The 51,961-nt window shown below is 59.6% G+C and carries 32 protein-coding genes and 15 pseudogenes; 14 read left to right on the top strand and 33 right to left on the bottom strand.

Annotation, left to right across the window (positions count from 1 at the left end; all coding sequences use genetic code 11):
* Positions 1 to 160: 160 nt before the first annotated feature.
* The 7 genes and pseudogenes from tynA to BZ163_RS11810 form a co-directional block, all read right to left on the bottom strand.
* A pseudogene (gene tynA, locus BZ163_RS11840) lies at positions 161 to 2,448 on the bottom strand (primary-amine oxidase).
* 108 nt (positions 2,449 to 2,556) lie between these two features.
* Positions 2,557 to 3,078 carry a cytochrome C gene (locus BZ163_RS11835; protein ID WP_128871064.1) on the bottom strand — a complete coding sequence of 174 codons (522 nt, stop codon included), beginning with the start codon at positions 3,076 to 3,078 and terminating at the stop codon, positions 2,557 to 2,559.
* 101 nt (positions 3,079 to 3,179) lie between these two features.
* The gene (locus BZ163_RS11830) at positions 3,180 to 3,701 is read right to left on the bottom strand and encodes a methylamine dehydrogenase light chain (RefSeq protein WP_128871062.1); all 522 of its coding nucleotides are present in this window, start codon (positions 3,699 to 3,701) and stop codon (positions 3,180 to 3,182) included.
* 19 nt (positions 3,702 to 3,720) lie between these two features.
* Complete coding sequence (gene mauD, locus BZ163_RS11825; protein ID WP_128871061.1) at positions 3,721 to 4,341, bottom strand: methylamine dehydrogenase accessory protein MauD; 621 nt, start codon at positions 4,339 to 4,341, stop codon at positions 3,721 to 3,723.
* 3 nt (positions 4,342 to 4,344) lie between these two features.
* Entirely contained in the window at positions 4,345 to 4,884 is a 540-nt protein-coding gene (locus tag BZ163_RS11820; protein ID WP_128871060.1) for a MauE/DoxX family redox-associated membrane protein, read from the bottom strand.
* 12 nt (positions 4,885 to 4,896) lie between these two features.
* Positions 4,897 to 6,045, bottom strand: a complete 1,149-nt coding sequence (locus tag BZ163_RS11815) for an amine dehydrogenase large subunit (RefSeq protein ID WP_128871059.1) — start codon at positions 6,043 to 6,045, stop codon at positions 4,897 to 4,899.
* Positions 6,046 to 6,213: 168 nt separating this feature from the next.
* Positions 6,214 to 7,347: pseudogene (locus BZ163_RS11810) on the bottom strand (sensor histidine kinase).
* Between BZ163_RS11810 and BZ163_RS11805 the strand changes: the two are divergent.
* The 3 genes and pseudogenes from BZ163_RS11805 to BZ163_RS11795 all read left to right on the top strand — a co-directional run.
* Positions 7,316 to 7,916 (top strand): annotated as a pseudogene (locus BZ163_RS11805) (hypothetical protein); the annotation flags it as partial. The pseudogenes BZ163_RS11810 and BZ163_RS11805 sit on opposite strands and share 32 nt — an antisense overlap.
* A pseudogene (locus BZ163_RS11800) lies at positions 7,870 to 8,240 on the top strand (hypothetical protein). The pseudogenes BZ163_RS11805 and BZ163_RS11800, both read left to right, overlap by 47 nt.
* 3 nt (positions 8,241 to 8,243) lie before the next feature.
* A complete protein-coding gene (locus BZ163_RS11795; RefSeq protein WP_256578987.1) occupies positions 8,244 to 8,507 on the top strand; it encodes a nuclear transport factor 2 family protein in 264 nt (87 codons plus the stop codon).
* Between the two features lie 140 nt (positions 8,508 to 8,647).
* On the opposite strand, the pseudogene BZ163_RS11790 reads toward BZ163_RS11795, so the two are convergent.
* Both BZ163_RS11790 and BZ163_RS11780 read right to left on the bottom strand, forming a co-directional pair.
* Positions 8,648 to 9,094, bottom strand: a pseudogene (locus BZ163_RS11790) (phosphotransferase enzyme family protein); the annotation flags it as partial.
* Positions 9,095 to 9,348: 254 nt separating this feature from the next.
* Positions 9,349 to 10,670, bottom strand: a pseudogene (locus tag BZ163_RS11780) (hypothetical protein).
* Positions 10,671 to 10,949: 279 nt separating this feature from the next.
* On the opposite strand from BZ163_RS11780, the gene BZ163_RS11775 reads away from it, so the two are divergent.
* Together BZ163_RS11775 and BZ163_RS11770 are read left to right on the top strand one after the other, a co-directional pair.
* The gene (locus BZ163_RS11775) at positions 10,950 to 11,339 is read left to right on the top strand and encodes a c-type cytochrome (protein ID WP_128871058.1); all 390 of its coding nucleotides are present in this window, start codon (positions 10,950 to 10,952) and stop codon (positions 11,337 to 11,339) included.
* 47 nt (positions 11,340 to 11,386) lie between these two features.
* A complete protein-coding gene (locus tag BZ163_RS11770; protein ID WP_128871057.1) occupies positions 11,387 to 12,877 on the top strand; it encodes an aldehyde dehydrogenase family protein in 1,491 nt (496 codons plus the stop codon).
* 120 nt (positions 12,878 to 12,997) lie between these two features.
* Here BZ163_RS11770 and BZ163_RS11765 read toward each other — a convergent pair whose 3' ends face one another.
* The 3 genes from BZ163_RS11765 to BZ163_RS11755 form a co-directional block, all read right to left on the bottom strand.
* Positions 12,998 to 13,678 carry a cysteine hydrolase family protein gene (locus BZ163_RS11765; RefSeq protein WP_128871056.1) on the bottom strand — a complete coding sequence of 227 codons (681 nt, stop codon included), beginning with the start codon at positions 13,676 to 13,678 and terminating at the stop codon, positions 12,998 to 13,000.
* A 148-nt stretch (positions 13,679 to 13,826) separates the two neighbouring features.
* The gene (locus tag BZ163_RS11760) at positions 13,827 to 15,311 is read right to left on the bottom strand and encodes a cytosine permease (RefSeq protein WP_128871055.1); all 1,485 of its coding nucleotides are present in this window, start codon (positions 15,309 to 15,311) and stop codon (positions 13,827 to 13,829) included.
* A 29-nt stretch (positions 15,312 to 15,340) separates the two neighbouring features.
* Positions 15,341 to 16,159 (bottom strand): hypothetical protein, encoded by an 819-nt coding sequence (locus BZ163_RS11755; RefSeq protein WP_128871054.1) that lies wholly within the window; start codon positions 16,157 to 16,159, stop codon positions 15,341 to 15,343.
* A gap of 985 nt (positions 16,160 to 17,144) precedes the next feature.
* On the opposite strand from BZ163_RS11755, the gene BZ163_RS11750 reads away from it, so the two are divergent.
* Positions 17,145 to 18,254, top strand: a complete 1,110-nt coding sequence (locus BZ163_RS11750; protein WP_128871053.1) for an S-(hydroxymethyl)glutathione dehydrogenase/class III alcohol dehydrogenase — start codon at positions 17,145 to 17,147, stop codon at positions 18,252 to 18,254.
* 129 nt (positions 18,255 to 18,383) lie between these two features.
* Here BZ163_RS11750 and BZ163_RS11745 read toward each other — a convergent pair whose 3' ends face one another.
* The 9 genes and pseudogenes from BZ163_RS11745 to BZ163_RS11705 form a co-directional block, all read right to left on the bottom strand.
* A complete protein-coding gene (locus BZ163_RS11745; RefSeq protein ID WP_128871052.1) occupies positions 18,384 to 18,830 on the bottom strand; it encodes a MarR family winged helix-turn-helix transcriptional regulator in 447 nt (148 codons plus the stop codon).
* A gap of 314 nt (positions 18,831 to 19,144) precedes the next feature.
* Positions 19,145 to 19,468, bottom strand: coding sequence for a 2Fe-2S iron-sulfur cluster-binding protein (locus tag BZ163_RS11740; protein WP_128871063.1), 324 nt, complete (start codon positions 19,466 to 19,468; stop codon positions 19,145 to 19,147).
* Positions 19,469 to 19,496: 28 nt separating this feature from the next.
* Complete coding sequence (locus BZ163_RS11735) at positions 19,497 to 20,723, bottom strand: NAD(P)/FAD-dependent oxidoreductase (RefSeq protein ID WP_128871051.1); 1,227 nt, start codon at positions 20,721 to 20,723, stop codon at positions 19,497 to 19,499.
* A 44-nt stretch (positions 20,724 to 20,767) separates the two neighbouring features.
* On the bottom strand, positions 20,768 to 21,805 hold the full coding sequence (locus BZ163_RS11730) for a xylose isomerase (protein WP_128871050.1): 1,038 nt from the start codon (positions 21,803 to 21,805) through the stop codon (positions 20,768 to 20,770).
* A complete protein-coding gene (locus BZ163_RS11725; RefSeq protein ID WP_128871049.1) occupies positions 21,802 to 22,830 on the bottom strand; it encodes an aromatic ring-hydroxylating dioxygenase subunit alpha in 1,029 nt (342 codons plus the stop codon). The genes BZ163_RS11730 and BZ163_RS11725 overlap by 4 nt, the downstream gene beginning before the upstream one ends.
* 434 nt (positions 22,831 to 23,264) lie before the next feature.
* Positions 23,265 to 23,889: pseudogene (locus BZ163_RS11720) on the bottom strand (N-carbamoylsarcosine amidohydrolase).
* Positions 23,890 to 23,899: 10 nt separating this feature from the next.
* Positions 23,900 to 24,602, bottom strand: a pseudogene (locus BZ163_RS11715) (Asp/Glu racemase).
* Positions 24,603 to 24,666: 64 nt separating this feature from the next.
* The gene (locus BZ163_RS11710; RefSeq protein WP_128871048.1) at positions 24,667 to 25,476 is read right to left on the bottom strand and encodes an alpha/beta fold hydrolase; all 810 of its coding nucleotides are present in this window, start codon (positions 25,474 to 25,476) and stop codon (positions 24,667 to 24,669) included.
* Positions 25,473 to 26,620 (bottom strand): annotated as a pseudogene (locus tag BZ163_RS11705) (FAD-dependent monooxygenase). The gene BZ163_RS11710 and the pseudogene BZ163_RS11705 overlap by 4 nt, the downstream one beginning before the upstream one ends.
* Here BZ163_RS11705 and BZ163_RS34805 point away from each other — a divergent pair.
* Together BZ163_RS34805 and BZ163_RS11700 are read left to right on the top strand one after the other, a co-directional pair.
* Positions 26,592 to 26,822, top strand: coding sequence for a hypothetical protein (locus BZ163_RS34805; RefSeq protein WP_168187348.1), 231 nt, complete (start codon positions 26,592 to 26,594; stop codon positions 26,820 to 26,822). The pseudogene BZ163_RS11705 and the gene BZ163_RS34805 sit on opposite strands and share 29 nt — an antisense overlap.
* Positions 26,823 to 26,932: 110 nt before the next feature.
* Positions 26,933 to 27,985 (top strand): 2,5-dihydroxypyridine 5,6-dioxygenase, encoded by a 1,053-nt coding sequence (locus BZ163_RS11700; RefSeq protein ID WP_128871047.1) that lies wholly within the window; start codon positions 26,933 to 26,935, stop codon positions 27,983 to 27,985.
* Positions 27,986 to 28,040: 55 nt separating this feature from the next.
* Here the strand turns inward: BZ163_RS11700 and BZ163_RS35560 are convergent.
* The 11 genes and pseudogenes from BZ163_RS35560 to BZ163_RS11645 form a co-directional block, all read right to left on the bottom strand.
* A pseudogene (locus BZ163_RS35560) lies at positions 28,041 to 28,280 on the bottom strand (MFS transporter); the annotation flags it as partial.
* 63 nt (positions 28,281 to 28,343) lie between these two features.
* A pseudogene (locus tag BZ163_RS11690) lies at positions 28,344 to 29,674 on the bottom strand (amidohydrolase).
* Positions 29,675 to 30,062: 388 nt separating this feature from the next.
* Complete coding sequence (locus tag BZ163_RS11685; protein ID WP_128871046.1) at positions 30,063 to 31,475, bottom strand: amidase; 1,413 nt, start codon at positions 31,473 to 31,475, stop codon at positions 30,063 to 30,065.
* Entirely contained in the window at positions 31,472 to 32,758 is a 1,287-nt protein-coding gene (locus BZ163_RS11680) for a Zn-dependent hydrolase (protein ID WP_128871045.1), read from the bottom strand. The genes BZ163_RS11685 and BZ163_RS11680 overlap by 4 nt, the downstream gene beginning before the upstream one ends.
* Positions 32,759 to 32,771: 13 nt before the next feature.
* Positions 32,772 to 33,467, bottom strand: a complete 696-nt coding sequence (locus BZ163_RS11675) for an ABC transporter ATP-binding protein (RefSeq protein ID WP_128871044.1) — start codon at positions 33,465 to 33,467, stop codon at positions 32,772 to 32,774.
* Complete coding sequence (locus BZ163_RS11670; RefSeq protein WP_128871043.1) at positions 33,467 to 34,228, bottom strand: ABC transporter ATP-binding protein; 762 nt, start codon at positions 34,226 to 34,228, stop codon at positions 33,467 to 33,469. The genes BZ163_RS11675 and BZ163_RS11670 overlap by 1 nt, the downstream gene beginning before the upstream one ends.
* Positions 34,225 to 35,235 (bottom strand): branched-chain amino acid ABC transporter permease, encoded by a 1,011-nt coding sequence (locus tag BZ163_RS11665; RefSeq protein WP_128871042.1) that lies wholly within the window; start codon positions 35,233 to 35,235, stop codon positions 34,225 to 34,227. Before BZ163_RS11665 ends, BZ163_RS11670 begins: the two co-directional genes overlap by 4 nt.
* Positions 35,236 to 35,237: 2 nt before the next feature.
* Complete coding sequence (locus BZ163_RS11660) at positions 35,238 to 36,098, bottom strand: branched-chain amino acid ABC transporter permease (protein WP_128871041.1); 861 nt, start codon at positions 36,096 to 36,098, stop codon at positions 35,238 to 35,240.
* An 82-nt stretch (positions 36,099 to 36,180) separates the two neighbouring features.
* Positions 36,181 to 37,383: an ABC transporter substrate-binding protein gene (locus BZ163_RS11655; protein WP_128871040.1), complete on the bottom strand. Its 1,203-nt coding sequence runs from the start codon at positions 37,381 to 37,383 to the stop codon at positions 36,181 to 36,183.
* A gap of 98 nt (positions 37,384 to 37,481) precedes the next feature.
* The gene (locus BZ163_RS11650) at positions 37,482 to 38,252 is read right to left on the bottom strand and encodes a FadR/GntR family transcriptional regulator (RefSeq protein WP_128871039.1); all 771 of its coding nucleotides are present in this window, start codon (positions 38,250 to 38,252) and stop codon (positions 37,482 to 37,484) included.
* 311 nt (positions 38,253 to 38,563) lie between these two features.
* Positions 38,564 to 40,302: pseudogene (locus BZ163_RS11645) on the bottom strand (dipeptidase).
* Between the two features lie 235 nt (positions 40,303 to 40,537).
* Between BZ163_RS11645 and nspC the strand changes: the two are divergent.
* The 3 genes from nspC (at position 40,538) to BZ163_RS11630 (ending at position 44,412) form a co-directional block, all read left to right on the top strand.
* A complete protein-coding gene (gene nspC / locus BZ163_RS11640) occupies positions 40,538 to 41,635 on the top strand; it encodes a carboxynorspermidine decarboxylase (protein ID WP_128871038.1) in 1,098 nt (365 codons plus the stop codon).
* Between the two features lie 26 nt (positions 41,636 to 41,661).
* Complete coding sequence (locus tag BZ163_RS11635; protein ID WP_128871037.1) at positions 41,662 to 42,900, top strand: saccharopine dehydrogenase family protein; 1,239 nt, start codon at positions 41,662 to 41,664, stop codon at positions 42,898 to 42,900.
* A gap of 582 nt (positions 42,901 to 43,482) precedes the next feature.
* Positions 43,483 to 44,412 (top strand): ZIP family metal transporter, encoded by a 930-nt coding sequence (locus tag BZ163_RS11630; protein WP_128871036.1) that lies wholly within the window; start codon positions 43,483 to 43,485, stop codon positions 44,410 to 44,412.
* Between the two features lie 427 nt (positions 44,413 to 44,839).
* On the opposite strand, the gene BZ163_RS11625 is transcribed toward BZ163_RS11630, so the two are convergent.
* Positions 44,840 to 45,772 carry a DMT family transporter gene (locus tag BZ163_RS11625; RefSeq protein WP_128871035.1) on the bottom strand — a complete coding sequence of 311 codons (933 nt, stop codon included), beginning with the start codon at positions 45,770 to 45,772 and terminating at the stop codon, positions 44,840 to 44,842.
* 99 nt (positions 45,773 to 45,871) lie between these two features.
* On the opposite strand from BZ163_RS11625, the pseudogene BZ163_RS11620 reads away from it, so the two are divergent.
* From BZ163_RS11620 to treS, 3 pseudogenes are all read left to right on the top strand, one after another.
* A pseudogene (locus BZ163_RS11620) lies at positions 45,872 to 46,743 on the top strand (LysR family transcriptional regulator).
* Positions 46,744 to 46,796: 53 nt separating this feature from the next.
* Positions 46,797 to 49,499 (top strand): annotated as a pseudogene (mdeB, locus tag BZ163_RS11615) (alpha-ketoglutarate dehydrogenase).
* A gap of 173 nt (positions 49,500 to 49,672) precedes the next feature.
* A pseudogene (gene treS, locus BZ163_RS11610) lies at positions 49,673 to 51,740 on the top strand (maltose alpha-D-glucosyltransferase).
* The last annotated feature ends 221 nt before the right edge of the window (positions 51,741 to 51,961 follow it).

Raw genomic sequence — 51,961 nt, 5'->3', positions numbered from 1 at the left:
CGATGAATTCCTTATCGGCGCTTCGGGTAGAAAGGGCGGGACGAGAAGTCTCCCACGGTCCGTACTGGTCAGAGTCGGAATCGAGCTTTTAGTCCCGCCCACCCCTTCAAGTCTAAACATACAAGCGAGCTTGCTCGCTCCCACAAGGTTCTGTGTGCGTTTACTTCGGGGCGTTGAGGTTCAGCGTCGGTGTCTCATCGAAGAAATTCCACGGCTTCAACAGCACATGCACCCACTCGGTCGGCATGATCGGCCATTCTTCGGCCCGAGCGATGTGAGTGGTGCCCGTGGTCAGCCAGGCCACATCGTCGGTGTTTTCGATGGACTGGTTATCGTGGGTGAACTGTCCCAGGCCTGAGTCTTTGTCCGAGCGATTCGGGTATTTACCTTCCGGGTATTTCTCGTCCGGGTTGTAGCGCGTCACCCACAGTTGTTTGTCCATGAAGCTCAGGCGGTGATAGAGCCATTCGTCCTTGCCGAAGTTGGCACCCTTGGCCACCGGGTGAGTACCGCCGGCATACGGAATCAGCTGATAGGAAACCGGGTTGCCGACTTTGTTTTCCTTGTTGAAATTGGTCATCAACCGGACGGTCGAAGGGTCGAATTTCTGCGTGGCTTGCTGTTCGGTGCTGACCACGTTGTGCTCGGTCTGCATCGTACTGGTCCGCGGTCCGCCACGGTCGTTCGCGACCACCACCGGGTTCACTTCAACCAGTGAGTTGTTTTCACCGTCCACATCCATATCCAGACGGAAGTTGTAGATATGCTGGTGGGTGGTGCCGACGATGTTGTGGTCCAGCAGGGTGCCGTAGCGGGTGTCTTCCTTGGCCGTGGCCTCATGCATGGTTTTGGATTTCACACCCTTGACCGCTTCGATACCGGTAGCGCCGGCATCGATGCCGATGGTCCCGCTCTGCTGGAAGACCCAGTCGAAGATGTAGTCGTAGTTGCCAACGGTGCTGATCCAGCGCACCACCAGCTCACGACGCTCGGTGCTGAGGTTAGGCTGGCCCATCTCCTGGTGTTTATATTCCGGGCCGGCGTAGCGCTCGAACACGGCCATTGCGCGCGGAATCGAGGTCGGTGCGCCGGTATAGTCCGCAATGGTGGCGTCCAGGAGCACGGCGTTTTCCGGGGCGTCTTTGCCGCGCGCGATCGGCGAGGTCAGCGTGCCCATGCCGTAATCGCCCGAGTCGAGGTAAGCCTTGAAGTACAGCCGACGTCCGGATCGCCGTAAGGCACGATCATGCCGCCCAGCGAGCCCTCGTACATGATTTTGCGTTTCTTGCCCTTGTCGTCATAAGTGACCGTCGACAGTATCGGGCCGACCCGAGAATCGAGGCGAACATGGAAGTCCCAGTTCTGCCAATGAATGCTGTTACCAGTAATGGTGTAGTTCTTTCCTTCCGGCTCAATGATCTCCAGCGGCTTGACCTGCGTGCCTTTGCGGCCACGCCCGTCATAGGGTGTCGGTTTCATCGGAACCGGAATGACGGCCTGATCGTCGATCTTGATCAGCTTCTGCTGCTCCAGATCGACAATCGCCACCAGTCCCTCGATCGGGTGCGCCCAGTAGTTGCCATCACCGATATTGAGGTAGCTGACGATTTTCAGGAGGCGTTTATCCTGCGCCAGACCGTCTTTGCCGTCGAAGTAACCGACGGTCAATGGCGTGGCCACGACTTTTTTGACATCCGTGATACCGCGCTTGGCCAGTGCTTGCGCGTATTCGGGGCTCGACTCTACAGCCGACTGCACGGTCGCGAAGTCGTCCAGCAAGACCATGCCGTGAGCGCCTTCGACGGGTTCCCAGGACTTGAGTGTCTTGCTGTCGAGATCGACCAGCGCCTCGATCACATGCTTGCCATCGAGCACCACAATATTGGCCTGGCGAGGCTGGGTTACGTTCTGGCCGGTATAGACGAAATTCCAGACCTGATCCTTGGGTGGCTCATTGACAGAAACTTCGGTGAAACGAAAGCCGGGCTTGTAGTTGGCGGAATTCTTGACGACATTCACCGCCGCCTTGATTTCGTCGGCGCTTAGCGGGTTGAGCGGGTTAGGGCGGGTCTCGACGACAAACGTCTTGTCCAGGCCGGACTGGAAGACCTGGTTGATGAAGTCCTTGGACATGAACGCCGTCTTGCCTTTGAACACCACCGGCACTGAAAACTCCATCCGTTTGCCGTTGAGCACGGCCACCTTGCTACCCGGTTTGACCTTGAGGTAGACACCGTCCTTGGCAATCACGAACAGGTCGGAATAGTCGTCCCATTTGACCGTGGCGCCGAAGTCCTCAAGGGTCGACTGCAATGGCACCATTTCAGCATGGCCGCCGTGGGCATGGGCACTGGACATCCAGCAAGGCAAGCCGAGGGTACCCAAGGTAATGGCCAGCGCGAGCCGGGCAAGCGGTTTTCTTTTAAGCAACGCAACGGAGGCGAACATTTCTGAGTTCCTTCAGGCGAGCTGAGGAGAGGCACACCTGCACTTTGCTACAACGGGTGAATAGTTTCTTTTTGATTCTTGCCAGAAACCTTTTGCTCTGTGCCGAAATCAGTAACTCATCCCGTCTTCAATCGCAATGCCTTGCGCGCGCATATCTTTTATCAATTCGGCGCGGGTGCCCGGGAGGTTGAGCATGGCTTTTTGGCGCAGCGCGGAGACTTCTTCGGCATTGTAAGGCTGGTAGTGCGCGGGGGTGCTTTTGCCAGCCATGCCGTCTTCACGCATTAACCAGTTGAGTAAGTCGGCCAACTGCGTGTTATTCAGCGCGGACTGTGACATACCGGGTACGCGAACGAGAAATTCGCGGCCGCCCGGTACTTTTAGAAAATTGCCGACAAACCCCTGTAGTCGAGGCGTGTCATTGGCGGGGGATCCCATACCATCACCCAGATGGCAACCGGCGCATTGCAGTTGGTAGTTCACGCCAACACTGTAGCCGGCCTCGGAAATGGGTTTCTGAAGTTCTTCGTTGCCCGGAGCATGACGCTGGGCCGGGTTGGGAATGGCTCTGGCGTAAACGAGCGGGGCGGTCATGACGCAGACAAGACCGAGCAATAGCAACCTACGCATGACAAACACCTTTTTCTTGTTGTCGGTAACAATGACAAAAAACAGCCCACAAACACAGAAAAAAACCGCCGATTGCGCGAGCAACCGACGGCAAATGCACGTTAAATCGCAACGCCGCGTATGATCGAAACGGTGCAGTGGTAGATGTGCGATTTAGCGGCCAGGCACCAGTTCACATCGTTGTTGTTGAACGGACGATAGGCTGGTTCTTCACTGTCGTTACGGGTGCACGCGCACTGGGCGCAGCTTTGCTTACCGCAGCAGTCGTTGTACGAAATGAAGTAGTCCTTGCCGTCGGCCGGGTTGCGGCAGGTGCCGATCCAGGTGACTTGCGACGCTTCCGTGCCCGGCGGGCAGGACGTGACCGAGCCCCCGCAGCAGCTGCACAAGAAGCCATCGATGGAGCAATAACGCCAGTAGTCGCAGCTGTTTGGATCACCCGGGTCGCCGGCTTTCGGGTTATCGGCGGCCAGGGCTTTGCTGGTGCGATCCAGCGGCAGCAGCAAGGGCAGCGCAGCGCCCGCGACCATCAAGGAACCCATGCGCGCGAGCAGTTTGCGTCGCGAGGTGGTGTCGGCGACACGGCGAGTCGAGCGCTCAAACAACAGATCCAGCAGTTTCATAAAAGTCTCCCTGCCTTAATCAGTGGCTATGGCCGTGGCTGTGGTCGTGCGTGTGAGGTTGGCTGTTCAGGTATTCCTGCAGCGTGGCGCTTTTCAGGTGCTCGACTTCGAACAGGCTGTCCAGGTGCTCGCGGGAATTGACCAGGCCTTTGGCGCGCAGGGTGCCAGCCTTGTCGATCAGCGCAGCGTAAGGCAGCTTGCCAATCTGATAGGTCATGCCCACTTGCGGGCCGACCACGTAAGTGGCGTCGTCCAGTTTGTGCTCGCGGATCAGCGCTTGCTGAGCGTCCATGTCGCCGTCGCTGATGAACACCACGTCGAGGCGACCGGCCTGTTCCTTGGCGATGGATTTAATGGCCGGCAGCAGGGATTTGCAGATCGGGCAGGTCGGCGAGAGGAAGAACAGCAGTTGAGATTTTTCACCGGCATAGCCGAAGTTCACCGGGCGACCGTGACGGTCGGTCGCGGTGACTTGCGGCGCGGGCTCGTTGACGGCCACGCCTTTGTCGACCATCAGCGCACCGGCCGGGGCTAGTCGGCCGTGCAGCACACCAATCTGCCGAACCAGGCCCATGACGACAAACGCCACGGCCAGCAGCAGCATCCAGAGCAGAACGTTGGAAACGATTAAGCCTTCCATTGATCACCTACCAATCAGTTTGAGCAGAAGAGGGGAGTTCGCCAGCAAGCCATCGGCTGCGGCGTAAATGAGCAGCGCGACGCTGCTTGCGGCGACGGTCACAAAGCCGTCGAAAACGTTCAGGTCGCGGACGATGGGCGAGACGCTGGCCAGCAACGCCAACCCCACCAGCACGCTGTTGCGCAGCAGCAGAATCGGGTGCAGTGGCTGCGCCTGATCCGGGCCGGCACAGCCGCAGTCGATATCCCGACGGCCGCGCCACAGGTTGATGCCAATGGCGGTGGCATACAGCGCGATCAGGCAGGCGGCGCTCCATGCAGCCCAGGAACGGCAGGCCGGAACCAGCAGCGCAAAGGCAATCACCAGCTCAAGCACTGGAATCAACCTGGCGCTCGGGCGCACCAGCGAATCGGGCAGTAGCCGGTAGTCAGCCAGTTGCTTGGCAAAACGCACCGGCGCCCGCACCTTGTGGGTCGCGGCACTGGCCAGCAACACGGCAATAGCGAGTGCGCTGGCAATGATGAAGATCGGATCTGTGTACATGGCCGAACCTCGTTAGTAGCTCAGAACCTGAGTCGCCGTTTTCGCGACTTTCGGCATGCTGCCGGTGAGCGTATTGGTCTTGAGGTCGAAGATCTGCAAGCCGCCTTCCACGTCGGTGCCGAGCAACAGCGGTTTGTCGTCGCCGGTCGCTTGCATGCTCCATACCGGAACCGGTGCTTGCAGGGTCGCCAGTTTCTTGTGGGTCTTGAGGTCAAAGGCCCAGATCAGCGGGCTTGGGTCTTCCCACTTCATGGGTTCGTGAGCGTCGTGCATCAGCACGTACAAACGGTCCAGCTTCGGCGCGACGGCCATCAGCTGCCAACCACCCGGAGCCCAGCCGGCTTTCTTTTCCTCGTCGGTGGTCAACGACCAGGACGGCAGGATTTTTGGCGCTTCACCGGCAAAATCCACCGGCCGCACGGTGCCCGTTGTGGTAGTGAAGTAATAGGTGTCGCCGACGTTCACGGCGCGTTCCACCAGTTTTTCCGCGTTCGGGTCGAAGAACGGCGTGCGGCTGCGCGAGGCTTCCTGGCCCTGGTCATTTAGAGTGACCACCTGCAAGCTGCCGTCGCCACACAGCGACGCGAAACGGCGGTTGCCGATCGGGTAGTTGAGCACGCAACCCGGAATCGCGATTTCGGTGGTGACTGCCTTGGCTTGGGTATCGACCACGGTCACCGAGGTCGAAGGGGTGAAGTTGTAGACGTAGACGAAGCGGTCATCGCCGCTCGGCTTCAGCGCGTAACGCTGGGTCAGGGATTCGGCGCGCTTGGTCGGAATCAACAGCTCCCAGGCCGGCGACAGGGTCGAGCTGTCCCAGGCGGTCAGCACATCGGTACGCGTACCGCGGGTACCACGGGAGTAGAAGATGTCGGCGCTGTAGATAGTCTTGCGATCATGGCTCAGCGTCGAGGGGGCGGCAAAGCCGGTCGGTACCATGCCGAGGACGCGTTTTTGGTCAGGGTCGACCACGGTGACACGGCCCGCCACGAAACTCTCGAATTCAACATCAATGATGAATGCTCGGTGTGCTTCAGCGGGAAACGCCAAGGTGGTCTGGCCGATCGTGTCAGCGGGCAGATCAGCGCTGGCATTGTTCAAACCGAGTACCAGCAGGCTGAGACTCAGCCCTGACTGTACGGTGATCCTGGTGGCTCGCATTAGGGGGAACTCCCTGAATTATTGTTCTCGCACATCGCGGGTGCAGTGGCAGATTTTTGCAGTTCGATTCTGCCTCGCCGGGAAAACCGGAGAATTGTTGTGGCTGCCAAGTGTTTGTGTGTCTGTGCCAGTCTGATGAAACTGGCTGCACACGCGGCGATTGCGGCGTCAGGCGGGGGTTGCGAGGGGAAGGGAGAAGGTAAAAACGGCACCGCAGGGCTCGAGGTTTTGCGCCCAGATATCGCCACGGTGACGGCCGATGTTGTTTTTGCACAGGGCCAGGCCGATGCCGTTACCGCTGACCTTGGAAGAGAAGAAGGCGTCGAAAAGCGTCTCTTGCGCCTCGGTTTGAATGCCGCGACCGCAGTCTTCGATGCTCACTAATGCGAACTCTTTGTCGGCGCTGGCATGGATGCGCAGCAGACGCCGTTCGACGGGCAGATCGCTCATCTCTTCAATCGCATTGAAGGCCAGGTTGAGGATGACCTGGCCGATCAACACTTTCTCGCAACTCACCAGCAGCGGTTCGGGGCTGGTGACAATGTCGACTTTGATCAAGCTTGGGTCGGCGCACAGGCTGATGAAGTAACGGGTTTCGCGCAGCAGCTCATTGAGGTCGATCAGCTCTTCGGATTGCTCCAGCTTGACCACGTAATCGCGCACGCTTTTGATGATCTGCGAGGCATGCTCGATTTGTCACACGGCGTTTTGCAAACCCCAGGCGACGCCTTGTTCAGTCGTTTCAACGTTGCCCAGGCGAATCACCGCGCCTTCGATGAAGTTGCGGGTGGCGGCCAGTGGCTGACTCAGTTCATGAGCGATTGCCACGGCCATTTCGCCCATCGCGTTGTAGCGTGCCAGGTATTCGAGCTTTTGCTCGCTGACGCGCCGTGCTTCTTCGGTGCGGACTTGCTCGGTGACGTCGCGGAACTGCACCATCAGCACATCGCGGCCATCCAGATGCACCAGGGTCGCGACCGCCTCGGACAGAATTTCCACCCCTTGTGTGGACCGATAACACCACTCGATGGCGCGCTGGCCAGTGCGCGCGACGCCCTCCAGCCAACGCAAACCTACCGAACGGCGGTACTTCGGCGCGTCGCGGGTCATGTCCGGAGCTTTCAGCGGAGTCAGTTCTTCCAGGGTAAAGCCGAGCGCCTTCAAGGCCGCGGCGTTGGCCCAGAGAATCTCCTTACTCTGTGCGTCGTGAAGAATGATGCACAACGGCATGGCTTCGATGAGGGTGTAAAAGTCGTTCGATTTTGGCAGATTCGACACCGGCTCCCACGTACCACGGGACATGATCGAGCGCTTCAAACAGGTGGGGATTTACCGTGCAGCGACACCGAAATGCTTTGGCGGTGACGCCTTGGTGCCGGCACGTTTTCTCCAAATGATTGAACGCATCTCCGAAGCCGACGGCTCTGCGGGCTGGGTCGCCAGCTTTGGCAGCGCCGGCGTGTATCTCGCCGCGCTGCCAAAAGAAACCCTCTCCGAAATCTACGCACAAAGCCCCGACCTGGTGTTTGCCGGTGGCCTGTTCCCGTTGCAACCCGCCGAAGCTGTAGAGGGCGGTTGGCAGGTCAATGGCACCTGGAAATTTGCCAGCGGCTGTAAAGGCGCTGACCTGCTGGGTGTCGGTATCGGCGCCGCCGGCGGCAAGCCACGCAGTCAGCCGGATGGCCGCCGGCAGTGGTATCACCGGCGCGCCGAAGATGGCCGACCGCGCCTATGTGCGCATCGAGATTGCCAAGGCCGAAGCGCAGCTCGCCGCCATTTCCTGGCTACATCTGAATCGTCATCACTTCTTCAAGGATCAATCCCATGTCGCAAGCCACCCAAGAACCCCTGCGCGTCGTCTTTTGCATCGGCATCACCCAGAACTTTTTCGACCTGCCGACCGGCGAAGGCCTGAGCGTGTGGAAAGGCTTCAGCCAGTTGATGGGCTCACTCGGCGCCATGCCGGGCATCACCGTGCTTGGCGCGATGGACGATGATCGCTTGATGGTCGGCCCATCCACGACCTCGCCATGGACCGTCTACATCATGGCCGACGTCGACTGCCATCAGTCGGTGATCGACGCCTGCAACCTGTCCCGCCCACGCCGGTGAACGAATACAGCCTGTGGCGCTACGCCAAGGTCGAAGCGCGCATCGGCCGTCCGCTGACCATCCCTGACGCAGCCAAGGTTTAAGCCATGAACGAGGCCTTGCAGCAGCTCTGGAGACGCTCGAAGGGGAGAGCCAGGTACGCCGTTCATTACCTCACCAGCGAGTCGATCGTGGTCGACGGCAGCACGGCGCAAGGGCAATGGATCATGCAGCAGATTTGCACCTACGCCGATCGGCGCAGCGAATTGTTCGGCACGCGGCTGAACATCGATTTCCGCTGTGTCGACGGTGTCTGGTTGATCGCGCATTTTCGTACGCAACGCTTGTTCAACACAGAGCTGGGTGCATGAGTACTTTTATCAGCGAGTTCTTACTGGGCGGCAGTTGAGCATGCCGGTGCGGCGTGCTGAAACCGCCTTGATTAAAAGCGTTTAGCGTAACTGTGGCGAGGGAGCTTGCTCCCTCGCCACACAAGCTCTGGCGTTTGCCGCTACTGTTGCAAATACTCCCGCGCCAACCGACACGCCCGATCAATCAACATCGGCGCCATCTCAATCGCCGTCGGCGTGCCTTTATGGGTATGAATCCAGCCCAGGTACGTCGTGCCACGCAGCAGCAGAAACAGCGCCAGCGTCTCTCGATCAGCCGCAGTCAGCGGTTTGATCGCTTCATAACCAGCAAACAGTGCCGTTTTGATGTGCTCATAACGCGGGTCGTCCAGCCAGAAGTACAGCGCGGTGGCGAGCTCAAACATGTGCCAACCGAACCCGGTATCGTCGAAGTCGATCAGGCGCAGGTTGGCACCTTCGATCAGCAAATTCTCGGGCACCAGGTCGGCGTGAATCATCCCAAAGTTGTCCAGATGCCGACCATATTGGCGCAGGTCGCGGAGTGCGCGGTGACCGGCCTGTTGCAACAGTTCACGTTGTTCTTCATTGAAGAATGGAGTGCCGCGCTTGCCGGTTTTCCCCAGCCACTGCGGGAACAAGCCATCGCGGGCCATGGCGAACAGCTGCCGGGAGGCCGCCTACACCAACGAGAAGAACGTAGCGATCGGCCCGAACACCGCGCCGCAGCCAATCACCTCGGCCAACCAGCCCGAGCAGGTCGGGCTTGTCGATCAGGGCCTGGTGAAGCTGTGTACTCAGCTCCTGCCGCAGTTGTTGGCGGGTCAGACTGCCCCGGTCTGGCTTAGAACGTGGTGGCAAACACCACTTGGCTGTAGAGGTTTTTATCGTTGTTGCCCAGCTGGGTGCCGCCATCTTCGGCGCTCTTGTCCGGTTGGTAGAGGCCGATCAGCGGCATCACGGTCAGGTGCTCGTGGACGTGCCATTCGGCATACAAGTCGACTTCGTGGCCATCGGTATTGCCCAGGCTGCGGTCGATGGTGTCGTAGTTGAAATACATCGCGCCCACCGTCAGGTTTTCCAGTGGCGAGACTTTCAGTGTGACGTTCTGGATGCGCGAGTTGGTGTTGAACGGGCCTGCGTAGTTACCGGCGACTTCACCCTGGAACCAGGTGCCGTATCCGCGGCTGAAACCGTAGAACAGGGTGTCGTAGCCTTCCGAGAACCGGCTGAAGCGATAGCTGACATACGGCGTCCAGGCGACGTCGGCAAAGGTCCAGCCGGCTTCCAGGTACCAGGCATCTTCGGTAGCGGTGTGGGGTTTGTCCTGCTTGGCGTATTCGCCGGAGAGGAACAGGTTTTTCACCCCGGCGTTGCCTGTCGCGCGCAGGCTGTAGGTCTTCATGCCGTCGCGCTCAAGTTGCGCAGGGGAGGCGTATTGCTCGTCGACATCGGTGCTGTCGATGTAGGTCAAACCGACTGTGCCGGCTTCAGCGACGTGTTCAAGCGTGCCGACGTACATTTCGGCCTTGGCCTGGGCGCGATTGTCTGATTTCAACCACATCAGGTCGCCGCGCCAGCCTTCCTTGCCACCCAGACGCAACACGGCGGTCTCGTCGAACGCTTTGCGCGCGGCCAGCCAGTAGGCGCCTCCACGGTTGAATTCTCCGTCGGCCAGGCCTTTGCCCAAGTTGAGCGCGTCGCCATTAATCAGGAAACCGTCACCGACCACAATGTTCTGGCGGCCGAAGGACAGGTCCACACCGTCTTCACCGAGCACGTCAAAGAGCTTGCCCGAGCGCCAGCCGAGGTAGGCGTCTTCGAACTTGGTGGTGCGTTCCGAACCGTCGCTGAAGCCCGCGGCATCGCCGTCGCCCCAGGTGCCGGAACTGAGCAGGTTCGCCGCGCCATACGCGGTGCCCACACCGGCGAGGCCTTTGTCGAAGCTCAGGCCATATTTGATGTAGCCCTCGCGCCTCGACGACGAGCTTGGTCGAGGCGGCCGGACAGCGCGTAGTTTTCCTGGCTGTGGAAAATGCCGAATACCGCTTCCAGTGTAGCGTTCAGGTGACTGTCGTCATCGGCATGGATTTCGTAGGCGCCAGCCTGGCCGGCACTGATCATCAGCGCGAGAGTCGAGAGACGAAGCAAGGGGAACTTGAGCATGTGTGGCATCCGTTCTTGTTCTTGAGCGCAGGTTTGCGGTCTTTTTCGATACTACGGCCCGGAACTTTTTCGCCCTTTTGTGTGGTTGCCAAAGAGTTGGCTGTGCTTGCCAGATTGGCCCGTTTGGCAGCCCCACCAACACAACTGGCACGCAGGACAAAACCTGCGTGCCTACGACCATCGACAATCCGTACCAACCCCCACCGATGCGGCGCTGTGTCGGTACTTTCAGTGTTGGCGCTCGTCTGACGAGCGCGCGGATTCCAAGGTCGTTATCTTATGTTCACCTCCCTGCGATTACCCCTCATGGGTCTGCTCTCATTCACCCTGACGCACGCCGCGCTGGCGGCTGAGTGCACACCCGACCAAGGCCATGGCGCCCAGGTCTTCGCCAATGAATGCGGTGTTTGTCATTCGGTGAACAAGGGGGTGGTGGGGATGATGGGACCTAACCTGGCGGGTGTGGTCGGGCGTAAATCCGGTTCGCTGGAAGGCTTCAACTACTCCCAGGCCATGCGCAACAAAGACATCAATTGGCAAGCTGAAAACATCGCGCAACTCATCGCTCAACCCCAGGCCTTTGTGCCGGGGACCTATATGCCCTACATGGGGCTGGCCTCTGCAGACGATCGCCAGGCGGTCGTGTGTTTCCTCAAAGAACAACAGTAATCAGCCGGTTTACTGGCTGAACAGCACGTCTGAACGAAAGGTGAATTATGAGCAACGTTGAAATTCTGCCGCAGGTGGCTGCATTCCTCGACCGCCGTCATGGCTGTTTTATCGATGGTCAGTGGGTTTTTACTGAAGGGCAAAGCATTGCCGTGGTCAACCCTGCCACCGGGCAAACACTCTGCGAAACACTGGATGCGCCGCTGGAAGTGGTCGAGCGCGCGGTGCAGTCATCCCATGCCGCCTTCAAGTCCGGCGTTTGGTCCGGTTTACGTCCGGCGGACCGCGAACGCATTCTGCTGAACTTCACCCGCCTGGTTGAGGAAAATGCGGAAGAATTGGCCCAGTTGGAAACCTTGAGCCAGGGCAAGTCGATCAATATGGCGCGTGCGCTTGATCTGAACGCCACGGTGGAGTTCATGCGCTACATGTCCGGTTGGGCCACCAAGATCGAAGGGCAGACCTTTGATGTGTCGATCCCGCTGCCACCAGGTGCGAAGTTCACCGCCTTCACCAAGCGTGAGCCGGTGGGTGTAGTGGCCGGGATTGTGCCGTGGAATTTTCCGCTGCTGATCGCCACCTGGAAGCTGATGCCGGCGCTGGCCACCGGTTGCACGGTGATCATCAAACCGGCGATGGAAACCCCGTTGACCGCCATGCGTCTGGCTGAACTGGCGATTGAGGCGGGCATTCCTGCGGGCGTATTCAACGTCGTGACCGGTGGCGGCGCCTCGGTAGGCGGCGCGCTGACGGCGCACCCGCTGGTGAGCAAGGTGTCCTTCACCGGCTCCACCGCTGTGGGCAAAAGTGTCGGCGTTGCATGCATGGAAAACATGACGCGTTTTGCCCTGGAGCTGGGTGGCAAGAACCCGATGATCGTTCTCGAAGATGCCAACATCGAAAAAGCCATTCAGGGCGCGATCCTCGGTGGCCTGCTGAACAACGGCCAGGTCTGCGCAGCGGCCTCGCGCTTCTATGTGCATCGTTCGATCTACGACAAGTTTGTCGAAGGTCTCGCCGCGGCGGTATCGGCCATGCCGATCGGTGCGGGCATGAACTGCAACGCAGCGATCAACCCGCTGGTGTCGCGCAAGCAACAACAAAGCGTGCTCAAGCACATCGAACTGGCTCGCCGGGAAGGTGCGCGCGTGGTCACGGGTGGCGAGTTGCTGGAAGGCGAGGGCTTCTATGTGCAGCCGACCATTCTGGCCGACATCGACCACAGCATGGCGGTGGCCCGTGAGGAGGTGTTTGGTCCGGTGCTGGGCGTGATGCCGTTTGATGATGAAGACGCGGTGATTGCCTTGGCCAACGACAATCGTTACGGCCTGGCCGCCAGTCTGTGGACCAACGACTTGAGCAAAGCCATGAACATGTTGCCGCGTATCGAAGCGGGCACCGTTTGGGTCAACGCTCACGTACTGCTCGACCCTGCGATGCCGTTTGGTGGCGTTAAACAATCCGGTATGGGCCGTGAGTTCGGTCGCGCGGTCATTGAGGCTTACACCGAGCTGAAATCGGTGTGCATCGCGCACTGAGATTTCAATGGGTCAGGCGCCAGATGCGAGTCTCGTTTCCCGCTCCAAGCACTCACAAAAAAGCACTCAATAGAGTGGCTTTTTTGTGTGCGTTATATTTACAAGTATATCTATTGTCACTCAGTCACCCTGAATGAGTGTCAGCGCCTGTTCTGTCGTCCTGATATCGGCAAACCACGCCGCTAAAGCGTTTACCGTCGAATTATGTTCGGCATCGCTTAATGCGGCATTGGCGTCAGCGATGAAAATAACCTTGAAGCCCAATTGCTGGGCATCTCGAGCCGTCGCGCCACAGCAGCAGTCCGACAGTGTTCCTGAGATAAAAAGGGTGTCGATCCCTCGTCTCTTGAGTGTCTCCAGCGCGTCCGAAGCCCCCGGAGTGAAAGCGCTGAATCTTGACTTGTCCAAGACCAGATCGTCCGGCCCGATATCCAGCTGAGGGATCAATGCGTGGCCGTGTGAGCCATGCTGGAAAGTCTGAACCTCGGATTGTGCAAATTCCGCGTTCTGAAAGTCCTGAAAATAGACAGGCCAGTCGTCAGCCGACGTCGTGGTAAACCTGAAGAAAACACTCAGCCCTCCCGCGTGTCGTAAAGCGACACTCAAGGCATTGATATTTTCAACGATGCCTCGGGCTGCCGGAACCTCCAGGAGCGCGCCTTCCTCGACAAAGCCATTTTGCATATCAATGACGAGCAGCGCTGTTCGATAAGTTTCTATGCGGGTGAAGGCAAACTCCCGCCCCCCTTTCAGTGCTTGATATCGGGCGCGGATGACGGGATCGATAATAGTCGTATGCATGGTTGAATCCTGATCTGTTGACGCTTGTTCAGAAACGTTGAAGTGGCCAGGCTTTTTTGCTGCCTCAAGGGGTGAGGCTCAAAAAAACCTGGCCGAATCGACCCTCAGACCTTTCCTCGTCCTGGAACGCGATCTGTTTCCTCGAGGTTCAACCGTTAGCCTCGTGTGAGGCGGGTAGGTCAGCAAATCCGGAAGTCTTTTTCAGTGTTCCTTTGGTGGCGCTGATGCGAGGGTCGGCAGGGTCGGCGAAATACGTCCTCCCTTTGGTCGCCACCGCCAGGCCGACGTGGACAGCGAAGGCTACAACGAAGCCAATATAGGCCGAAAGACCATTGATTACCGGGTCACTGACACTCAGCCAGATGTAAGACGCGGTAATTGTCCCGCTGAGCAGTCCAGTGATGCCAACAGGATTGTAGCGACGGATCTTCGTGGTGCGGTATTCAATCGGTCCCGTGACAATCTTCAGCAGGCCGCGGACCACGGTGATATCCGCGACAACACAGGCAGCCCAGGACAGCAAAAATATGCCCGTCCATTGCAGGAAAACATAGAGGTTGCCCAATACGTTGAACCACATGAGCGCAATGCAAGCCACCGTCACCGCCAGAATCCAGAAGCGACGCCCCAGTTTGGGCGCCCCGACAATCTCAGAGCCTGAGGCAAAAGCGACTGAACTTACATGGATGTTGGTCAGGTTCACGCGTATCTGTGATACCCAGGCGAGCACAACACCCGGCACTAATCCCAGTAACCCGATAAAGTAAATTGAAGGGTCTGCGCTTCCGGTGATCAGGGTAAAATACATCCCCAGCGGAATCGCCCCGAAAAATAACAAGGCATAGGGTAGAACCACGCTCAACAGCGCTTTACGCTTGAACTCGTTTGCCCGTATGAATCGATTGTAATCAGCCGCCTCGAATGGGTTTATTCCGACTGTCCCCGCCATCGCCGCGAGCACCGCGACGACCCCGGTTACGCCGCCAACCGCGCCGGCTGGCATGGCAGTGAAAATATCGGAAGGCATTCCATTGTTGCGCTGCCAGGCGACCACTATCGCCCAGGCCAGGAGGGCGATATATAGAACAATCGTCCAGCTCAAGATCTTTGTCATGGAGCTTATTCCATTCCAGGCCATTGGAAGGAATATCAGCGCCACCACGACGTACCAGACTTTATCTGGCAGGTCCCAGATCTGGTCAATTGAGTGGGCTAGGATTTGTCCCTCGGTCGCCGCATAGATCACAAAGGTGCCGGCATAGATGAGCGTGGTCAGTACCGATCCGGCCGCACCGAATCCTGCGCCCCGAGTCAATAACTCGCCGGTCAAGCCTTCTTTCGCCGCCGTATGTGAAACGATGAGTGTCAGGATGATCAGCATGCAAAACGAAATGGCCAGAGCAATCCAGGTTGAGGCCGCGCCGCTTTTATTAAGGAACAGGCCGCCAATCAAGACGAAGAAGAATGCGGTGACGAAGCCGACCAGAACACTCAGCACGGCGCCGGCACTCCGCTTGGCGTGGTCGGGCACTCGGGTGCGTGCGTAATCTTCATGATGGTCTTGAGCCGAGACTTCCGAACTCTGATCCGTGCGGGATTTTACAGTAGCGTCGATGTTTGAAGAGTTTGACATTTAATGGCCTCCACTTGAATTCGGGTTAATCAAAAGTGGTACTCTGTAATTAGCATGGGGGTGTTCCCTCGCGAGCCGCCTGTGTCGTCCAGCGCTTCGTCACACCCATACATGTTTCGCCAATGTTCATAGGCCAAACCCGCTTTCAGTCCGGTCTTGCCTATATCGAACAAATAGCTTACCCGCAGAAGAACTTCAGTCTTGGTATCATTATTGAAGCCATCTTTTCCTTTTGGTCCGGTCACGTTCAGGAAGCCTCCGAAATTGCCCGGACCTGCCGGAATGCTCCACACGCTGCCAAGCGACCAAGTCGTGTCATAGTTTACGTCGCGTCCGACAATACCATTATGGTTGGACTCTTTGTAGGCGGAGAACGACAGGTCCCATAAACCTTTCTCGATCGGTAGTGGGAAATTCAGGCCAAGACGATATTTTCTGGGGCGTGGAGCGAATGCTGTATTTTTTGAACCCAGATCTACTCTAAATAGCAGCGATGCCTTATTGAATACATCGTAGGATTTTGGATCCCAACCAAATACCGATAACGGAATCGTTCGTTGGTAGAGTCCATAGACTTCCTGGGCGCCATCATGGCTATTGGCGGCGGGGTCGCCACTGTCGGACTCGAGGACGTCGACGGTAAAGAAGTTGACCCCATATGCATCGCCATCCACATGGGTAAAGTTGTAGATGGTTTTGGTAATGCCGCGCCCGACACCCGCCTCCGAATAATGGGTTCCGTACCGAACACCGATCGAACTGTCGCTCCAGTCAGCCGAGTTCGCATGGCTTGCGGTAAAAAGTGCACAACTTATAACTGCCCAACTCGTCAATAGATTTTTTTTCATTATTGTTATCTCGATTGGAAAGCCAAACCAGCTCTACGCCGAATGGTTAACGTTCATTCCGGCCGCGTAGGCCATCAAGTAGCGGGTGCGTGGACGGGAGTTCTTCGCCAGGCGGCCTTGCGAAACTTCAATGCGTCGAGCTCTGAATGGGGTGCTGCAAGGTCGATCGTTGTTGTACTCATGGTCATGACGGCCTTAGGCAATGGATTGGAACCGGGCTGAGTAGCTTTCGAGGAAGCTCCCGCTGTGCGGGATTGCGCTCCGTAGCAAAATCTACGAGCTGCACAGAGTAGATTTTTTGATTTATACATTGTACGCACCCTATATTCGTCGGGCTGCCCATCCATTTTCACCGTTTGTTTGCCGGCGTTTTGCGGGTCGTCATCCTTGTCTTTTGCGCACTGTTGCCGAGGAGAAAGCCCGATAATTGTCACGGCTTGCGGGTGCGTTGAGCAGGCGTCCTGCACGCGCCTGCAAAATCGATACTACAGCGTGTACATCCTATTGTCTCTACGATTTTGTGTGTGTGCACACCATGTGTCGCTCTCGGGTACGTCGCGGCTTCGGGCTTTGTGTGGCCTGCCTGCCTGCGAATAGCCGGTTCAGGGGTGTTTCCGAGGGGGGTGGGGCTGAAAGATGGGGGGGTTGGTCGGGGGTAGGGGCTTTCTATTAGCGACAGGAGTTTTTTGTAATAGGGAGGGTGCTTGAGCTGGCGGGGTCTGTGGGGCAGGGTTTATTAGGGTGTACACTTTATTGTTTCTTTGGTGGATTAGGCGTTCTGCCCATTGTTGGCAGTTCGCAGTAACTGTTTTGTGATTGACAATAGATTGTGTGCATTGTATTTGTACTTGCCGCGGGAGCCTGCGTGTTGCATTGCAGCGCGACAGGTCCGAGGAAGAAACAATGAGTACAAGGTATTAGGCTGGAATCCTGGTTTTCAACGCTTGCTCAGTGCCAGCAGGCAATCTATTGATAGGAGAGCTATATGAAATCCCGTGCCGCCGTGGCTTTTGAGGCTGGTAAACCCCTGCAAATTGTAGAGCTTGACGTAGAGCCGCCGCGCGCCGGCGATGTGTTGGTGAGAATGACTCATACGGGGGTTTGTCATACTGATGCCTTTACGTTATCCGGTAGTGATCCTGAGGGGGTCTTTCCTGTTGTGCTGGGGCATGAGGGGGCTGGAATCGTAGTTGAGGTGGGTGAGGGTGTCACCAGTGTCAAGCCAGGTGATCATGTGATTCCCCTCTACACCGCCGAGTGTGGTGAGTGCCTGTTTTGCCGGTCGGGTAAAACCAACCTGTGCGTCGCCGTTCGCGCGACTCAAGGTAAGGGCGTGATGCCGGATGGCACGACTCGCTTCTCTTACAATGGCCAACCCATTTTTCATTACATGGGCTGCTCTACGTTTAGCGAGTACACCGTGGTGGCGGAGGTTTCATTGGCCAAAATCAATCCCGAGGCAAATCCTGAGCAGGTCTGTCTATTGGGGTGTGGTGTTACAACGGGATTGGGGGCGGTTAAAAACACGGCAAAGGTACAGCCTGGGGATACGGTGGCTGTCTTTGGGTTGGGTGGCATTGGTCTGGCAGTCATTCAGGGGGCGCAGCTGGCGAAAGCGGGGCGCATTATTGCGATTGACACTAATCCATCGAAGTTTGAACTGGCGCGGAGTTTTGGTGCTACGGATTGCGTCAATCCCAAGGATTATGAGCAGCCCATCCAGGAGGTGATCGTCGAGATGACGGGATGGGGGGTGGATCATTCATTTGAATGCATAGGGAATGTGAATGTCATGCGCGCAGCGCTTGAATGCTCGCATCGTGGCTGGGGGCAATCGGTAGTGATCGGGGTGGCAGGAGCGGGACAGGAAATTGCCACTCGCCCATTCCAGCTGGTCACTGGTCGGCGCTGGCTCGGCAGTGCATTTGGGGGTGTGAAGGGGCGCTCGCAATTGCCGGGTATGGTGGAAGACGCCATGGCTGGAAAAATCAAGCTGGCGCCATTTGTTACCCATACCATGCCCTTGGCTGGCATTAACCAGGCCTTCGACTTGATGCATGAGGGCAAGTCGATTCGTTCGGTCATTCACTACTGAGGTCGACAAAAAAACAGGTGCGGTGGAGTGATTGGATGATTGCTACGCCGTACCGAAAGTGGGGCACGCCAGCTGCTGAAGTGGCTGGTCTCCGAGCAGGTGATTCGCTGTCAATGGCGGGTTTTTTTGTCAATCGTCAGTGGCGATTTCCGGGTTGTAGTCGATTTCGCTGGTCAGGATTTTTCGTAAGATAAATTCAAATGCCAGGCGTTCTGCCGGATTGAGTGGCTCAAGTGTTTTGTCCAGGATTATATCCATCACCGGTAACATGGCCTCTACGTAAGACTTTCCTTGTGCAGTAAGTTCGGCAATGACTTTTCTCTTATCGCCCTCATCCTTGACCAAGGTAATGAGGTTTTGCGCTTTGAGTCGATCTACCACGCCTCGAGTAGTTGCCAGATCCATTGAGGCTAGAACACCAATTTCACTTAAGGAGATGGGGCCTTCATCCAGTAAGATGGAGAGAGTGGCTGTTTGGACCGAGGTAATTTTCGGGTCAATGCACAGGGTGCTCCATACCGCCTGGTTGCGCTGGTGAAGCCTTCGTATCAGTGTTCCAACTCGTGGAGCATGCATGGTCAGAAGTTTCCCGGAATAATAGAGTGGAGTACTGGGTAGTCTATAGTGCTCAAATTGAATTTTCAATAAAGCCTGGCCAGGCTTGATGCCTCTTGATCCGGGCGCGCTCGTGGTAGGGCTACTTGCGGTTGGCTGTGTGCTCGATTCCGGCGAAGGGCATCTGTTTTATCGGCGCTCGGCTGTCAGATGTGTGTGAAGTGAAGGGGGGGGAGTGCTGGTAAAAACAGCCCAAATAGTCCGATAACCCGAGTTAGCAAAATCTATTTGGGCTGAAGGGTCGTTGCTCGATGGCTTGAGTTAACGACGCGGTATCATGAATATTGAGATTCCGGCATCTTTACCACGAGACCCTCTAATTCCGGTCCGGCTGTGAGTCGGCAAGAAAGGCGTGAGTTGGTCTGTACGCCCGAAGCGAAATCAAGCATGTCCCGCTCTATATTTTCCATGGGTGGCAACTTATCCATCCATTGCTCGTCTACGTAGATATGGCAGGTCGCGCAGGCGCAGGCGCCGCCGCATTCGGCAACGATGCCGGGTATATTATTGTTGATAGCTGCTTTCATGACGCTTACGCCATCTTTTACTTCAACGGTATGTGGGGTCCCGTTGAATTCTATATAGGTTATGGTCGCCATTCTATTTCTCACTTCTTGACGTATGAAATCAGGAGTTAAAAGCTTCAGCGGTGGGGCGTTGCTCATTTCTCAGTGCGTCTTTGTCAACGAACTGGCCCGTTGAGATCGCGCGTTTGGAAATGAGAAAATCTTTTGCGCTGTTGATGGTCTCTGCCGCCTTCAACTTGCCATCCTTTACATGGAATACCGACATCCCGATACCGTCGAGAGCCTTTCGAACGATTACCTCGGAATCAGCAGGACGAAGCCCTACCATCTGCAGTTTCAGTTCGTACTGATCAGACCAGAACCAGGGGGCTTCATCTTTGGGCAGTGGTTTTTCTGTCAGGGTGGCTGCAACCTTTCTGGCTTGCTCAAGTGCATTGCCGACGCTTTCCAGGCGCGGCAGCAATTGGCCGTCGGGAAGTCGGGTGCGAGTGACATCCCCAATCGCGAAAATGGCAGGATCAGACGTTTGCGCGTTCAGGTCGACGATGATGCCCTGGTCGCACTCCAGGCCCGACTCTCTTGCAATGTCATCATTGGGGGTCGCGCCTATTCCGATCAACAGCAGATCGCAGTCAACTCGAGTGCCGTCCTCCAGTACGACCGAGGCGATATGTTGTCCCCTGTACTCCAGTCGCTCGACACGTTGTTCAACCAGTATGCGTACGCCCGCTGCTTGGTGGGCGTGAGTGATGGCGTCCGATATGGCTTGGGAGGCGACACGGTTGAGGATGCGCGATTCGCGTTCGATGACGGTTACCTCGGCGCCCAGATGGCTGGCGGTGGCGGCGACTTCCAGGCCAATGAATCCGCCTCCGAGGATGGCAACCCGGGGTTTCTCCCGGGCAAGCAGGGTCTTGAGTGACAGGGCGTCGCTCATGTTACGAAGATAGACAATACCGTTGGCGAATTCAGTTTCCAGCTTGCGCGCCTTGGCCCCGGTGGCGATCACCAAGTGGTCGTATTCAAGGGTTCGTCCGCTTTCGAGGATCACGACCCGTCGTGCTCGATCAATTTGCCGCGCACTATCGTCCAGGAGGCAGCTGATCAGGTTTTCTGTGTAGTAGGTATCTGGCCTCAGTGCGAGATCTTCGGCGTCGACGGTACCTTTCAGCCAGGCTTTCGAGAGTGGAGGCCGTTGATAGGGGGAGCGCCCCTCATCACCAATCAGGGTGATTTGGCCTTCATAGCCCAATTGCCTGAGTTGGTGGGCTACCGTGCCGCCAGAGTGACCGGCGCCAATGATGACTGTGTGTGATGGTGTTTTCATTTTTCATGTGCGCCGCTATTGATTTTGGCTGATGGGGCTGGTGGTCAGGCCAGCAGTCCCGCCTTGTACAGTGCTTGCGTCTCTTGCCATGCGCGTCGGATAAACCTGGCAGCCTCGATATTTTGCTCGAAGAGGTTGTACTTAGCGGCCGCGCCATAGTCGGGCAGGTTGATCATTTCCGTCGTGATGTATTCAAGCGGACTGTCGGGGTGTGTTATGTGGTATCGGAGGGCTTTGCGAATGGCCTCTTTCGATGGCTCTGTCAGGAAGGCATTCCATTCGGAATGCCACTCGCCAATAGCGGGCCTTGTTATGGGGTACTGAATGCCCCTGGCAAATTCACCCGACTCATTTTGGTACCACAGGTTTTTCGGCTGGTTCGGGGCGACGACGCGTAATTGCGTCCATTTGACAATGTTCAGGTCAAGCCACTGCTCGCACAGGCTCCCGGCTTCAAACGGGTCGAGCTTCATTTCAAGGCTTTCTACTTCGCGCCGCACGCCCGAAATGTCAAGTTCTTGCGGATTGTTTATTTTGAAAATGACGTGGCTGTAGTCGAGGGTGAAATTGAAGGGCACGCCTTGTTCCCTGAGCTTGAGTGCGATGGGCTCAATGCGGCGGAAGTCTTCAGTCCACATGTTGACGTGCAATTCGAAGCTGGGCTCGACGCCCAGGCCATGGCCGAATTCATAGGCGCGAATGTAATGGTCAATGATCTGGCTGTCCGTGAGGGTGAGCCCTTGGTTGTCGTGGGTGAAGGTCATGATGTTGTGGACTTTCGAACCCACTTCGCTACAGATTTTTAAATTGTCGAGCAGCGCTGCGTCATCCGCCTCATCCCCCAGCGTGTAGAACCAGCTGCTGGTCAAGACCGGTAGTTGGAAATCATCGATGGCTTGCAGGTATTCACCCAGGTTACTGCGCAAGGGCAGGCGGTCAAAATAGTCAAACACGCCGGCCTCTTTGACCAGGCGAAACTGCTCGCGAATGGACAGCTCTTCTTGCTTTACCGGGTGGTCAAGGGATGAAAGTTGAACGCCGCGTCCATTGCATCCAATCGAGAATGTTTTTTCCTTGCTCATTGGGTGATCGCCTCCGCCTGAATCATGCGGTCAACCATGCGGCGCATGCGTTGTGGTGCGGCATCAATGGCGATACGGACGGGGCGGCGTCCTGGGTAGCGCTGTTCGTTTTCGTCAATGGCTTCAAGGATCGCCTTGTCCTCGGCGAAGGCTACCCGGAAGTCGTCAGACAGCTCTTTGTTTTGCGCGTCAGTGGCCTGGAAGTTTTTGACATGCAGCCAGTGGTCGACCGAGGTGTGTGCATCGACGGGGCGGATGAAGTGGCAGGCAAACATGCGAATGCAATTGTCGAGTTTGCCTTCCGGGGCACCCGTGCCTGTGTCGGCGCTGCCAAAATCGATAATGGCAAGGCTCGGTGCGTAATAGTGATAGTAGTGCCAGCGGTCTACGTTGCCTTTAAAGCTGCCATGCTTGGCAAACACCGGAATTGCAGGTGCATCGAGAATCCAGCGCCATGTCAAAACTTTACGTTCTTCCTCCTCGAAGTAAACGGGGATGTTTTCTCCTGAGGCGTTACCCAGGGTGCTGAGGTGGACAAAGTTGACGTGAGCCGGGTCGCAGAGGTTGTCGGCAAGGTTCAGGTAGTCGGCTTTGATGAGCAGTGCGTCTCCTTCGACAGCGCTCCACTCGGGCGAATGATATTCGGGCAGATCAAATACTTTCGAGGTGTCTGCGAGTTCCGGATCGCCCATCCATACCCAAAGCATCCCCATGTTTTCGTGGGCTGGAAATGTTCTCACAAGGGCGGTGCTGGGGATGTTGTCCTGGCCGGGAACCCGGACGCATTTGCCGGAACAGTCAAAGGTCATGCCGTGATAGCCACACTCGACCGTGTCACCCTTCAGTTTTCCGGCAGACAGCGGCAATAAGCGATGAGGGCACGCATCCTCGAGGACTGCAACGCTGCCATCGATCTTCCGGTAGGCGACTAACTTTTGCTCGATCAAGGTATAGGAAGCCAGTTCTCGACCGACATTTCGAGACCAGGTCAAAGGGTACCAAGTGTTAAGGACGTATTTTCTCATTGTTATCTCCTATGTCGTCATTTTGCTATCGGTGGCGGTGATGTATCCGGCTGGCCATGCGTCGAGTCGCTTCAGGGTGCCTGCCAGCGCCCAAGGTAACGGTTTGTGCATATACTATGTGTACAAGCAAAACCTGTGCCTGTGGCGGTCGTCTATCTGACCTATATAGGCATTAAATAGGCATTATTTTTCTAGCGTCTATCATGTTCTGGTTATTTAAAGGGTGTGTACCTATTAGTTCCTGGCTCGTGAGGGGTGGCTGCAGCCCCCGTATTTGCTGTGCCTTGCCGCTATGATCGGCGGCCTCGTGAGCTGGCAAGCGATCCCTATCGATTCGTGCAGTGTTTTTGCTTGTTCCCTGTGTGGTTTGGTAACGGCCTTGAGATTCTCTTGCGCAAGTTCCGGGAGCGTCCCTGCTCGGTGATTTGCGTGTTTTATAGGCTGTCGAGGTAGGTCAGTACTTCCTGCTTGCTGACCACGTCGCCGTATTTGCTGTCGATGTCGAAGAGGTTGGCTTCATGAGGGACTTCGTGGCGGTCGCCCACGCACTGGCGCACGACGATGGTCGAAAGCGTGTTGTACCGCGTCCACTGCAGTGGCGCGGATGCAGCCGCTGGTCGAACAGCCGGCCAGGATCAGGGTGTCGATTCCCTGCGCCTGGAGCATGGGGGCCAGTGAGGTGCCGAAGAACGAACTGGCGTATTGCTTGCTCAACACTACCTCTTCATCCAGTGGCGTTACCTGGGGGCAGAACGCCGCCAGGGGATTGCCCTCGACCATGTCCTTCATCACGGGCGCCTTTTTCACCCACATGCCGCCGTTGGCGAAATGGCCGGGGTGGTAGCGGATGTTGGTATGGATCACCGGGATGCCGGCGGCCCGTGCCGCGGCCAGCAACGCCTCGCTCTCTGCCACGGCACTGACCACCCCGGGTGCATACAGGGGGGCGCCCGGGGTGGTGTAGCCTTGCATGAAATCGACCATCAGCAGGGCGGGTCGCTGGCCGAAACCGATGCGATTGCCCCACACGCCCTGGTAGTTGTCTTGTGCACTGGACATGGGTAAGCCCTCAGTAAGCGCCGGACAACAAGGCGCCAGCGCCGGGCACGATAGGCTCCAGGTTCAGGGCCTTGAGCATGGCGTAGGTGGTGGCGATGGCGGCAGTGAGCACTGGTTTGCCGGTTTGCGCTTCCACAGTGGCAACGGCGCTTAGGGACGGCATCTGCACGCAGGCGGATAGCACGATCACGTCCACGCCCTCCAGGTCCAGGCTTGCAACGATGCCGGGAAGGTTCGCCGGATCATGGCGGGCCACGGCAAGGTTGTCGGGGATTTCCAGGGCGTGCCAGACCTTCACTTCGATGCCTTCGTGCTGGATGTAGTCCACCACCAGTTCGGTCAGGGGTTTCATGTAGGGTGCTACCAGGGCGATGCGCCTGGCGCCCAGCACCTTGAGGCCGTCGACCAGGGCGCCGGCGCTGGTGATGACGCTGGCTTCGGATTCGTTGTCGCGGCACCACCTGGCCCAGGCGCGCCTGGGATTCACGGTGGTAGCCGCGTCCCATCGACATGATAGCCACCAGGCAGGCATAGCCCAGTACATCAACCCGGGCGTCGGACAGCTCGAGGGCGCAACGGTCGGACTGGGCGTCCATGGCGGCCAGCTCTTCTTTCTTCACATGCTTCATGCGCATGCGCGCGGAGTGGTAGGTGAAGCGTTCAGGGCGGATCAACTGGCGCGCGCCGAGCATCGCCGGGATTTCGGTTTCCATCGTGGTGTTGGAGCTCGGCACGATCTGGCCAATGCGATAGAGGGTGTTCATGTGAGTCTCCGGATCAGCTGAATGAATGGCCAAGGAAGTTACCCAAGCCGGCAAAGAAGCCGTCGAAATCGTCCCAGGGGATCATATGGCCTGCGTTTTTGGCGTGGCTTACCTGAAGGGTGGGCAGCAGCGCGCGAATTTCGGCCTCGTCTTCGGGCAGGATCACGCCGCCCTTGCCGGCGACCAGCAGCAGGACGGGCGGCTTGACCTTGGGGAAGTCTGCGTGAATATCCACGCTGTGGAATTCCTCGTAGGCCTGGCGAATGGCCGGCTCGTAGCAGGTATGCAGCCACTCGGCGCGCAGGGCTCGCTGTTCCTGGGTCCAGCTGGGGCAGTAGGTCTGCATGTCGTCGGCGTTCATGCCCGATAGGGATTGGCGGATCGAGTCCACATACCAGGGCAGCTTGCCAGGGTATTCGCGGCGGCCTGGGCCGGACACGGGTGGGTCGATCAGCACCAGGCGCTTGATGGCGGCCTGCGGATGACGGGTGGCCGCGCGCAGGATGAAGCGCGCGCCCATCGAGTGGCCCATCAGGTGGTAGGCGCTCAGGTCCAGTGCCTGTGCAAAGGCGATCACGTCATCGGCGCAGGTGTTGGTGTCGTATGCCTGCTCAGGACCGCTGGACGACAGGCCGCGGCCGCGCACGTCGAGCACGTAAGTGTCGAAGTGCTCGCCCAGGCGCTCGGCGACGAATCCCCAGGTGATGGCAGGGCTGGTGATGCCCGGGATCAGCACCAGTGGCTGGCCCTTGCCGCCGTAGCGCAGGTAGTGCTGACGAATGCCGTTGGCCTGGACGTTGGCGCCGTAGAGGAAGGTGCTCATGCTGCTGATTCCGACTTCAGCGGGTGCGAGTAAACGTCATAGCCAAACACCCAGGCCGGATCTTCCTGGGCGCGCAGCCAGGTGTTGGCATTGGACGTCGCCTGAACCCTGGATGCCCGGTCCTTGCGGTTGGCTTCGTACAGTTTGAATGCGGTCTTGTAGTCGCCCAGGCCAGTTTCCTGCAGGCAGCGTGCAAGCATGGCGCCGTCTTCGATGGCCATGGCCGCGCCTTGAGCCATGTGCGGTTTCATCGGGTGGCAGGCGTCGCCCAGCAATACCATGCGGCCTTTGCTCCACAACGGCAGTGGTTGGCGATTGAGCAGGGGCCATTTGGTGATGGCGTCGGCGTTTTCGATCAGAGCCTGCACGGAGGGGTGGTAGCCCTTGAAGGCGTCGAACATTTCAGCCTTGGAGCTGGGAATGAAGCTGGCGTTGCCGCCTTCCCACTCTGCCTGGGGCACGCCGCTGACGAAGTAGTACTCATCGCGTTTGCCGGTGGTGTAGTAGACCATCAGGTGACGGTCGCCCGACCACCACTTCACGCAGTCTTCGAAGTTGAAGTCGTATTTGGCCAGGTTGCTGGCTTTGATCAGGGCGCGGTGGCCGACCCAGCCGCTATAGGTCGGCGCTTCTGCGCCCAGCAGGTGTTCGCGGACCCGTGAGTTGATGCCGTCGGCACCGATGACGATATCGGCCAGGGCGTGGGTGCCGTCGGCAAATTGCAGGCGCACCTCATTGTCGGTTTCCTCGATGGCGGCCAGGTGTTTACCGAAATGCAGGCTGCCGGGCTTGATCGTGGACATCTGCAGGGCGTGCAGGTCGCCGCGGTGCACCGTGATGTAGGCGGCGTCGTATTCCTTGCGGGCGAATTCACCCAGTGGGATGCGCGACAGGTACTCGCCGCTGGCGTCGCGGCTGAACCAGAACTCGGGGTGTGAGCCCATGGCTTCGAGCTGCTTTTCGATGCCCATGCGCCGGAAGATCTTCATCACGTTGGGGCCCATGTGGATGCCGGCACCCAGTCGTGAGAAGGCGCGTGCCTGTTCGTATACGTTCACCTCGAAACCAGCCTGCTGAAGTGAAGTGGCAGTGGCTGCGCCGCCCAGGCCGCGCCGATGATAGCGATGCGTTTTGTTGCGGGCATAAGGCTCATCTCCTCGAAAGCCGATCTCCAGGGGTGGGATCGGAATGCATTTACAGTGTATGCATCCTTTTTTTGTTTTGTGAAGGCTTTTCAGGAAAAATTGGATTCCAGCCTTTTGATTGGCTATTTAGAGGTCTTTATCAGTGCGGTGTCGGTTGTTTTGCCGGTGGTTTCCGCCATTTCGAATAGCTTGTGCCATTGAATAAATTGATCCATATTGAGCAATAAGAGATGTGTACATCATAAATTGGTGCCGGCGGTGAAACGGCTAGCACTGTTTGGTGCGTTTATTTCCACAACAGGAGAGGCGAGATGGCTGTCAGTGATGGAGAGTTGGTCCAAATGTTCGAGCACGTGCTGAAACTCTCGCGGGTGGACGCCACCCAGAGTGTCGCCGTGCTTAAAAGTCACTATTCCAACCCGCGCACCGTGCGGGCGGCGACCGAGGCGGCGCAGCGCCTGGGGGCCAAGGTCTATGCGGTGGAGCTACCGTCGTTCAATGCGCCGGTGGCCATGGGTAACGACATGACGGCCTATTGCGGCGACACGGCGTTGACCGGCAACCTGGCCGCCCAGCGGGCGCTGGAGGCGGCAGACCTGGTGATCGATACCATGATGCTGCTCCACTCTCCGGAGCAGGAGCAGATCCTGAAAACCGGCACGCGGATCCTGCTGGCGGTGGAGCCACCGGAAGTGCTGGTGCGCATGCTGCCCAGCGAGGCGGACAAGGCCCGAGTACTGGCCGCCGAGCAGATGCTCAAGGCCGCTCGGTCGATGACCGTGCGCTCCGGGGCGGGCAGTGATTTCCGCGCACCGCTGGGCCAGTACCCGGCAGTGACCGAGTATGGTTTTGCCGACGAACCGGGGCGCTGGGACCACTGGCCCAGCGGTTTCCTGTTCACCTGGCCCAACGAAGACAGTGCTGAAGGTGTGCTGGTGCTGGATGTCGGTGACATCGTGCTGCCGTTCAAGAACTACTGCCGCGAACGCATCACCCTGGAGATCGAGAAGGGCTTCATAACCGGCATCCATGGTGGTTTCGAGGCGCAGTACTTGCGCGAATACATGGCCTACTTCAAAGATCCAGAGGTGTATGGCATCTCCCATATCGGCTGGGGCCTGCAGCCGCGCGCGCAATGGACGGCCATGGGTCTGCACGACAAGAACGACGGCATGTGCATGGATGCCCGGGCGTTCTATGGCAACTTCCTGTTCTCGACCGGCCCCAACACCGAGGTGGGTGGCAAGCGTAAAACCCCGTGCCACCTGGATATCCCGCTGCGCAATTGCGATATCTACCTGGACGACCAGGCCGTGGTGCTGCTGGGCGACGTAGTCGCTCCGGCAGCCTCCCTGGTCCGCTGACGGCGGCTGCACCCGGGCCGCTGCGCGGTGGGGCCCGGGTTGCGCTGCGAGCAGATACTCCGCAAGCGATCACCCAAGACACCCGTTCAATCGCCTTGCACACCCCGAGTGCGCCTTGCAGGTAAGGCAGGTTGGCGATCACCAGCGAGTTACCCAGGTCACCGGTCAACGCGACCAGCAACCCCACCAGTCCGTAGGCGAACCGCTTGGCATTGGGGTGCCGCCGCGTCGAGGGCGAACCGGGCAAGCTGGGCCGTCCGTGGGGTTGCCAGTCGCGCGGACCGTAGTGATCCATTTAACAGCCTGGTGAGAGACGAAACCTCTGGACTGCCAGTAGTCCTGAGGACGCTTCAGGCCTTCAAGATTTTTTGGCCAGCTGCCCTGGATAGTTCAGCACAAACTGGACATGCGCCTTCACCCCTGTTGCCAGGGTCGCATCGTCCGCGGTGAAGTAGGGGCTGTGATTGTTCGGGACCTTTTGCATGTCCTGGTCTGCAGGCGTTGCCCCAAGGAACACGAACAGCCCCGGCACTTTCTCTGCGTAGAAGGAAAAGTCCTCGCTCGGCGACAGCGATGATTCCAGCCGCTCGACCTTGCCCGGCGCAGCCAGCTCCAGCGCGGGCACCATGGCTTCGGTCAGCGCAGGGTTATTGATGGTGACCGGGGCAATGTTCACCAGCAGCAGGTTGGCCTGGGTCTCATAGGCGCTGGAGATGCCGTTCACCAGCGGCGGCATCTTCTGCAAGATGGTGTTGCGAATCGAGGCGTTATTGGTGCGGATGGTGCCAGTGAGTTCGACCGTCTCGGGAATGATATTGCTCGCCGAGCCGGCATTGATCGTGCCGACACTGATGACGCCCATGCCCTTGGTCATGTCTATCCGTCGACTGATCAGGGTCTGCAGGCCACCGATGATGTTCTCGCCGGCGATTATCGGGTCCACGCCGCTCCACGGCGCGGAGCCATGGGTCTGCTGGCCTTTGAGGGTGATGCGGAAGGCGTCGTTGCTGTTGAGTACAGTCCCGGATTTGTAATACAGGTGGCCGGTCGGGTAACCGGCCATGACATGCACTCCGAATATGGCTTCGACTTTCGGCGAGTCCAGTGCCCCGTCGCGAATCATCGCCTGCGCGCCGATCACCGCGTCTGCCTGGAACTCATCCACGTCGGCGGCGCCTTCTTCAGCCGGCTGGAACAGAAAAACCACGGTTCCGGCGACCTCGTCGCGATGCTCCGCAAGCACCTTGGCCGCGCCCAGCAGCATCGCGGTCCTGCTGGTCGTGCCCACAGGCATGCATGACCGGCACCGTTTGCCCCGGCGCACGCCGTTGCCGTGCTGGCGAACGGCAAGCCGGTCATTTCCTTGACGGGGAGGGCATCCATGTCGGCACGCAAGGCCACCACCGGGCCGGGTTTACCGCCCTTGAGCACGCCAACCACGCCCGTCTTGCCGATGTGGGTGCGCACCTCCAGCCCCAGTGCCTTGAGCTGCTGCGCCACCAGTTCCGCGGTTTTCACCTCCATATTTCCCAGTTCGGGGTTCTGGTGGATGGTGTGGCGCAGTTCGATGACGTGCTGATTGACTGAGGCGACGGCGGGGTCGACCCAACTGAAATCGGAGGCTTGGCAGAGGGCTGCCGAAAAGGTGCTTAAGAGAGCAATGCCGAAAGGTAGTGGGGATATACGCATGATGAGTTTCCGCTGAGGCTTGATGGTTGCTCGGAAGGGGGAGCGTCGCGCAGGGTAGGACGGGGTGGGGATGCCAATAAACTGAGGTGGGCGGACATCGCACGGCTGATTTTGACTATGCGGTATAGGTATAGTTGTGGTGTGCGTCAGTTTCCACTCTGCCGTTTATATCGTCTAATATCGAGAAAGTATTATTTGATACTTAAAAGGTATTGTGTGCTCGGGGTTCTATTGACCGGTCACTGAGCTCCCGCGGCAGTAAGCCACGGGATAATGGGCACTCGCCAATTGACCGTTTCGCCGGTGGCACCGACGCAGCTGCGAGCAGAGGTTTTCTGCAGAAAGCGGGTCTGCGTCAAACCAGGACCCGCTTGTTCTGCGCCAGGTTTCAGCTTTTCACCAAAGGCTGTCGAGGATGTGGGCTTGGAAATGCCCGTTCATAAGCCCGGCATACGCGCAGCACCTGATCATCGGCAAAGCGCGCACCGACCACTTGCAAGCCGACGGGCAACCCGTCCTGTACGAAGCCGCACGGCACTGACGCTGCCGGCTGCTGGGTCAGATTGAAGGGGTAGCTGAAAGGCGTCCACTCCATCCATTCGCCCAGGCCAGAGTCCGGTGGAATGTTGTGCCCGGCGGCGAAGGCGGTGATCGGCAGCATCGGTGACACCAGCAGGTCGTAGCGACAGTGGAACTCAGCCATATGCGCCACCAGCGCCGCGCGGGCTTCCAGGGCCAGGGTGTAGTCGTGCAGGCTGATGCATTCGCCCTGTTCGGCAATACGCAGCAGGCCCGGGTCGAGTTGTGCGCGTTGCGCCGGGCTCAGTTGTCCGGCCAGTCGTGCGGCCCCGGCGAACCACAGGGTGTTGAACAGTTCCAGCGGATCGCTGAAACCCGGGTCGACCTGTTCGACGTGGGCACCCAGTTGCGCCAGGCGCTCCACTGCCTGGGCCACCACCCGGGCCACCTGCGGATCGACCTTCACGTAACCGAAGTCCGGGCTGTAGGCGATGCGCAGGCCTCTGAGATCAGTGCTTTCAGTTAGCCAGGGCGTGCTGCGTGGTGCTCCGGCCAAGCCGTCCCGGCTATCCGGTCGAGCGACGGTTTGCAGCATCAGTACCGCGTCGTCGACGGTGCGGGTCATCGGCCCCAGGTGCGAGAGCAGGGTCATGGCGCTGGCCGGCCACTGGGGTACGTAACCGAAGGTCGGCTTGATCCCGAAGGTACCGGTGAAGGCGCAGGGGATGCGGATCGAACCGCCGGCATCGCTGCCCTGGAGCAGCACTCCGAGGTTCAGCGAAGCAGCCGCGGCCGCACCACCGGAGGAACCGCCGGCGGTCATGCGCGTGTCCCAGGGGTTACGGGTGATGCCGTACAGCGGGTTGTCGGTCACGCCTTTCCAGCCGAATTCCGGGGTGGTGGTCTTGCCCAGCAGTACCGCGCCGGCGTTGCGCATAAAGGCCGAGAAGGGCGCATCGACTTCCCAGGGGCCGGTGCCAGAAGTGGTTTTCGAACCCTTGCGCGTGGGCATGCCACGGGTCAGGGTCAGGTCCTTGATCGACGCCGGCACACCGTCCAGTGCACCGCACGGCTGGCCCTTGAACCAGCGCTGTTCGGAGGCCCGCGCCGCGTCCAGCGCACCTTGCGGATCGACATGGCAATAGGCGTTGACCTGCGGATTGAAGCGCTCGATCCGCGCCAGCACATCCTCGGTCACCTCCACCGGCGACAGGCGCTTGTCGCGGTACTGGGCCAGTAGCTCGACGCCACTCATCTCGGCGATTTCGCTGTGTTGCTTCATGCCGCAGGCCCTCCTTGTCCTTGCGCCGCGTTGACCATGGCCCGCAACAATACGGCACAACCGTCGGCAAGGTCCTGGGGCGCGGCGTTTTCGATTTCGTTGTGGCTGATGCCACCCTCGCAGGGTACGAAGATCATCCCGGCCGGGCCCAGTTCGGCAACGAAGATCGCGTCGTGTCCGGCGCCGCTGACGATGTCCATGTGGCTCAGCCCCAACTGCTCGGCACCCTGGCGCACTGCAGCGACACAGGCGGGGTCAAAGTCCAGCGGCGGGAAGTCGGCGGTAGGGGTCAGCGCGAAGCACAAACCGTGCTGCTGGCAGGTGTCTTCGATCACCTGGCGCACCTCATCGACCATGGCTTGCAACTTGTCGGCATGCAAGTGGCGCAGATCGATGGTCATCTGCACCTGACCGGGGATCACATTGCGCGAGCCGGGGTGCAGGCTCAGGCAACCGACGGTACCGCAAGCATGGGGTTGTTGCGCATGGGCGATACGGTTGACCGCGCTGACCACTTGCGCGGCGCCGACCAGGGCATCCTTGCGCAGGTGCATCGGCGTCGGCCCGGCATGGGCCTCCACCCCGGTCAGGGTCAGGTCGAACCACTTCTGCCCAAGGCAACCCATGACGACACCGATGGTGGTCTCACGGTCTTCCAGAACCGGGCCCTGTTCAATGTGTGCCTCGAAATAGGCACCCACCGGATGGCCGAGCACCGCCCGCGAACCGGCATAGCCGATGCGCTGCAACTCGCTGCCCACCGACAGTCCCTGTTCGTCCTGCTTGCACAGGGTGTCCTCGAGATCGAATTTACCGGCAAACACCCCCGAGCCCATCATGCATGGCGGGAAACGTGAGCCTTCTTCGTTGGTCCAGACCACCACCTCGATTGGCGCCTCAGTCTGCACGCCGAGGTCATTGAGGGTACGGATCACTTCCAGCCCGGCCATCACCCCGTAGCAGCCGTCGAACTTGCCGCCGGTGGGCTGGGTGTCGATATGGCTACCGGTCATCACGGGCGCGCGCTCGGGGTTTCGTCCGGCACGGCGGGCGAAAATATTGCCGATGCCGTCGATGCTGACGGTGCAACCGGCTTCTTCGCACCAGCGCACGAACAGGTCACGGGCCTGCCGGTCCAGGTCGGTCAGGGCCAGGCGACAAACACCGCCCTTGGCGGTGGCACCCAGCTGCGCAAGGTCCATCAGCGATTGCCAGAGACGTTCGCGGTTGATCAGCGGCGAGCTGTTTTGCAACTGGGGTGCAGACACTATCGGGTGGTTCATTTCATCTCTCCCGTCAGGCGCTCAGGGCCAGGTAGCGGTTCTTGATGGTCGGGTCGGCGCGAAAGTCAGCGGCGCTGCCTTCGTAAACCACCCGGCCCTGTTCGAGGACGTAATGGCGGTCGGCGAGCTTGTCGCAAACCATCAGGTTCTGTTCCACCAGCAGCACCGGCAGGCCGTCGTCCTTGATCTTGCGCAGGATCTTCACCAGTTCATCGACGATCACCGGGGCCAGGCCTTCGGTGGGTTCATCGAGGATCAGCAGCTTCGGGTCATTGAGCAGGGCGCGGGCGATGGCCAGCATTTGCTGTTCGCCGCCGGACAATGCGTGGCCGGCGTTCTTGCGCCGTTCCTTGAGGCGCGGAAACATGGCGTAGACATCCTCCAGCTGCCAACGGCTGGTTTTGCGCTGGGCGATACGCAGGTTCTCCTCGACGCTGAGCAGGCGGAAGATGCCGCGGTGTTCCGGCACCAGTGCCAGCCCCTGGCGGGCGATTTCGAAGATCTTCTGGCCGACCAGCTCCTGACCGTTGAAACGGATCTGCCCCTGACGCGGGCAGATGATCCCGAGGATGCTGCGCAGGGTCGTGGTCTTGCCCGCACCGTTGCGTCCCAGCAGGGTCACCAGTTCACCGGCGTTGACCTGCAGCGAGACGCCTTCGAGGACGTGGCTCTTGTCGTAGTAGGAATGGATATTCTCGACGGTCAGCATCAGGCGGCTTCTCCCAGGTAAGCGATACGTACGCGCTCGTCGGCGCGGACGAATTCTGGTGTGCCCTCGACCAGGATCTGGCCGTGGCTCATGACGGTGATGCGTTGGCTGATCGACATGACGATGCTCATGTTGTGTTCGATCAGCAGCACGGTGTGATCGCGGCCCAGGTCGCTGATCAGTTGGGTCATGATCGGGATGTCGTCGATGCCCATGCCCGAGGTGGGCTCATCGAGCATCAGCAACTTTGGCTTGGAGCAGATCGACATGCCGACTTCCAGCACCCGCTGCTGGCCGTGGGAGAGTTCGCCGGCGAGGGTGTCGGCGCGTGTGGTCAGTTGCAGGCGTTCGAGTACCTGATCGGCCATCTCCAGGTGTTCGCGGCGGCTGTCGACATGCCGCCAGAAGTTCAGCGCCGCCAGGCCATCGCGGCCCTGGGCGGCCAGGCGCAGGTTTTCTCGCACGCTGAGGTTCTGGAACAGGCTGGTCAACTGGAACGAACGAGCCATGCCCAGGCCGACCCGGCCGTGAGCCGGTTTCTTGATGATATTTTTACCGTTGAACAGGATGGCCCCGGCGGTGGCCTGGCGCTCACCGGTCAGGCAGTGGAACAGGCTGGTCTTGCCAGCGCCGTTGGGGCCGATGATGGTGTGGATGGTGCCGGCCTGAACCTTCAGGTTGACGCCGTTGACCGCGTGGAAGGCGCCGTAGGCCAGTTCCAGGTCGCGGGTTTCCAGCAAGTACTGTGCAGGGCTGTTCATGAGAGTTTCTCCTCGGTCGGCACGACCGTTTTGCGCTGACCCTTGAGGCGTTCAACCAGACTCGAGAGTCCGCCCCACAACCCGCCGCGCATGAACACCACCACCAGGATCAGGATGATCCCCAGCAGCATCAGCCAGCGTGGCCAGAGGTCGGAAAGGAACTCGCCGAGCAGCACGATCGAACCGGCACCCAACAAGGAGCCGAACAGCGAGCCGGTGCCGCCGACGATGGTCATGATCAGGATGTTTTCCGACATCGCCAGGTCGATGTTCGACAGCGGCACGAAATGCAGGAGCATCGCGTACAGCGCCCCGGCGATCCCGGTCACTGCGCCGGACAGCATGAACACCAGGATCTTGAAATGCCGGGTGTCGTAACCGATGGCGGCGGCGCGGGTTTCGTTCTCGCGGATCGCCATCAGCGTGCTGCCGAAGGGCGAGGCAATCACCCGACGGGCGCCAATGAAGATCAGCAGGAACAGCACCGCGACAAACCCGTAGAAGTAACGAGCATCGCTCAACGACAGCAGCACCGTGTCGCCGATGCGGATTTCCGGGCGCGGCACGCTGAGCAGGCCATTGTCGCCGCCGGTCCAGTCGCTCAGGGTGTAGGCGATGAAGTAGGCCATCTGGCTGAACGCCAGGGTCAGCATCACGAAATAGATGCCGGTGCGACGAATCGCCAGGGCGCCTACCAGTAACGCCAGCACTGCGCCGGCCAGTGCGGCACCCAGCAGGGCGCTCAACAACCCCAGTTGCAGGTGGATCATCAACAACGCGGCGCAATAGGCACCCGCACCGAAGAAGATGCCCTGGCCGAATGACAACAGCCCGGTGTAGCCCAGCAGCAGGTTACAGGCCAGCGCCGCGAGGGCGAAGATCAGGATTTCTGTGGCCAGGGTCGCCGATGGCAACACCAGCGGCAGGCCGATCAGCACCGCAATCACCAACAGCAGCATGGAGCGCGACTGGGTCTTGGCAAAGGGCAGGGGATTTTTTTCGCTCATGATCATGCTCTCCCGAACAGGCCGTAGGGACGGACCAGAATGACCGCCGCCATGGCGCCGTAAATCATCAGGCTGGCGCCTTGGGGCCAGATGGTGGTCATCAGGCTTTGCACCACGCCGACCAGCAAACCGCCGACCAGCGCACCGCTGAACGAGCCCATGCCGCCGATGACCACCACCACGAACGCGACCCCGAGAATCTCCGGGCCGACAAAGGGTTGGGCGCCGCGCAAAGGCGCAAACAGCACCCCGGCGACACCCGCCAGGGCGACGCCGAGGGCGAAGGTCATGGAGAACAAGCGGAAGATGTTGGTGCCCAGCAGCGACACGGTTTCAGTGCTTTCACTGCCGGCCCGCACCAATGCGCCGAAACGCGTGCACTCCAGCAGCAGCCACAATGTCAGCCCGATCAGTCCGGAGAAGACGATCAGGAACAAGCGGTAATAGGGGTACACGAAGTCGCCGATGATCAACACGCCGCGCAGCAGTTCCGGCACCGCCACGCTCTTGCCCACCGGGCCCCAGATCAGCACGCTGGCTTCCTGGATAATCAGCGCGATGCCAAGGGTCACCAGAATCTGGAAGGTATGGGGTAAGTGGTAGATCCTCTGGATCAATAATCGCTCGATGGCCCAGGCCAGGGCGGCCACCACCAACGGCGCCAGGAGCAGTGCCAGCCAGAAGCTTCCGCTCAGGCTGACGACGGTGTAGCAGATGTAGGCGCCGAGCACGAAAAACGCGCCGTGGGCGAAGTTGACGAAGTTCAGCAGGCCGAAAATGATCGTCAGGCCGACCGCGATCAGGAAGTAGATCATCCCCAGGCCAAGGCCATTGAGGATCTGGAACAGGTAAAGATTGAGCATGCAGGTACCCTCTGCAGGAGGCCGGTCGACTAAGGCGTCACCCGGCCCGCTGCCTGTGGCAAGCGGTAGAAAGTTTCTCGAGTCAGCCCAGGACGCAGCCGGTCGCGTCTGTCGGCGGGAACGAGCGGCCGGAGCTGACGACCTGCGCGAGGTCATCCTTGTCGCGCATGTCGGCGGCGGCCTTGCCCACCAGCAGGTAGTAATCCTTGATCACCTGGTGATCGCCGGCGCGGATCGATTCCTGACCGGTCGGCCCTTCGTAACTCAAACCCTGCATGGCCTTGGCCACGGTAGGGCCGTCGAAGCTGCCGGTGGCGATGATGCTCTCGAGCATGATCCGGGTGCCGATGTAATCGGCCGCCAGCGGGTAGGTGGGATTGATCCCGTATTTGGCCTGGGTGATCTTCACCAGCTCGCGGTTGAGCGGGGTATCGACCTGGTGCCAATACTGCGCGCCGAGGTAGACGCCTTCGAGTACGTCACTGCCCAGCTCCTGGAACTGGTCGAGCCCGGCGGACCACACCAGCAGCACTTTCATGCGCTCCTTGATGCCGAAGTTGACCGCTTGGCGCAGGGCGTTGGAGGACTGGCTGCCAAAGTTGAGCAGCACCAGCACGTCAGGCTGCGCGGCGATGGCGTTGGTCAGGTAGCCGGAGAATTCCTGCTCCTGCAACGAGTGATAGCTGTTACCGATGTGTTCGATGCCATGTTCGGCGCACACCTGTTTCGCGCCGGCGAGCAGCGCTTCGCCGAACACGTATTGTGGGGTGATGGTGTACCAGCGCTTGGCGTTGGGCAGCAGCTTGATCAGCGGCAGCATGGTTTCGCGAATGGCACCGTAGGTCGGCACCGACCAGCGAAAGGTCGAGGCGTTGCAGTCCTTGCCGGTGACCTCATCGGCCCCCACCGGCGTCATGAACACACCACCCACCTTGCCCACTTCCTTGGCCACCGCCAATGCTGAAGACGATAGGGTACAACCCTGGAAGAATCGCGCGCCATCCTGGGCGATCGCCTCCTGGACTTTGCGCACGGCCTTGCCGGCGTTGCCTTCAGTGTCGATTACCTTGTAGTTCAGCGGCCTGCCAAGCAAGGTCGGATGTTGCTCCACCGCCAGGCGCGAGCCCATGTCGGCGAATTTGCCGTAACTGGCGAAGGCGCCGGACATCGATTTAAGCCCATAAAAGGTAAAAGGCTCGGCGGCAAACGCATGACGCACACCCAACGGAAGGCTGAGGGCTCCGGCTACGGTCAGACTGGCTTTCAACAACGTACGACGCTGCATGGGGTAACTCCCTGGTTTAATTATTGGCAGGAGTGGCAATGACAAAACGGCGCATCACGGCCTGTGGGCAGGCCTTTTATTGGAGGTCGGAGCGGACTTCAGTGGGTGTGATCGAACTCCAGTAAAAAGTGGCGGGTGACTTCCCCTTCGAGGGCACTCATGTGGTGCTCGGCATCGCACATGTGTTCATGCATCAATTGCCGCACGCTGCTTTCGTCCTCGGCTTGCAAGGCGTTCAGCAGGCGTTTGTGGTAGTCGAGGTTGGCGGCGTCGAACTGCTTGCGTTTGGGTTTGTAGGCTTTCTTCAACACCACCAGGTCGCGCAGCAGGTCGTTGAGAAATTGCGCCATGAACGCCAGCAGGGGGTTGGGACAGGCGCGGGCCAGCAGGTTGTGGAACTCCAGTTCCGCCAGGCGCTGTTCGCGCTGGCCGGCTTCGCTGTCTTCCGGTGCGCTGCAGAAATCCACGTTGTCTTGCAGGGCTTTGAAGTCAGCCGCGCTGAGGCGGCCGATCACCGACACCGCCAGTTCGACCTCGATGACCTTGCGCAGTTGGTACACCTGCTCGCCGTCCAGGTGCTGGAAGTGCAGGTAGTTGCGCAAGGCGCGACTGGCCGGTTCGGTGCCGGCTTCATTCAGGTACGCGCCGCCGCTGGGGCCGGTGCGGGTGTTGACCAGGCCTTCGACCTCAAGGGCCTTGAGCGCTTCACGCGCCGAGCCCTTGGAGCATTGGAAACTTTCCATCAGCTCGCGCTCGGTGGGCAAACGGTCGCCAGGGCGCAGCGCGTCGGTGACGATGGAGCGCTTGACCGACTCGACTATCACATCGGAAAGCTTCTGGCGTTTGCGGCGGATCGGGCGACTGAGCATGCTGTTCTATTTATCCTATTAATGCGGATAAATAGTACTTAATAGGACGTGGCTTGGTGCGTCAATCGTCTGTGGGAGGAGGTGTCGCTTTCGGTGTGTAAGGGTCGTAATTGGATAAAAGAGGTTCTGTAGGAGCGAGCTTGCTCGCGATGGACGTCAACGATAATGCGTGTTCCCTGAATTAACGCGTCGCCCTTGAGGCCATCGCGAGCAAGCTTGCTCCTACAAAAGCACAGCGCTGCTCGGCGTCACGACGGGACCTAGCAGATCAAAGAAGTGGGACCCGCCAGAACAGCGGGTCCGAAAGGCGATCAGAGTTTCGGCAACTGCCCGATGCGTCCCAGCATCTCGGTCACGATCTGCAGGTCCAGCAGGAACTGGTCGACGGTCTTGAACTCGTTATCGGTGTGGCCGGTGTACTTGAGCTCGGGCCGGGCCAGGCCGAATTGCACGCCATTGGGCAGCTCATGGACCGAGGTGGCGCCGGCCGAAGTGCCGAAGTCATGTTTCATGCCCAGGTTTTCACTGGCCACGGCCAGCAAGGCCCTGACCCATTCACCCTCGGGGTTGCGGTACATCGGCTCGGCGATCGAGTAATCGAAGGTCGGCGCAATACCGGACTTCTTGCTCCAGGCGACCAGCTTGTCGGCTATTTCAGTCTTGAGCACTTGCGGTGACTTGCCTTTCGGCACCCGCAGGTTGACCGCGAGCTTGAAGGCTTTTTCATCCATCCCGACATAAGTCAGGGAGGCCGTCAGCGGGCCCATGAAGGCATCGGAAAAGCCCACGCCCAATTTGCCGCCCAGGTAATCCAGTCCCCAGTTGTCGGCGGCGTAGCGCGCGGCGTCGGTAATGTGGTTGTGCTTGAGCGCGACTTTGCCGTCGAGGCTGTTGATCAAGTCCAGCATCCTGCCACCGGGTTGACGCCGGATTCGGGTTCGGAGGAGTGGGCGGAATCGCCGGTGACGGTCAGCCGGACGTCCTGGCCGACAACCTTGGCGGTCACCTCGAAGTCGCCGCCATTGCGCTGCGCATAATCGGCACCGGCCTTTTGCAGGCTGGCAGCCAGTGTGGCGGGCTGGTCCGTCACGAGTGTGGCGACCGAGGTCGACGGAATCTGGTTGGTGGCCATCCCGCCCGTCATTGCAGCGATTTCGGCGCCTTTACCCTCGGCGGCACGCCGGGTAAAACTGGCCATGACGGTGCCGTAGCCTTTTTCGGCGATCACCACCGGGTAGCTGCCATCGAGTGCCAGGTTGTAGTTCGGCGTCGGGTTGCGTTCGAAGTAGTAAGGGATGGCGTCGCCGGTGGTTTCCTCGGTGGTGTCTATCAGCAGCTTGAAATTCCTCGCCAGCGGCAGTTTCTCTTCCTTGATGACCTTCATGGCGTAGAGCGCCACGACGATGCCGTTCTTGTCATCCTCGGTACCCCGGCCATACATGCGGTCGCCGACCAGGGTGACCTTGAACGGATCGAGCTTGGTGCCGTCTTTGAGCACCCAGTTTTCCGGGGTCACGGGCACCACATCGGCATGCGCGTGAATGCCCACGACTTCCTCGCCACTGCCTTCGAGGGCGATTTCGTAGACGCGGTTGTCGATGTTGCGAAAGTTCAGGTTGAAGGCCTGGGCCAGACCCTTGAGTTTGTCGGCGATCCTGATGAACTCGGGGTTCTCGTGCTGGGCCACGCCGTCCACGCGGAAGGTCGGGATGGCGACCAGTTCGCGCAGGGTTTCGTTGGCCGCGTTGCCGTATTTCACCCGGGCATAAATGCCCAGCAGGCGATGGATCTCGTTCTGCTGTTCAGGGGCAAGGGTCTTGTCGCCCAGGAAGGCACTGATGGCCGCGCCGAGGTCGTCGGTCTTGGCCAGGTCGCTGTTGGCCAGATCTCCCAGGAACTGCCTGAAATCCGTAACAGTTGCGTTATCGAAGCGCTTGAGGATGGCCGCGCTCTGTTGGGGGGTGATGTTGGCGTACGCTGGCGTGGCAAACGGCGCAAGGCTGGCGAGTAGCAGGATGGCTGCGGCGAGGGGCTTGAGTGAACAATTCATTGCTGGGCATTCCTTTGCAGGCGGGTTGGAAATGTCTGATCGAAGTAACAGAACATTTCCAAAATTAACACCATTCGTCAGTCCGAAGGGCACCAAGCGCTGCTTTTTCGATTCAATCGATCAGGTACAGGCCACCCGACAATCGGCAAACTGCGCATTCTGCTCTTTCGATATGTAATAAGTGAAGGCACAATGCGCATCCTTTTTTGGCTGGCCTTGCCGGAGGCGCCTCGAAATGATCAAAACGCCGTATTACCTCATCGATAAACAGAAGCTGCTGGCGAACATGCAGAAGATCGCCTATGTGCGCGAACAGTCCGGGGCCAAGGCCCTGCTGGCGCTCAAGTGCTTCGCCACCTGGTCGGTGTTCGACCTGATGCAGCAGTACATGGACGGCACCACGTCGTCGTCGCTTTATGAACTCAAGCTTGGTCGACAGAAGTTCGCCGGCGAGACCCACGCCTACAGCGTGGCCTGGGCCGACGACGAGATCGAGGAGATGCTCGAGAACTGCGACAAGATCATCTTCAACTCCATCGGTCAGCTGCAGCGCTACACCGAAGCTTCAGCGGGCAAGGTCCGCGGCCTGCGGGTCAACCCGCAGGTGAGCAGCTCGGATTATCTGCTGGCCGACCCGGCGCGTCCGTTCAGCCGCCTGGGCGAATGGGACCCGGAAAAGATCGAGCAGGTCATCGGCCAGATCTCCGGCTTCATGTTCCACAACAACTGCGAGAACGGCGACTTCGGCCTGTTCGACCAGATGCTGTGCACCATCGAAGAACGCTTCGGTCACCTGTTGCACAAGGTCGAGTGGGTCAGCCTCGGTGGCGGCATTCACTTCACCGGTGAAGGCTATGCGCTGGACGAGTTCTGCGCGCGCCTCAAGGCTTTCTCGCAGAAATACGGCGTGCAGGTCTACCTGGAGCCGGGCGAAGCCGCCATCACCCAGAGCGCTTCGCTGGAAGTCACGGTGCTCGACACCCTGTACAACGGCAAACACCTGGCCGTCGTGGACAGCTCCATCGAAGCGCACATGCTCGATCTGCTGATCTATCGCCTGAACGCCAAGCTGGCGCCGAGCGAGGGTGAGCACACCTACATGGTATGCGGCAAATCCTGCCTGGCCGGCGACATTTTCGGCGAGTATCAATTCGATCGGCCGCTGGCCATCGGCGATCGGCTGTCGTTCGTCGACGCAGCGGGTTACACCATGGTCAAGAAGAACTGGTTCAATGGCTTGAAAATGCCGTCCATCGTAGTGAAACAACTCGACGGTAGTATCGAGGTTGTTCGCGAATTTGGTTACAACGACTACATGTCCAGCCTTTCGTAAGCTGGCGCAGAGGAGAGTTAGATAAATTGAAGAAGAACGTACTTATCATTGGTGCAGGAGGTGTCGCCAAGGTGGTGGCCCACAAGTGCGCGCAGCACAACGATGAACTCGGTCGTATTGCTATCGCGTCGCGCAACATCTCCAAATGCCAGGCCATCATCGACAGCGTCAAGGCCAAGGGCAGCCTCAAAGTGCCCGCTGAAATCACGGCCTTTGCGCTCAATGCCATGGATGTCGAGGCAACCAAGGCGCTGATCCGCGAGACCGGCTCGCAGATCGTCATCAACGTCGGCTCCAGCTTCCTCAACATGTCGGTGCTGCGTGCCTGCATCGATACCGGCGTGGCCTACCTGGACACCGCCATTCACGAAGTACCGGGCAAAATCTGCGAGACACCGCCCTGGTATGGCAACTACGAGTGGAACCACCTCGAAGAGTGCAAAGAGAAGAACATCACCGCGATCCTCGGCGTGGGCTTCGACCCGGGTGTGGTCAACGCCTATGCGGCGCTGGCGCAACAACAGTATTTCGACCACATTGATTCGATCGACATTCTCGACGTCAATGCCGGTTCCCACGGCAAATATTTCGCCACCAATTTCGACCCGGAAATCAACTTCCGCGAATTCACCGGGCAGGTGTGGAGCTGGCAGAACAGCCAGTGGACCAGCAACACCATGTTCGAAGTCAAACGCACCGACGACCTGCCGGTGGTAGGGGCGCAGAACCTGTACCTGACCGGCCACGATGAAGTGCACTCGCTGTCGAAGAACCTCGACGTGCCCAACGTGCGATTCTGGATGAGCTTCGGCGAGCACTACATCAATGTGTTCACGGTACTGAGGAACCTCGGCCTGCTCTCCGAGCAACCGGTCACGACCGCCGAAGGCCTGCAAGTGGTACCGCTGAAAGTGGTCAAGGCCGTGCTGCCTGACCCGAGCTCGCTGGCGCCCGGCTACACCGGCAAGACCTGCATCGGCGATCTGGTCAAGGGCACCAAGGATGGCCAGCCACGCGAGGTGTTCATCTACAACGTCGCCGATCACGAAGACGCCTACGCCGAAACCGACAGCCAGGGCATTTCCTATACCGCTGGCGTGCCACCGGTGGCAGCAGCCCTGCTGGTCGCCCGCGGCGAGTGGGATGTGCAGCGTATGGCCAACGTCGAAGAGCTGCCGGCCGAGCCGTTCCTCAAGGCGCTGGACGTGATGGGCCTGCCGACCCGCATCAAGGACGAGCATGGCGATCGTCCCCTGGCGCTGTAACGCCTGACACTCCCCCCGATACAAGGTGCGCCAGGGCAGGCGCACCTTGCTGTTTTCTGCTGGCGAGCGATGCCGCCATGCGACCGGAAGCTCTGATCAACTCACGCCGGTATGAACCCCTCCGCGGTTCGAATCCGTCTTGCGCGATATAGAGAACGAAGGCTCACTCGAAGTTTGTGTTCGCAAGGCATATCGCCGACGACTGGCGGCAATTCTTCGTCTCGAACGCTGTTCAATACCGCCTGTCGCGACACAAAAATCTTTTTAAAATTTTCAATCAGGCAAGCGCTTCAGATGACTGTGGGCGGCGCATTCAGACCGTCTGTCACAGCACGCTGTTGAGGCGTGCGGAGCATTTCCGTTACCAAATGACTACCAAGTGGCTACTACCAATGACGACGGGGTGAATGACATGGCTTCGAATTTCAATAGAGGATCCGCGGACAACTCCCTGGACCTGTCCGGTTTGTTCCGCGCCACGGCGAAGGCATTCGAACGAGACGCTCAGCGCCTGTCAAGGCAGTTGCAACCGCTGACTTCAGGGGCAGACCGCAAGCGGGCGCACAGTCACTAGGGGGTTGTATGGCAGATCCAGCGTCGTCGGGTGCAAGTGCATCACGCTCATGGCTTGAACTGGCTCGCAGCAGCAGTTGGCAGGGTGCCTGTTTTTGGTTGACCCTGACCATTGTCACCTTCCTGTTGCTGTTCAGTGGCTATGGCGCGCTGACCGGGGCCGACCCGAAGATCCTGCATTTCGCGATGCTGGGCGGCACTGCCGGTTTCGCGGCGACAGCCTTCGGCGCCTTGCTGGCCCTGGTGCTTCGTGAAGTGGCGGTGCGCACCCAGGACATGATGCTCGGCTTTGCCGCCGGGATGATGCTGGCAGCCAGTTCCTTCTCGCTGATCCTGCCCGGCATCGATGCGGCGCAGTCCATCACGGGCAACCAGATGTTGGCTGCCGTTGTCGTCGTATTCGGAATGGGACTGGGTGCGGCGCTGATGGTCGGGCTGGACCGCTTTGTGCCCCATGAACACCAGCAAAGCGGAAGGCGAGGGCCCGAGGTGCAACGGATCAACCGGGTCTGGCTGTTTGTCCTGGCCATCACCCTGCACAACCTGCCCGAAGGCATGGCCATCGGCGTCAGCTTCGCCGACGGCGACATGACCGTGGGGCTGCCGTTGACCACGGCCATCGCCCTGCAGGACATCCCCGAAGGCCTTGCCATCGCACTGGCGCTGCGGGTGACCGGCATCTCGGCACTGCTCGCGGCGCTGGTGGCCGTCGGTTCCGGCCTGATGGAACCCTTGGGTGCAGTGATCGGCCTCGGGGTGTCTTCCGGGTTTGCCTTGGGGTATCCAATCGCATTGGGGCTGGCGGCGGGTGCGATGATCTTTGTGGTCTCCCATGAAGTGATTCCGGAGACGCACCGCAACGGGCATGAAACGCCTGCCACGTTGGGGTTGATGCTGGGGTTTGGGGTGATGATGTTTTTGGATACGGCGTTGGGTTAGCGGCTCGACAGCTGGAAACACAGATAACGCAATACCTGTAGGAGCCGGCTTGCTGGCGATGGGCTCAAGTGCGCCGCGTTTAACCAGATCGCACGGATTGTCGTTAACGATCATCGCCAGCAAGCCGGCTCCTACAAGGGACCGTGCCCAAGTTGGAAATGAAGTGGCGTCCAAACCGGTGAATGTATCCAAAAAAGGACTGCTGCGCAGTCCAGCGGGAGCAAGCTCCCTCGCCACAGGTTCAGTGTCATGCTGAACTGATCGGCGTTTGGTCCACCCCACCATTTTTGCATCTGGAGCGATGAACTTCGTGGTCCCCCATGAAGTGTCTCCGGATTCATTGCAACGGGCATCAAACGCCTGCAACGCTGGTTTTTGATGCTGGGGTATTGGTGATGATCTCTCTCGTCGCCAAGGCCATTGTTTATTACGAGGAGCGGACGTGCCGGCAGGCCTTATCGGCACAAGGTGTGTCGACATGGCTCATCCCCAGCAATGGCAATCCCAAAAGCGTCAATCCCACGCCCACCAATGCACTGCTGGCCAACGGATCGCCGAACTGCAGCCAGGCCCAGATCATGGTCACCGGCGGGGTCAGGAACAAGGCGCCACTGATGCGCTGAATGCTGAACCGCTGCAGGCACAGCCAGTAGAAACCGTAGCCACCCAGCGTCGCAAAGACCACCAGCCACACCACGCCCACTGCAAAGCCTGTCCTCAGCGGCGGCCTGATTTCGCCTTCAAGGCCCGCCAGCACGGCAAACACCGGGATCACCGCACAGACTTGAATGAACAGCGCAGTCAGGGCGGACATCGAGGCCCCGGGCAGTGCTTTCTGGTACAGCGTCGCCGCCGCCAGGGACAGGACTGCCAGCTGCGGCAAGCTATACACCCACAGATTCGTCGCGTCCCATTCGACGCTGGCCGCGCTGGCCACCAGCATGCCGGTCAGGCACAGCGCCAGTCCCAACCACTGCCAGCCGCGCGTGCGCTGCCCGGGCACGCTACCGGCCAACACCACGATCGTCAGTGGCAACAGATTGGCGATCAGTGAGGCCGTGCCTGGCGCTACACCCAGCTGAATGGAGGCGGCGATCGGTCCGATATAGCCGCCAATCGCGAACAGCCCCAGCAGTACTTGATGCATCAGGTCGCGGCCGCGCAAGGCGCGTAAACCCGTCCAGGCGAAGGGCAGCAATACAGCCGCTGCCAGGATGAAACGCCAGAGCGTGGCCAGGTAGACGCTGCCCTGATCGGCCACATATCGGTAGCCGATGAAGCCGGAGCTCCAGCTGACGACCATGGCCAACAACAGCAAGCTGCTGGTCAGCAGCGATAAGCGGGAGGCAGTGACGTTCATCGAATGGCACCTGACAGTGGGCTCAGTTCGATGGTATGAATGAACAGGTGATGCAATCAAACGATACGATCAGCACAACTGGTGCAGGATTTATCAATCATGGCCGAAACGATCGATATTGAACTGCTGCGCACCTTTCATGCGATCGTGCGCTTTGGGCAGTTCCTGGCGGCTTCGAGCTTTTTGAACAAAAGCCCATCGGCGGTCAGTCTGCATGTGCGGCGCCTGGAAGCCCTGGCAGGGGGGCGCTTGCTGGAGCGTGACAACCAGACGGTCAACCTGACTCCCCTGGGCCGTCGCTTCGCCCTGCAAAGCGCCGAGCTCCTGTTGCTGCACGACCGGATGCTCGCCAGCTTCAGCACGCCGGTGGCCAGTGGCCGGGTCAGGCTGGGCATCTCCGAAGAGTACGCGGGTGCGGTACTGGGCTGTACGCTGCCGCATTTGACCGCGGACTTTCCTCACATTGAGCTGGAGGTCGAAACCGGTTCCAGCGGACGCTTGAACACTCGCCTGCAGCGCGGGCAACTGGATCTGGCGTTGTTGGTGGAGCCGGTTGAGGCGACTGCAGCCGAGGCGCGCTGCATAAAGACCTTGGGCATCACCCAACCCGTCTGGGTCGCCGCCCACGACTATCTGGCTGGATCTCGCCAGGCCGGTGCCGCTGGCTTTGCACGGCAAGGGCTGTCCGTATCGAAGTGTCGCGATAGACGCGCTTAGCCGACTGGGCCGACGCTGGCGGGTGGTCATCATGAGTGCCGGGGTCACCGCCCTGGAAACCGCCATCGAAGCCGGACTGGCCGTCGGCATCGTCGACCGCGCCCAAGTGCGGCCAGGCATTGCGCGGTATTGACCACGGCGACGGGTTGCCTGAATTGCCGGTGCATGAACTGCGACTGATGCTGGCCCCGGGGACATTGAGTGAAGCGGGGGAGGTGTTGGCGGGGTTGATCGGGCACGGCTTTCAGCTCTGACGCCATGTCAGGACTATCCTGTTACTGAATCAACTTGACCCGGGGAGATGCCCATGAACCCGTCCGATCTTCACACCCGGTTACCGGGGCAGATCCCCGAAGACGCTCAAGAAATCGCTGAATGGCGCGATGCGTTGCTATCGGTCATCGCGCACGGCGGCATCGCACAGGCCAGGCAGATCCTGGACATGCTGGTGGCCGTGGCAAGCGCTTCAGACATCGGCTGGCGGCCCAGTCACGGCACGCCCTACATCAATACCATCCGCGTTGAACAACAACCGGTGTTTCCAGGGGACCTGGCCATCGAAGAGCGCCTGGCATCGATCATGCGCTGGAATGCCCTGGCCATGGTTGCCAGGGCCAATCACGCCTATGGCGAACTGGGCGGCCACATCGCCAGTTACGCGAGTGCCGCGGACTTGTTCGAAGTGGGTTTCAACCACTTCTTCAAGGCCCGAACCGAAACGTCCGGCGGTGACCTGGTGTTCTACCAGCCGCACTCGGCACCTGGCGTCTACGCCCGGGCCTTTCTCGAGGGACGGCTGGCGGAACAGGATCTGCAGCACTATCGACAGGAGATCGGCGCGCGCGCCAACGGCGCCCGGGGGTTGTCGAGCTATCCGCACCCCTGGCTGATGCCGGACTTCTGGCAGTTCCCGACCGGCTCCATGGGGATCGGGCCGATCAGCTCGATCTACCAGGCGCGTTTCATGCGGTACCTGGAGCACCGCGGCCTGCAAGACACCAGCGCAAGGACCGTCTGGGGGGTGTTCGGCGACGGTGAAATGGATGAGCCGGAAAGCATGTCGGCCCTGACGCTGGCGGCGCGTGAAGGGCTGGATAATCTGGTCTGGGTGATCAACTGCAACCTGCAGCGCCTGGACGGCCCGGTCCGGGGCAACGGGCGCATCATCGATGAGCTTGAGGCGCTGTTTGGCGGTGCCGGCTGGAATGTCATCAAACTGGTCTGGGGCTCCGACTGGGATGCACTGTTTGCCCGGGATAACGACGGCGCGCTGGTCCAGGCATTGTCCAGCACCGTCGATGGCCAGTTTCAAACATTCGCGGCAAAAGACGGACGCTTCAACCGCGATCGATTCTTCGGCCAGAACGAGGCGTTGGCGGCGTTGGCCGAGGGCCTGACCGACGAGCAGATCGACCGTCTCAAGCGCGGAGGTCACGACCTGGTCAAGATCTTTGCCGCGTATCAACGTGCACTGCGCGAGGGCAAGCAGCCCACGGTGATATTGGCGCAAACCAAGAAAGGCTTCGGTATGGGCGCTGCGGGGCAGGGCAAGATGACCGTGCACCAGCAGAAGAAACTCGATAACGAGGCAGTGCTCGCGTTCCGCAACCGTTTCAACCTGCCGTTGACCGATGAGCAGGCGATCTCGCTGAGCTTCTTCAAGCCCGAGCAAGACAGTGCGGAAATGCGCTACCTGCATGAACGCCGCCATGCATTGGGCGGGTACATGCCGTCGCGGCCTGCGACCTGCGAGTCATCATTGGCCGTGCCCGATGTACACAGCTACGCCGGGTTTGCCCTCACCGCCGAAGGCAAGGAAATGTCCACCACCATGGCCTTCGTGCGGATGCTCGGCGGTCTGCTGCGGGACAAGCCGCTGGGGCCGCGAATCGTGCCGATCGTGGCGGATGAGGCGCGGACCTTCGGCATGGCCAGCCTGTTCAAGCAGATCGGTATCTATTCCAGCGTGGGGCAGCGCTATGAACCGGAGGACATCGGTTCGATCCTCAGTTATCGCGAAGCCCTCAATGGCCAGATTCTCGAAGAGGGCATCAGCGAGGCCGGCGCCATCAGTTCGTGGGTGGCCGCCGCGACCAGCTATTCGGTGCATGGCCTGCCGATGCTGCCGTTCTACATCTACTACTCGATGTTCGGCTTCCAGCGCATTGGCGATCTGATCTGGGCGGCAGCGGATCAGCGGGCTCGCGGGTTCCTGCTTGGCGCTACCGCGGGACGCACGACGCTGGGGGGCGAAGGCCTGCAGCATCAGGACGGCAACAGCCATTTGATGGCGTCGATGGTGCCCAACTGTCGTGCCTACGACCCCGCGTTCGCCGGCGAGTTTGCGGTGATCCTGGATCATGGCATGCGCCAGATGCTGGAGCGCCAGGTCGACGAGTTTTATTACGTCACCTTGATGAACGAAAGCTACCCGCATCCCACCCTGCCTGAAGGCGTCGAACAGGCGATTATCAAGGGCATGTACCTGTTTGCTCGGCATCAAGGCGAGGGCGCGCGCGGCGCAGTCCGGCTGTTGGGCTCCGGCGCATCCTGCGCGAAGTGACTGGCCGCCGCCGAGTTGCTCGCCAGCGATTGGGAGGTCGACAGCCAGGTCTGGAGCGTTACCAGCTTTTCCGAGCTGGCACGGGATGCCCGTGAAGTGGAGCGCTGGAATCGCCTTCACCCCGGACAGCCCGCGCGCCAAAGCCATGTCCAGGCCTCGCTCGACGACGCGGCGCCGATCATTGCCTGCACCGATTACGTTGGCGAAGTGCCTCAGCTGATCGCAAGCTACCTCAAGGCCCCTTACACCGTGCTCGGCACCGATGGTTTTGGTCGCAGCGATACCCGTAGCCAGCTGCGCAGGTTTTTTGAAGTGGACCGTTATCAGCTCGTCTTGAGTGCGCTGACTGCACTGGTACACGAGGGCCGCTTCGACGTCGGCGTCTGTGCCGAGGCCATTGCGCGCTATGCCATTGACGTGGATGCACCGGCGCCTTGGGACGCTTGAAGCCGGGCTTCTGGCCCGGCCGACCCGCTTCGCCAGGCATGACAGCGCGCCTATCACACCGCCGTGATGCAACGAATGCCCACGTCCAGGGCCTCATATAAAGACGAGCGGAGCCATTGATACCGATGCAATGGCCGATTGCGGTTTCACCCCGACAATAGGTAATTGTTTATATGACGGCTGCTGAAAAGAACCAAGTGACCTGGTTGGTCGAGCAATCCATGCTGTATGCCGCAAGGCAGCGAGCCAGGCTTTACTCCGGGCAAGGTCGATTGTGGCAACAGCCCTATGCCCATACGCGCCCCCGTGATGCTTCGGCCCTGGCGTCCGTCTGGTTCACCGCGTACCCGGCATCCATCATCACCCGGGAAGAGGGCACCGTGCTGGAAGCGCTGGGTGATGAAGCCCTGTGGCACGCGCTGTCGAAAATCGGTATCCAGGGGATTCACAATGGCCCGCTGAAACGCTCTGGCGGCCTGAAGGGAACTGAATTCACCCCGACGATCGACGGCAATTTCGACCGGATCAGCTTCGACATCGACCCGCAACTGGGCACCGACGCGCAACTTCACGCGCTGACCCGCATGGCCGCCGCGCACAACGCGGTCATCATCGATGACGTCATCCCCTCGCACACGGGCAAAGGCGCGGACTTTCGCCTGGCCGAGATGGCGTATGAGGACTATCCGGGGCTCTACCACATGGTGGAAATCCGCGAAGAGGACTGGCCGCTGCTGCCGGAGATTGCCGAGGGGCGCGATGCGCAGAACCTCAGTCCGCCGCAGGTCGACATGCTGCGGGACAAACATTACATCGTCGGCCAGTTGCAGCGGGTGATCTTCTTCGAACCCGGGGTCAAGGAAACCGACTGGAGCGCGACATCGGTGGTGATCGGGGTCGACGGCAAGCCGCGTCGCTGGGTCTACCTGCATTACTTCAAGGAGGGGCAACCGTCGTTGAACTGGCTGGACCCGACCTTCGCCGCGCAACAGATGATCATCGGCGACGCGCTGCATGCAATCGATGTCATGGGCGCGAAGATCCTGCGCCTGGACGCCAACGGTTTCCTCGGCGTCGAACGCAAGCTGGATGGCACCGCCTGGTCCGAAAGCCACCCCTTGTCGATCACTGGCAACCAGTTGCTGGGCGGCGCGATTCGCAAGGCTGGCGGCTTCAGTTTTCAGGAGTTGAACCTGACGGTCGACGACATCGCTTCCATGTCCCACGGTGGGGCCGACCTGTCGTATGACTTCATCACCCGGCCGGCCTACCAGCATGCGTTGCTGATGGGCGACACCGAATTTTTGCGTTTGATGCTGCGTCAGATGCACAACCTCGGCATCGACCCGGGCTCGTTGATCCATGCCCTGCAGAACCATGACGAACTGACCCTGGAGCTGGTGCATTTCTGGACCCTGCACGCCCACGACACCTTCCTCTATCAGGGCCAGACCTTTCCCGGCAACATTTTGCGCGAGCACATCCGCGAGCAGATGTACGAACGCCTGGCCGGTGAGCATGCGCCCTATAACCTCAAGTTCGTCACCAATGGCGTGTCCTGCACCACCGCCAGCATCATCACCGCGGCGCTCGGCATTCGCGACCTCGATGCGATTACCCCGGCGGATATCCAGCAGATCCGCCAGGTTCATTTGCTGCTGGTGATGTACAACGCCATGCAACCCGGGGTGTTCGCACTGTCGGGCTGGGACCTGGTGGGTGCACTGCCGTTGCCGGCGGAGCAGGTCGCGGACTTGATGCTCGACGGCGATACCCGCTGGATTCATCGCGGTGCCTACGACCTGGTCGATCTCAATCCCGATGCACCGCTGTCGGCGGGGCAGATGCCGCGGGCGAAAACCTTGTATGGCAGCCTGCTCAGTCAATTGGACGACCCGGATTCGTTCGCCTCGCAGCTGCAGAAGATTCTCTCGGCGCGCCGCGCCTACGATATAGCCGCCAGCCGCCAGATCCTGGTGCCGGATGTCGAGCGATCCGGGGCTGTTGATCATGGTCCATGAGTTGCCGGCCGGCAAAGGCACGCAAATCACCGCGCTGAACTTCGGCTCGACACCGATCACCGAAACCCTGCACCTGCCCAATATTGCGCCCGGGCCGGTGGTCGACATCATCAATGAGCGGGTCGAGGGCGATCTCACCGCTGAGGGCGAGTTCACCATCACCCTGGATGCCTATGAAGGACTGGCGCTGCGGGTGGTCAGTAGTTCGCCGATGATCTAGGGCTGCATGGCCCGGATAAAAAACGCCACTCGTTTTCGGAGTGGCGTTTTTTATTGTGCGATGTCAGCGCTCGGACCGAAGTCAAAATGTAGGAGCTGGCTTGCCAGCGAAGAGGCCGGGACATCCAGCCATCGATGTCGCCCGATGCCGCCGCCTTCGCTGGCCAAGCCAGCTCCTACAGGGGATCGGGGTCGTACACAAATACCGCGCCCTGGCGCAGA

This window comes from Pseudomonas sp. VI4.1 (genome assembly GCF_002029345.1).
Taxonomy (GTDB): Bacteria; Pseudomonadota; Gammaproteobacteria; order Pseudomonadales; family Pseudomonadaceae; genus Aquipseudomonas.
The sequence above is the reverse complement of the archived record's forward strand: the minus strand, read 5'-3'. Positions and strand labels throughout refer to the sequence as shown.

Bases quoted from the DNA above. Each gene is read 5' to 3' on its own strand.
- BZ163_RS11835 (WP_128871064.1), bottom strand. From the start codon at position 3,078: ATGCGTAGGTTGCTATTGCTCGGTCTTGTCTGCGTCATGACCGCCCCG.
- BZ163_RS11830 (WP_128871062.1), bottom strand. From the start codon at position 3,701: ATGAAACTGCTGGATCTGTTGTTTGAGCGCTCGACTCGCCGTGTCGCC.
- mauD (WP_128871061.1), bottom strand. From the start codon at position 4,341: ATGGAAGGCTTAATCGTTTCCAACGTTCTGCTCTGGATGCTGCTGCTG.
- BZ163_RS11820 (WP_128871060.1), bottom strand. From the start codon at position 4,884: ATGTACACAGATCCGATCTTCATCATTGCCAGCGCACTCGCTATTGCC.
- BZ163_RS11815 (WP_128871059.1), bottom strand. From the start codon at position 6,045: ATGCGAGCCACCAGGATCACCGTACAGTCAGGGCTGAGTCTCAGCCTG.
- BZ163_RS11795 (WP_256578987.1), top strand. From the start codon at position 8,244: ATGAACGAGGCCTTGCAGCAGCTCTGGAGACGCTCGAAGGGGAGAGCC.
- BZ163_RS11775 (WP_128871058.1), top strand. From the start codon at position 10,950: ATGTTCACCTCCCTGCGATTACCCCTCATGGGTCTGCTCTCATTCACC.
- BZ163_RS11770 (WP_128871057.1), top strand. From the start codon at position 11,387: ATGAGCAACGTTGAAATTCTGCCGCAGGTGGCTGCATTCCTCGACCGC.
- BZ163_RS11765 (WP_128871056.1), bottom strand. From the start codon at position 13,678: ATGCATACGACTATTATCGATCCCGTCATCCGCGCCCGATATCAAGCA.
- BZ163_RS11760 (WP_128871055.1), bottom strand. From the start codon at position 15,311: ATGTCAAACTCTTCAAACATCGACGCTACTGTAAAATCCCGCACGGAT.
- BZ163_RS11755 (WP_128871054.1), bottom strand. From the start codon at position 16,159: ATGAAAAAAAATCTATTGACGAGTTGGGCAGTTATAAGTTGTGCACTT.
- BZ163_RS11750 (WP_128871053.1), top strand. From the start codon at position 17,145: ATGAAATCCCGTGCCGCCGTGGCTTTTGAGGCTGGTAAACCCCTGCAA.
- BZ163_RS11745 (WP_128871052.1), bottom strand. From the start codon at position 18,830: ATGCATGCTCCACGAGTTGGAACACTGATACGAAGGCTTCACCAGCGC.
- BZ163_RS11740 (WP_128871063.1), bottom strand. From the start codon at position 19,468: ATGGCGACCATAACCTATATAGAATTCAACGGGACCCCACATACCGTT.
- BZ163_RS11735 (WP_128871051.1), bottom strand. From the start codon at position 20,723: ATGAAAACACCATCACACACAGTCATCATTGGCGCCGGTCACTCTGGC.
- BZ163_RS11730 (WP_128871050.1), bottom strand. From the start codon at position 21,805: ATGAGCAAGGAAAAAACATTCTCGATTGGATGCAATGGACGCGGCGTT.
- BZ163_RS11725 (WP_128871049.1), bottom strand. From the start codon at position 22,830: ATGAGAAAATACGTCCTTAACACTTGGTACCCTTTGACCTGGTCTCGA.
- BZ163_RS11710 (WP_128871048.1), bottom strand. From the start codon at position 25,476: ATGAGCACCTTCCTCTACGGCGCCAACGTCCAGGCCAACGGCATTCGT.
- BZ163_RS34805 (WP_168187348.1), top strand. From the start codon at position 26,592: ATGATAGCGATGCGTTTTGTTGCGGGCATAAGGCTCATCTCCTCGAAA.
- BZ163_RS11700 (WP_128871047.1), top strand. From the start codon at position 26,933: ATGGCTGTCAGTGATGGAGAGTTGGTCCAAATGTTCGAGCACGTGCTG.
- BZ163_RS11685 (WP_128871046.1), bottom strand. From the start codon at position 31,475: ATGAAGCAACACAGCGAAATCGCCGAGATGAGTGGCGTCGAGCTACTG.
- BZ163_RS11680 (WP_128871045.1), bottom strand. From the start codon at position 32,758: ATGAACCACCCGATAGTGTCTGCACCCCAGTTGCAAAACAGCTCGCCG.
- BZ163_RS11675 (WP_128871044.1), bottom strand. From the start codon at position 33,467: ATGCTGACCGTCGAGAATATCCATTCCTACTACGACAAGAGCCACGTC.
- BZ163_RS11670 (WP_128871043.1), bottom strand. From the start codon at position 34,228: ATGAACAGCCCTGCACAGTACTTGCTGGAAACCCGCGACCTGGAACTG.
- BZ163_RS11665 (WP_128871042.1), bottom strand. From the start codon at position 35,235: ATGAGCGAAAAAAATCCCCTGCCCTTTGCCAAGACCCAGTCGCGCTCC.
- BZ163_RS11660 (WP_128871041.1), bottom strand. From the start codon at position 36,098: ATGCTCAATCTTTACCTGTTCCAGATCCTCAATGGCCTTGGCCTGGGG.
- BZ163_RS11655 (WP_128871040.1), bottom strand. From the start codon at position 37,383: ATGCAGCGTCGTACGTTGTTGAAAGCCAGTCTGACCGTAGCCGGAGCC.
- BZ163_RS11650 (WP_128871039.1), bottom strand. From the start codon at position 38,252: ATGCTCAGTCGCCCGATCCGCCGCAAACGCCAGAAGCTTTCCGATGTG.
- nspC (WP_128871038.1), top strand. From the start codon at position 40,538: ATGATCAAAACGCCGTATTACCTCATCGATAAACAGAAGCTGCTGGCG.
- BZ163_RS11630 (WP_128871036.1), top strand. From the start codon at position 43,483: ATGGCAGATCCAGCGTCGTCGGGTGCAAGTGCATCACGCTCATGGCTT.
- BZ163_RS11625 (WP_128871035.1), bottom strand. From the start codon at position 45,772: ATGAACGTCACTGCCTCCCGCTTATCGCTGCTGACCAGCAGCTTGCTG.